This window comes from Aeromonas sp. HMWF016 (assembly GCF_963878195.1).
Taxonomy (GTDB): domain Bacteria; phylum Pseudomonadota; class Gammaproteobacteria; order Enterobacterales; family Aeromonadaceae; genus Aeromonas; species Aeromonas lacus.
In genome coordinates, this window is sequence record NZ_CAWNWX010000063.1 from 1 (window position 1) to 44,889 (window position 44,889).

The window sequence follows — 44,889 nt, forward strand, 5'->3', positions numbered from 1 at the left end:
AAGGCGAAAGCTTTACCACCGAAGTGCTTGGCCAGCACGTTGGTGATAGCTGCAGTCAGGGTGGTTTTACCGTGGTCAACGTGGCCGATGGTACCCACGTTAACGTGCGGTTTATTACGCTCAAATTTTTCTTTAGACATGATCGTCCCTCTAAACTAACGCTGAGTACGCGGTGGCAAGCTAACCACAGAACAGTTTATATGATGGATTTGAATCTGGTGGGGAAGAGAGGCTGGTGCTGACAGACAGGTTCGACTGCCGACTTCACCCTGAGGGCGTAGCTCTTGGTATCGCCTGAGCCATATCAGCATCTTGGAGCGGGCAGCGGGAATCGAACCCGCATCATCAGCTTGGAAGGCTGAGGTAATAGCCATTATACGATGCCCGCATTTCTCTAACCCAAAGAACTCAAACCGCAGAGAAATATGGTGGAGGGAGAAGGATTCGAACCTTCGAAGGCAGAGCCGTCAGATTTACAGTCTGATCCCTTTGGCCGCTCGGGAACCCCTCCAGATGCCAGATTGTCACAGTGGTAATTCTGCTTGCACCCACTGTTTTTTATCGCTTTTGCCGAGCAAACAGGCGACAGACATCCAAGCGTCGCGCATTTTATTGTAAGGATTTGGGGGATGCAACCATTGCACCCTGCAAAATGTGGATTATTGCCGGGATCCGGGCAAAAAAGCAGAGGGATTCAGGCCAATCTGGATGCGTCCCTTGTCGCTCTCCACCCCTTGGTGTATGGTCGCCGTGCCAAAGAAACAGTGATGACACCATGACGACAGAGCATAACCCCTATCTGCAATTCACCCGCGAAAAATGGGCGTTATTGCGCGATTCGGTCCCCCTGACCCTGACCGAACACGATCTGCAGACCCTGCGCGGTATCAACGAAAAGGTGTCATTGAAGGAGGTAGAGGAGATCTATCTGCCCCTCTCCCGCCTGCTCAATCTCTATGTCAAAGCCAAGCAGCGCCGTAGCCGGGTACTGGAGCAGTTCCTCGGCCAGTCACGCGGCAAGGGTACCTATATCATCAGCATCGCTGGCAGCGTAGCGGGGGGCAAAAGCACCACGGCCCGTATCCTGCAGGCCCTGCTGGAGCGCTGGCCGGAGCACCCGCGGGTGGAGCTGGTCACCACCGACGGCTTTCTCTACCCAAACAAGGTCTTGGAAGAGCGTGGCTTGATGCGCCGAAAGGGTTTCCCGGAATCCTACGATATCCGCCATCTGGTGGAGTTTGTCGCCAATATCCGTGCCGGCCACGAGAAGGTGGAAGCGCCGGTTTACTCCCATCTTATCTACGACATCATCCCTGACGAGAAGAAGGTGGTGGAGCAACCGGACATCCTGATCCTGGAAGGGCTCAATGTGCTGCAGAGCGGTATGGATTATCCGCAGGAGCCACACCGGGTCTTTGTCTCCGATTTCGTCGACTTCTCCATCTATGTGGATGCCGAAGCCGACCTGCTGCGCACCTGGTATATCGAGCGCTTCCTCAAATTCCGCAGTGGTGCCTTCTCGGATCCCGACTCCTACTTCCACCACTACGCCAAGCTGAGCGAGAGCGAAGCGACCCAGATCGCCAACAACATCTGGCAGGATATCAACTATCTCAATCTGCAGGAGAACATCCTGCCGACCCGGGAGCGGGCCAACCTGATCCTGACCAAGGGCAACGAGCACGCCATCGAACAGATCAAGCTGCGCAAATAAGCACGGCAGTTCGCACAGTGCCGGATAACAGAGAGGGGACCTGCTGGTCCCCTCTCTATTTTGTCGCTAACGGTTATCGCCAGGCGCAACGTTCAATCACCCCGGCGCAGGGAGAGTTCGCCACCAAGATAAAACTTGGTGCCCTCCTCCGTCTCCAGCCGCAGGGCACCGCGATCGTCGATACCACGAGCGATACCGCGGATCTCCTGCTCCCCCATCAAGAGACGGACGGGGCGACCGGCAAAGTGGTCGAGCCGGTTCCACTGATCGACAAAGCTCGCCAACCCGCTCTGCTCGAAGGTCTGCATCGCCCGCTGCAGATAGGCGATCATCCGGGCAGCAAGCTCATTGCGATCAACCAGCTCGGGGTTGATGTGGCGCAGCTCGGCCCAGGCCTGATCGATCTTCTCCCCTTCGCGGGCCGGCATCGCCAGATTGAGGCCAATACCGATCACCAGATGGCAACTGGCACCGGCGCTGCCGCTCATCTCTACCAGAATGCCCGCCAGCTTGCGCCCCTGATAGTAGAGATCGTTGGGCCACTTCAGCTCAACGCCGTGATAACCGAGAGACTCCAGCGCTTCCACTACGGCGACGCCGACCGCCAGACTGAGCCCCATGGCGGCCGCCATCCCCTGCTCCAGCCGCCAGTACATGCTGAGGATCAGCTGGCAGCCAAACGGCGAGACCCAAGGCTTGCCACGACGGCCGCGCCCGGCGGTCTGGCACTCGGCAAGGCAACTCTCGCCAGAGCGCAGTTGATTGACCCTGTCCAGCAGATACTGGTTGGTCGAACCGATCACAGGAAAACAGTGCACCGGCGCCATTGGGGCCAGCGCCTGCAGCTGCGCCTCGTCATAGAGCGCCATCGGCACCGCCAGCCGGTAACCCTTGCCGGTCAGGCTAAAGAGATCCAGCCCCAGCTCCTTGAGTGCAGCCATATGCTTGCTCACTGCCGCCCGGCTGATGCCCAGCTGCTCGCCCAGCTGCTCACCGGAGTGGAACTGGCCGTCGCTGAGCAGGGTGATCAGGGTCTGTCTGATTGGAGTCAACGTCATGAGAGCACCTCATCGAGCCAGGTTTCACCGTGCGCGCCCATGAAGCGCACCTCGTGTTCCAGCACCACGCCAAACTTCTGCTCCACGCTGTCGCGCACGTGGGCAGCCAGCGCGATCAGCTCCATGGCGCTGGCGCCGCCCTGATTGACCAGCACCAGCGCCTGCTCCTGATGAACGGCGGCGCGGCCGATGGCAAATCCCTTGAGACCGCACTGGTCGATGAGCCAGCCAGCCGCCAGCTTGGCTTGCCCCTCCCCGGCCGGATAACAGGGCATCTGCGGATATGCCAGTTTAAGTGACTCAGCCAGCGCGGCGGGCACCACCGGATTCTTGAAGAAGCTGCCGGCGTTGCCGAGCACGGCGGGATCCGGCAGCTTGGCCATGCGGGTGGCGCAGACGGTGTCGAAGATGGCCTGAGCGCTCGGCTGGTCGCCAAGCGCGGCCAGCGGGCCATAGCCCAGCACCGGCTGCCACGCCTTGGGCAACTTGAGGCCGACTGCGGTGATCAGATGGGAGTCCTGATACTCGTGCTTGAAGATGCTGTCGCGATAGCCGAAGCGGCACTGCTGCACCTCGATCCGCTCGATCTCGCCGCTCTGCCAGTTGAAGGCCTCGACATAGACACAGAAGTTCGCCAGCTCGACCCCGTAGGCGCCGATGTTCTGCACCGGGGCCGCACCGACCGTGCCGGGGATGAGCGCCAGATTCTCCAGTCCGAACCAACCCTGTTGCAGGGTATGACAGACCAGCTGATGCCAATCCTCACCCGCTGCAACATGCAGCAGCCAGTGATCGCCCTGATCCTGCGCGGTAATTCCCTTGAGCCGGTTGAGCACCACCAGACCGTGGAAGTCGGTAGTAAACAGCACATTGCTGCCACTACCGAGGTTCAGACGGGGCAGCGCGTTCAGCTCGGCATCACTTCGCAGGGCAGCCAGATCGGAGATCAGCTCCACCTCGGCCAACCAGAGGCAGTAAGCATCGAGGGCGAGGGTGTTGAGTTTCAACAAGGAGGCGTTGGCATTCAGTTTCATCTGTCTATCCCGGCTTGGTGCAAGGAGGCAGTCTACCTCAAGTTGCCGGTGACGAAAAATCTGTGCTCTTTTCGGACGAATAACAGTGGGTTAGAGTAGTCAGCTTCAACTGTTGAGGAATAACTCATGAACAACCAGTTTGCCGTCATCGGCCTGGGCCTGTTTGGCAGTGCGCTGTGCGAAGAGCTGCAGCGGCAGGATGCCGAGGTGCTGGCTATCGACATCGACGAGAGCAAGACCCGCCAAATTGCGACCCTCTGCAACCACGTCATCGTGGCCGATGCCACCGACGAGGCCACAGTGGCAGAACTGGGACTCTCCAATTTCGACATCGTCTTTGTCGCCATCGGTGACAACCTGGAGACCAGCATCCTCACCACATTGGTTCTGAAAGAAGCGGGGGTGAAGAAGGTATGGGTGAAGGCCCGCGACAAGTTCCACGCCAAGATCCTGCAGAAAGTGGGCGCCGACAAGGTGATCAACCCCGAGTGGGACATGGGGCGTCGCGTTGCGCAGAGCATGCTCGACAACCGCCTGTTCGACTATCTCGAGCTGGGCCACGACATGGTGCTGACAGAATTCGTCATCGGTCTGCCACAAAACGGCAAGGCCCTCAGCGACTTCCACCTGCTGCAGCAGAACGACTTCCAGCTCCTTGCCATCAAGCGCGGCGACGTGCTGCACAACGTGCTGACCGGCAAGATGGAGCTGCAACTGGGTGACATCCTCATCCTGGCAGGCAACAAACACGCGATCGATCACTGGCTGGAAACTCTATGACCCGTTGGCGTAACAACTTCGCCTTCGCCCTCCATAAGGAGGATGACTCCCGCTGGAGCGAGGCCAAGCTGATCCTTGGCAGCTTTCTTATCATCCTGCTGATAGGCACCATCTTTCTGGTGCAGCCCTCCAGCCATAATGGCGAGGTGAGCTTCATCAATGCCCTGTTCACCGCCACCTCGGCCATCTGCGTGACAGGTCTTGGCGTGGTGGATACCGGCACCGCCTTCACCCTGCAGGGGCAGATCTTTTTGATCATGCTGATGGAGATAGGCGGTCTGGGGCAGATGACCATGACCCTGCTGCTCATCGCCATCTTCAGCAAGCGGGTCGGCCTGCGCCAGCAGGTACTGGCCAAGGAGGCGCTGGGACAGGAGGGCTCGGTCAACATCATCCAGCTGGTGAAGCGTATTGTGCTGTTCGCCTTCATCGCCCAGCTGATCGGCACCGGCCTGATGGCCATCCGCTGGGTGCCCGAAATGGGTTGGGATCGCGGCCTCTACGTCAGCTTCTTCCACGCTGTCTCCGCCTTCAACAACGCCGGCTTCTCGCTGTTTGCCAACAACCTGATCAGCTATCGGGACGATCCCCTCATCAGCCTGACCATCGCCGGCCTGCTGATCCTCGGCGGTATCGGCTTTACCGTCATCGTCGACCTGGTGCGCAACCGTCGCTGGCGCAAGCTGAAGCTGCACAGCAAGCTGATGATCCTGATGACGCCGGCCCTGCTGCTGCTGGGGACCGTGGTCTTCTGGCTGCTGGAGCGCAACAATCCGGGTACCCTCGGCAACGCCGGCATTGGCGGCCAGTTGCTGGCAGCCTTCTTCCAGTCGGCCAGCGCCCGTACCGCGGGCTTCAACTCCATCGACATCGGCCAGATGGTGCCCGCCTCGCTGCTGTTCATGATGATGCTGATGTTTATCGGTGCCGGTGCCACCTCCACCGGTGGTGGTATCAAGGTGACCACCTTTGCCGTGGTGCTGCTGGCGACCAAGGCGTTTCTTACCAAGCGCCCTCACGTTACCGCCTTCGGCCGCACCCTGTCGCCCCAGATCGTCACCCGCTCGCTGGCCATCATTATCGTCAGCACCATGGTGCTGATGCTGGCCATGTTCCTGCTGATGATCACCGACGCCCTGCCGTTCGACAAAATCATGTTCGAAACCATCTCGGCGTTTGCCACCGTCGGCCTCTCCACCGGCATCACCCCCAGCCTGAGCGGCCCGGGCAAGTTCATTCTGGTGCTGGTGATGATCTGCGGCCGTCTTGGCCCGCTCACCCTCGCCTTTATGCTGGCCCGCCCGAGCGAGACCCGCATAAAGTATCCGGAAGAGAGCGTCTACACCGGCTAATGACCGCTGACCATTACGCCGACAAAAAGAGAGGGGCCCACTGTGGCCCCTCTCTTTTTCCTGCCGACACCCCATGGTCAGGCCGCCTGGCTTTTGGTAGTCCGCTTGCCTGTGCTCCTGCCCGCACTTCTGCCTGAACTCTTGCGAGGCGCTGCACCGCCAGCAACCGGACTCTTGCGCTTGGTAAAGCGCCGCTTGCCGGCGCCTGGTGCCTCCTTGGGTAGGGCGCTGAAGCTGGCACCGGAGTCCTGCCGCGCCCCCTCAATCAAGCCGTTGAGCTGCTCGGTGAGCGGCCCCATAAACTGCTGGTAGCTGCCGTGACGCTCGGCGATCTGACCGAGACTCTGCTCCCACAGCGCCGTCATATCCGGCGTGGTGGCGGTGGCAGGCAGCGCCTGCACCAGTGCCCGCCCGGTCGGGGTCGCCTTGATGCTCTTGCCCTGGCGCACCAGAAAGCGGCGTTTGAACAGCAGGTCGATGATGCCGGCCCGGGTCGCCTCGGTGCCGAGGCCATCGGTGTCGCGCAGGGTTTTGCGGATCTCGGGATCCTGCACATAGCGGGCGATGCCGGTCATGGCCGCCAGCAGAGTCGCATCGGTAAATGACTTGGGCGGCTGGGTCATCTTCTCCTGCAGCTCGCCCCGCTCGCAGAGCAGCTGCTCCCCCTCTTTCAGGGCAGGCAGGGTACCGGCCTTCTCTTCGTCGTCATCCTCCTCCACCCCGAGCAGCGCCTTCCAGCCCGCTTTCAAAATGCGCCGCGCCTTGGCCTGAAACAGGCCACCGGCGATGCGCAGCAGCACCTTGCTGTCGTTGTATTCGAACGGGGGATAGAACTGCAGCAGGTACTGGCGGGCAATCAGGCCGTAAAGCTTTGCCTCGTCGGCCCCCAAGGTGGCGGGGTTGCCCTGCTTCTCGGTGGGAATGATGGCGTGGTGAGCATCCACCTTGCTGTCGTTCCACGCCTTGCTGCGGATCTTGCCATCTGCCTCGGCAACCGCCTTGGCCAGCGCAGGAGCAGTGGCGGCGATGGCGCCGCGCACCTGCTCGGCCCGCTTGAAGTGGTCGGTCGGCAGATAGCGGCTGTCGGAGCGCGGATAGGTGATAAGCTTGTGGCGCTCGTAGAGGCTCTGGCAGATGTCGAGCACCCGCTTGGCATCCATGCCGAAGCGCTTGGCGGCATCGATCTGCAGGCTGGAGAGGTTGTAGGGCAGCGGCGCCGCCTGCTTGCGGGCCTGCTCCTCCACCGATTCAACCTGTGCCGGTTGGCCGTTGATCCGGCTCACCACCTTGTCGGCCAGCGCCCGGTTGAGCACCCGCCCCTCCTCATCCTGCCACGGCAGGCAGGCTTCGGACGGCAGCCACTTGGCGGTGAAGCGCTCGTTGCTATCGGTCAACAGATGGGCCAACACCTCGTAGAAGGGTTTGGGGACGAAAGCCTCGATCTCGAGATCCCGCCGCACCACCAGCCCGAGCAGTGGAGTCTGCACCCGACCGACCGAGAGCAGCTCGCTGCAACCGGCCTTGCGTCCGAGCAGAGTGTAGGCGCGGGTCATGTTGATGCCGTAAAGCCAGTCGGCACGACTGCGAGCCAGCGCCGAGACCGCCAGCGGCACGAACTCCTTGTTGTCTCTGAGCTTGTCGAGGGCGCGGCGCACCGCGGGCGGGTTGAGATCGCTGATGAGACAACGCTGCACCGGCTTGGTTTTCGGGTAGCCGAGAAAGTCGATCACCTCGTCCACCAGCAGTTGTCCTTCCCGGTCCGGGTCACCGGCGTTGACCACGCAGTCGGCCTGCTTGATCAGCCGCTTGATGACGGTGAGCTGGGTTTTGGTCTTGGGCTTGGCCACCAGCTGCCACTGGGCGGGCACGATGGGGAGATGCTCCATCCGCCACTGCTTGAAGGCGGCGTCATAGGCATCGGGCTCGGCCTGCTCCAGCAGGTGGCCGATGCACCAGGTGACCACATCCCCCTGGGCGGTCTCGATAAAACCGTCGCCCTTCTTGTGGGGCTTGGGCAGGGCATCGGCAATGGCGCGCCCCAGAGTGGGCTTCTCGGCGATGAAGAGTCGCATCGGTGACTACCTGAAACACTGTATATGCAGACAGTATACAGCGCCCACCGATAAAGCCCAACCGCGACTACTCGTCGAACGGATTGTCGTGAATGGCGGCAAACAGCCGCGCCTGATTGAGCACGGGGGCATAGTGGAAGGCATTGTCGCCATCCTCCGTCAGCAGATAGTCGGTCAGCTGCTCGCGCACCGCCTCCTGCAAGCTCTCCAGCTTCCACGGCTTGGCGAGGTAGTAGTGCAATCCGCCGCGATTGACCGCCTCGATGGTCGCCTCCAGCCCCGCCTGCCCGGTCAGCAGCAGCTTGCGGCTGGCCCGGGTCGCAGTACGCCGGTTCAGCTCCACCAGAAAGTCGACCCCCAGGGTTCCCGGCATGATGTGATCGCAGAGGATCAGCGCCAGCCTGCCCCCCTCCCGCTCCCACTCGTGCACCACCTCGCGCGCCTCATCGACGCTCTCGGCGCCATCCAGCTCGAAGTGGCTGCGAAACGGTGCGAGGTCGTGGAGCACCGCCTCCAGCACCTCCCGCTCATCGTCCACGCACAGGATCAGATAGTGTTTGTTCATTGCTCCTCCTTGGCGGCGCACCACGGCACGCCCTCTTTTGGCAGATGCGTCCGCTCAGGCCGCATGCTCGTTGTGGCGGGGCCCTCCCCCGTAGTCGGCCATCCCGATATCCCCCAGCGGCAGGCAGACCCGCATCCGGGTATAGCGTCCCGGCTCCGAAGCCACCTCGATCCGGCCGTGGTGCTGCTGCACTATCTGCAGCGAGACGCTCAGACCAATGCCGAGACCAAAGTGCCCCTCCCGCTTGGTGGTGAAGTTGAGATCGAAGATCCGCTGCCACAGCTCGGGCTCGATGCCGCAGCCGCTATCCTCCACCTCCACCATCACCCAGCCGGGCTCCGGCAGGCCGGTGCGCACCGTCAATCTTCCCGGCTCGCTCATGGCATCCAGACTGTTAGCGATGAGGTTGGTCCACACCTGCTGCAGGGCGGCGGGATGACAGCGCACCAGCGGCAGGGGTTGGTACTCCTTGCACAACTCATGCTGCTTGAGGCGGTTCTCAAACATCAGCAGGGTATCTTCCAGCCCCTCGTGCAGATCCACCAGCGAGGGCTCATCCCTGTCCTGCCGCGCATACTGCTTGAGGCTCTTGACCAGATCGCCGATGCGACGGGCACACACCTCGATATTGCGCAGAAAGCTGCCGGTCTGCTGGAATAGCTCCAGCTGCACCAGCAGCGCCTCCCGCTCATTGGCGGTACGTCCGGCAAACCAGCGCTGCCAGCTTAGCTCGTCATCCAGATTCATCTGCACTGCCAGCCGCGCCTGCTGACGCTCGCCAAAGCGCCGCTCGGCCTGCCGGGTTTTGTCCCGGATCTCGCTGGTCGAGACCGGCTGGGAGAAGAGCGCCTGACAGAGTGTCTGGTTGCCAAGCCCCTTGAGGGCGGCGGGCAGTTCGAGGTTGATGAGATCTGGGATGGCGGCGCGCAGGGTCTCGCTACCGCGGATAATGGCCGCCACCGGGTTGTTGAGCTCGTGAGCGACACCGGCCACCAGCTGGCCCAGCATCGCCATCTTCTCGCTCTCCATCAGCTGGGCATGAGCCGCTTCGAGGGAGTCGAGGGTCTGCTGCAACCGCATCTCGGTACGAATGCTGTTTTGCAGGCGACGGTTGAAGTGGCGCAGCAGCAGGTTGGTAAATGAGGGGAGCAGCTCGCTGCGCGCCTCCATGACGCGGGAGAACTGCAGCTTGTCGAGCTTGATCACCTCGGCGCCGGTCAGGGTCACTCCGGTGGTAAAAGCGGGTTCGCCGCTCACGAAGGACATGCCCCCCACCAGCGCGCCGGTGCGGTAGTGCACCACCTCCTGATCGACCCCGTGGGCATCGCGCTTGCGCAGCACCACCTCCCCCTTGGCGATAAACCAGAGGAAGCTGTTGGGCTCCCCCTCGCGGGTCAGCACATGGCCCGGGCTGTAATGGCGGCAGACCCGCGCCTCGTCGTTGCCTTCGAAAAACTGGTAGAGGCCGTCGATCACCACTCGCGACAACTCCTCGTCGCTGCAACGGGTGTAATCCATAAAGCCCTGACGATAGGCAGCCAACTGGCGATCGACATGGGCCCGCAGCAGTCGCTGGTTGTCGAGCACGGTCGCGTAGCTCAGCAGATCCGCCTCGGGGCAGTGCAGCACGAACTGACTCGCTTGCTCGATGACGGCGCGGCGCAGACTGCCATCGCGCCAGGGGCGCTGCAGGTAGTAGTCGAGGCGGCCGAGGTTGACCGCCTCGATGATCGATTTCATCTCGGGCTGGCTGCCCAGCAGGATCTTGCGGCACGCCTCGTGCTGGCTGCCGAGGCGGATCAGAAAGTCGGCGCCGCGGCCATCCCCCAGATCGCTGTCGCACACCACCACGGCCGGCGGCTGCCCCTTGCGCTCCAGCTCGTCGAGCGCCATCTCGGCCGACTCCTGCCCGGTGGCGACCACCAGCGCAAAGCGGCTGAGCAGCGGCGCCAGCTCCTGTTCGAACTCGGCCAGCAGCTGGACATCGGCGGCGACACACAGCAGGGAGAAAGGGCTCATCAGCGACACTCCGTTGAGGCTTAATCCCGACTATATCAACGAATCCGTCAGGGTTTTGCGAGGGGGCTAACAGCGGCAAAAGAAAGTAAAAGAATCATTAAATTGATAATTTTCAGAACTAAATTCGACAAATCAGTCAATAACAAAATATTAATCACAATGTGACGTACATCTTAAAATTCAAACCATGATTGAGGTCAACACCCTCTGCGCCTCCGATGACTACCATGTACCTACTACTATGTTGGTATTCATCGACCACAGGACACCGCCCCCATGATTGGAAAACTGATAAGAAAGCCCTGGTTCTGGCTCCTGCTGCTGGGCGCCATGCTGGGTATCGCCGCCCTCGGCGTCACCGTGACCGTGCTGCACAAGACCAGCTCCACCGAATTCTGCGTCTCCTGCCACTCCATGCAGACTCCGTTGGCCGAGTATCAGGGCAGCGTCCACTTCCAGAACACCAAGGGGATCCGCGCCGAGTGCGCCGACTGCCACATCCCGGGCGACCCCACCTCCTATCTGTGGACCAAGATCCGCGCCGTGAAGGATATCTATCACGAGGCGATCGGCACCCTCGACACCCCGGAGAAATACGAGGCCCACAAGCTGCGGATGGCCCAGACCGTGTGGGACGAGCTGAAAGCCAATGACTCCGCTACCTGCCGCAGCTGCCACAGCTACGCAGCGATGGACATTCTGGCCCAGCGCCCCAACGCCCGCGCCGAACACCCCATCGCCATCAAGGATGGCCAGACCTGCATCGACTGCCACCGCGGCGTTGCCCACATCATGCCCGACATGAGCGGTCTGGCTGCCGCCGGTGCCAGCGAACTGGCGCAAGCCGCCGCCCAGACCCCGGCCAGCGTCACCACCCGCTACGCCATCGCCACCACCCCGCTCTATCTGGATGCCAGCGCCAAGACCGATGAAGGCACCCTGATGCCCTCCACTCAGGTTGAGATGATGGGCAATGAGAATGGCCGTGCCCGGGTGCGCATCGACGGCTGGCAGCAGGATGGCGTGAGCGAAGTGTTCTACGCCGCCCCCGGCAAACGGATCCTCAGCGTGCTGGTCGGCGATGCCGCCAAGAAAGCGCTGGTCACCGGCAAGAGCGAAACCGACAGCGCCACCAACCTCACCTGGCATCAGGTCAGCCTGACCGCCTGGGTGGACGAGAGCCAGCTCATCGGCGATCAGGGCAAGCTGTGGCAGTACGCCTCCACCCTGATGTCCAACAACTGTACCGGCTGCCACGGCCTCACCGCGCTGGATCACTTCAACGCCAACCAGTGGATCGGCGTCATCAAGGGGATGGAATCTCGTACCTCCCTGACCCCGGAACAGGCTCGCATGCTGACCCAGTATGTCCAGAAACATGCCAGTGACATGAGCGCGGCCCACTAAGGCTGGAACAGAGGAAAACCGTTATGACTTTTTTCAACGACAAGAAGACCAATCTGTCCCGCCGCAACCTGCTCAAGGGGCTCGGTGCCTGCGCCGCTCTGCCCCTGCTTGGCGGTATTTTTCCCAAGAGTGCGCTGGCGCAAGCCATCAGCACCGCATTGAGCCAGTTCCCGACCCTGGTTCCCGCCCAGAAGGGCATTCTGACCGGCGCCCACTGGGGGGCCTTCGAGGCTGTCGTCGAGGATGGCCGCATGGTGCGGGTCCAGCCAGTGGCCGATGATCCGGCGCCGAACGATCTCATCGACATGGCGCCGTTCCAGGTACACGCCAAGAACCGCATCAAGTACCCCATGGTACGCAAGAGCTGGCTGGAGCACGGCCCGGGCGCCAAGCCGGAGCTGCGCGGCGCCGACCAGTGGGTGCGGGTGAGCTGGGAGAAAGCCATTGAACTGGTGGCCGGTGAAATCCAGCGGGTCCAGACCGACTTCGGCCCGCAGGCGATCCACGCCGGTTCCTACGGCTGGAAGAGTGTCGGCATGTTCCACAACAGCCGCACCCTGCTGCACCGCCTGATGAACCTCTCCGGCGGCTTCACCGGTTATGCCGGTGACTACTCCACCGGCGCTGCTCAGGTGATCATGTCCCACGTGATGGGTTCCATCGAGGTGTACGAGCAGCAGACCGCCTGGCCCAACGTGGTGGAGAACGCCGAACTGGTGGTGCTGTGGGGAGTCAATGCTCAGGTGACTCTGAAAAACAGCTGGAACATGCCGGATCATGAGGGTCAGGCCGGCTTCAAGGCGCTGAAAGAGAAAGGCACCCGCGTCATCAGCATCGATCCCATCTACAACGAGACCGCCAAGCTGGTCGGCGCAGAGTGGATTGCCCCCAACGCCTACACCGACGTGGCCATGATGCTGGGTGTCGCTCACACCCTCTATACCGAACAGAAGCACGATCAGGCCTTCCTCGATCGCTACACAGTTGGCTTCGACAAGTTCCTCGCCTACCTGCTCGGCAAGGATGATGGTCAGCCGAAGAGCGCCGAGTGGGCGAGCACCGTCTGCGGCGTCGATGCCAAGGTGATCCGCCAGCTGGCCCTCGACATGGCCGCCAAGCGCACCATGATCATGGCCGGTTGGGGCATGCAGCGTCAGCAGCATGGCGAACAGCCGAACTGGATGCTGGTGACCCTGGCCTCCATGCTGGGCCAGATCGGCCTGCCGGGCGGCGGCTACGGTTTCAGTTATCACTACTCCTCCGGTGGCAGCCCCACCGCCAAGGGCGGCATTCTGGCGGGTATCTCTGCTGGCAACGCACCGAAGAACAGCCCGGCCCCGATCCCGGTGGCGCGCATCGCCGACTGTCTCGCCAACCCGGGCAAGACCATCGACTTCAACGGCCGCAAGGTGACCTATCCGGACATCAAGCTGGTCTACGTGGCAGGTGGCAACCCCTTCCACCACCATCAGGACACCAACAACCTGCTGCAGGCGTGGCGCAAACCGCAGACCGTGATCGTTCACGAGCCCTACTGGACCGCTACCGCCAAGCACGCCGACATCGTGCTGCCGGTCACCACCAGCTACGAGCGCAACGATCTGGAGATGGGCGGCGACTACTCCCAGCGCTATGTCTTCCCGATGCACCAGTGCGTGCCACCGCAGTTTGAAGCCCGCAACGACTTCGACATCTTCAGCGCCATCGCCGCCAAGCTGGGTGTGCAGGAGCAGTACACCGAAGGGAAGGACGAGATGCTGTGGCTCAAGCAGATGTACGACGGCATGGCGGCGCAGGCCCGTGGTGCCCGTGTAGCGCTGCCGCCGTTCAACATGTTCTGGGAGTCCAACAACTACATCCGCTTCCCGATCCCCGAGGCCAACCGCCAGTGGATCCGTCACGCCGATTTTCGCGAGAACCCGCTGCTCAACCCGCTCGGCACCCCGTCCGGCAAGATCGAGATCTTCTCCAACACGGTGGCCGGGATGGGTTATGCCGACTGCGCTGGCCATCCCAAGTGGTATGAGCCGAAAGAGTGGGTGAAGAGTGAAGTGGCGGCGCGCTATCCGCTGTCGCTCAACACCTCCCACCCGACCCAGCGGCTGCACTCCCAGCTCGACAACACCCCGCTGCGGGACAAGTTCGCCATCGCCGACCGCGAAGCGATCATGATCCATCCCGCCGACGCCAAGGCCCGTGGCATCGCTCAGGGGGATCTGGTGCGTGCCTTCAACGAGCGCGGCCAGATTTTGGTGGGCGCCCTGCTCTCCGAGGATGTGCGCCAAGGGGTGGTACGGATCTGCGAAGGGGCCTGGTACGATCCGGCCAAACCGGGCGAAGCGGGCAGCATCTGCAAGAATGGCAACGTCAACTGCCTCACCTTCGACGAGGGCTCGTCCAGTCTGGCGCAGGGCAACTGCGGCCATATGGCCCAGCTGCAGATCGAGAAGTACACAGGCCCGGTGCTGACCAACACCGCTCACGCGGTACCGGCCAACGGCTAACGGCTCTTTCGACCCAAGCAAAACGGCGCCATCAAGGCGCCGTTTCTTTATCTCAGGGGACGGGCATCTGGACAAGGACGCAGCGGATCGGGATCCGCCTCGCCCTTTACCGTGACATCCTGCCACCCGGATCGGCGGAGCCCTTAGCGGGGCCCGCGAGCACCACCGAAGGCCCCCTCAGGGGCCAATCCTGACGGCATAAATATAATTTATGGATTTTCGGGATATGACCTGATTTTTACTTATACCTAACCCAACGCGGCCCATTACTGCCTCTCTTCCCTCTCCCCTGCCCTCAGACGTCATCCTCCGATCACCACAACCGCTTGCTTACCGCCATAACGGATCGCCGCGACGACCCGATACCAATAGAAACGGCGCCCGAAGGCGCCGTCTCTTGTCACTGCGATGAGCTGGCAGAGCGTCAGAAATCACCCTCTTCCATATACTCCTGCGCGCACTCAACCAGCTGCGGCCAGAGCTCTTCCGGCACCCAGGCGTCCGGGTCATCTTCATCCCCGTCGTACTGGCTCCAGAAGTAGCGGCGCAGACCGGAGGCGAACTCGTCGCTGATCTCGGCCAGCTCGGAGAGCGGCCCCAGCCAGGCGATGCGACGCAGGCCGGAGGCGAGATCGTTGATGGCATCCATCAGGGTGCGATCGTCAAAGCTCTGCTCCACCAGCAGGGTGAAGCGCTCGCGCGCCTGCTCGGTCTGATCCTCGTCCAGCTCGCCCACATCGGCCAGCAGATCGACATAATCCTCGAGCAGGTAGGCAATCAGGCCATCCCGATCTTCAAACCACTGGATCTGGGCACCCTTGATCCCCAGAACCGAAGCATCGAATGAGTCGTCGAGGTGACACAGTGCCCATGGATCATCAGTCATGGTTCTCTTCCTCAGGCTAAAACAGGTGCCATATCTTATGCCTAGCTCTCCACTCTTGCCACCTTGGGCAGCGAGAGAGAGGCCGCCAGCCCGCCCAGTTCGGCGCGCCCCATGATGAAGCTGCCGCGGTAGGCTTCCGCCAGATCGGAGACGATGTTGAGGCCAAGGCCCGAGCCCGGCACCTTCTCGTCGAGCCGTACCCCGCGCAGCACCGCCTTGGCGATCTGATCCTCGCTCATGCCGGGGCCGTCATCCTCGATGCGCAAGGTGATCCAGCCTCCCAGCTCGGCGCTGGAGATGCGCAGCTCGCTGGCGGACCACTTGAAGGCGTTCTCCAGCAGGTTGCCCACCATCTCGTCGAAGTCCTGCTCCTCCACCCCGACCGCCAGTTCGGCCGGCACCTGCAAGTCCACCGTCTTGCCCGGATAGAGGCGGGAGAAGGCGCGGCAGATGTACTCCACCCGCGCCCGCACCGGGGTCGAGACCCCGAGGATCTTGGCGGCGCCGGTCACCCGCGCCTTGCCGAGGTGGTAGTCAATGTGGCGCTGGATCTGGTCGAGCTGCTCGCCGATGGCGGCCTGATCCTCGGGCGAGAGCTGGGCCACCTGATTGCGCATGATGCTGAGCGGCGTCTTGAGGGCGTGAGCCAGATTGCCGGTGTGGGAGCGGGCCCGCTGCAACAGTTCGCCGTAGTGGTGCAGCAGCCGGTTGATATCCTCCACCAGCGGCTGGATCTCCAGCGGATAGCGCAGCCGGAACCCCTCCTGATGGCCCTGATGGACCCGCCCCAACTCCCGCCGCAGCAGGTTTAAGGGGCGCAGGCCGTAGACAATCTGGAACATGAAGCCCAGCACCAGACCGGTCGCGGCAAAGCCGAGGCCGAGGAACAGGCTGATACGGGTCTTGTTGAGGGTCTGTGTCAGGGCGCTGCTGTCTTTCGCCATCACCAGGGTAAACAGCCGATCCGAGCCCGGCAGCAGCACGGCCCGGGTCATGATCAGCAGCGGCTCCTTGTTGGGCCCCTTGCCAAAGAAGAGGTCGGGGTCGCCGAAGGCGGACTTGAGGCCGCGGCTCTCCAGATGGGTGTCCCACAGGGAGCGGGAGCGCCCCACCACCTTGTGATCCAGCTCCAGCTGCCAGTAGTAGCCGGAGTAAGGCTGGCTGAAACGGGGATCTGACATCGGCTCGGTCACCACCGGCAAGCCGGTTTTCGCCACTTCCAGCCGGGAGAGCAGATCATAGAGCTGCAACCGCAGGCCGTCGGCCTCCGCCTCCTGCCAGTAGTTGCGCATCATGGTCTGCAGGCTGAAGCCGGTAGCGAACAGAAACAGCCCGCACCACACCAGCGCGATGGCGACCAGTCGCCCCCGCAGGGTTCTGACCAGCCTCATTCGTTGATCCGGTACCCGAGGCCGCGCACTGTCTCAATCAGATCGGGATTGGTCTTCTTGCGGATCCGGCCGATGAACACCTCGACGGTGTTGGAGTCGCGGTCAAAATCCTGAGCGTAGATGTGGTCGATCAGCTCGCTGCGCGACACCACCTTGCCCCTGTGCTGCATCAGGTAACCCAGCACCCGGAACTCGTGGGCAGTCAGCTTGATGGGGGTCCCTTCGTACCACACCTGCGATGCCGCCATGTCGAGGCGCACTCCGCCGATCTCCAGAATGGAGCTGGCGTTGCCCGCCGCACGGCGCACCAGCGCATGCACTCGCGCCACCAGCTCGGCAACCTGGAACGGCTTGGTGAGGTAGTCGTCGGCACCGGCGTTGAGCCCCTCGATCTTCTCGTGCAGCTGGCCACGGGCGGTCAGCACCAGCACTGGGGTATCGATCCCCTTGCTGCGCCACTCCTTCAGCACGCTCAGGCCATCGCGCCCCGGCAGACCGAGGTCGAGAATGATGGCGTCGTAGGGCTCGGTCTCGCCGAGAAAACCGGCCTCGTTGCCATCGTGGCAGAGGTCGGTGACAAAGCCGGAGAGGCGCAGCTGTTCAGCCAGCTGGCCGGCCAGAATTTTTTCGTCTTCAACAATCAGAATTCGCATGAACAGGCTTCCAAACAGAGGTTACTCATCATCCTCGACCGGGGGCTTGGGTGGCTCGAACAGCCGCTCCAGATGGTGGCCCTTGGCCCACACCATCTCCAGGTTGTCGGCCCGATAGGCCACCTTGAGCACGCTGTTCTCCCGATCGATCACGCGCAGTTCATAGAGCCAGATACCATCCTCTTCCCCCAGATCGACCCGCAGAACCCGCACCGGCAATCTGGATGCCACCTCCATCATTTCGTGGAAGGGCCGAACCCGTCCCTCATGGACAGCTTGCTGCAACAGGGCTTCGTCAGGCGTCAGCGCCTGCGCCAGCACTGGCAACAACAACCCGATCAGAGGGAGCGCTCTATTCATGGATGATTCATCTCCAAAAACCTAACATAATGGCGTTTATAGTCTGCCAGCCATGAATCCGGAATGAATATGATCCCGCGCAGTTTCCTGCTGATCCTCTGCCTGCTGAGCGCCTCAAGCTGGGCTGCCCAGAGCCGCCTCGACATGGCCGGGCTGGTCAAACTGTTGCTGGCGCAAGGGTATCACGACATTCGCGAAGTGGAGCTGGAAGGGGATAAATTCGAGGTCAAAACCCTCGATCGCCAGAATGAAAAGGTACATCTCATCGTCGATGCCTACACTGGCGAGATCAAAAAACAAGAGGCCGATTAGGCCTCTTTTGCTTTCCAGCGCAGGCGCCACGGGCGCAGCAGCTTCTCCCGCCGCGGCCAGAGCAGGGCGCAGGCCAGCAGCAGATAGATAAGCGGCTCCAGCCAGCCACTCTTGAGCGACCACCAGTAGTGCACCGGCACCAGCAGGGCCACCGCATAAACCCAGTTGTGCAGCTTCTGCCACGCCGCCCCCATCCGCCGCGGCAACGCCGGCAGCGAGGTGATGCCCAGCGCCAGCAACAGCAGCAGCGCCAGCATCCCCACCACGATATAGCGGCGCTTGACCAGCTCGCCACCAATCAGCCCCCAGTCAAACTGCAGATCCAGCCCCAGCCACACCATGAAGTGGAGCAGCGCCCAAACCATGCACCAGAGCCCGAGGGGGCGGCGCAGCTTGATGAGCTGCCCCTGCCGCCAGCGTTTGGCCAGCGGCGAGACCAGCAGGGTGAGCAGCAGCAGATTGAGCGCCCCCTTGCCGAGGTAGTGGATAAGCTCGGGCACGGGGTCGCCCCCCAGCAGACCGGCCGGCAGGGCGTAGCCCAGCCAGAGCAGAAAGCCGAGGGAACCGAGATGCACCAGCGCCCGCAAGCCGCTGATATGGGAGGCTTTCAGTTTCAGTACCATTGGCGCAGATCCATCCCCTGATAGAGCGAGGCGACCTCGTCGCCATAGCCGTTGAACATCAGGGTTGGCTGGCGCTTGGCACCGAACAGCCCGCCCTCGCCGATGAACCGCTCGCTGGCCTGACTCCAGCGCGGGTGATCCACCTGCGGGTTGACGTTGGCGTAGAAGCCATATTCGTTGGGGGCGAGCAGGTTCCAGGTAGTGGGTGGCATCTCCTCCACCAAGCGGATGGAGACGATGCTCTTGATGCTCTTGAAGCCGTACTTCCACGGCACCACCAGCCGGATTGGTGCGCCGTTCTGGGCGGGCAGAGTCTTGCCGTAGAGCCCCATGGCGAGGAAGGAGAGCGGGTGCATCGCCTCGTCGATGCGCAGCCCCTCGACGTAGGGGTAGTCGATGCCGCCGCCCAGCGAGGCAGAGGCCTGACCGGGCAGCTGTTTCGGGTCGAACAGGGTCTCGAAGGCGACAAACTTGGCGCGGCTGGTGGGTTCGGCACGGCGGATAAGCTCCGCCAGCGAGATGCCGTTCCACGGCAGCACCATGGACCAGGCTTCGACGCAGCGCAGCCGGTAGATCCGCTCCTCCAGCTCGGTTTTGTTGATGAGATCCCACACATCCAGAGTGAAGGGCTTGGCGACCTCCCCCTCCACCTTCAACGTCCAGGGTTCGGGTTTGAGGTAATGGGCGTTGCGGGCCGGATCCGTCTTGTCGGTACCCAGCTCGTAGAAGTTGTTGTAGCTGGTCGCCTTCTCCTGTGGCGTCAGCACCAGATCGGCTGGCCGCGTGGCCGGCTTGCTGTTGAGCGGCTTGGTGGCTAGCTGGGGCGCATCCTCTTTACCGCGCAGCAGATCGAGTACCCCGGCCTGAGTGGGGAAAGCGAGGGTGGCGGCGCCCAGACCCAGCCCCTTGAGAATAAGGCGGCGATCCTGATAGACGGCTTCCGGGGTGACATCCTGTTCGGTGAGATGATGGGGGGCACGACGTTTGATCAACATGAAAAACTCCCGGGGCAGTTAGAGGCGACAGAGATAAGACCCGCCCCGGCAGATTTTTATTTCACACCGGATTACATGAGGTGGTACAGGGGCAGCGCCTTGGCCATGGTTCCGACCAGAAACAGCACTACGAATACCAGCAGGGGAACGATCACATTTGGCACCATCAGACTCACTCCATGAGCAGGACAGGGCCTCTAACTATGGTCGAGGGTTTGGCCGGTCACCAATGAATTTTTTTCGCGAGCGCAAGCGTATTCCTGAGTTGAAAAAGGTGATGGAGATCACACACAATTCCGCCCCCGCTTGCCGCCCCGATTGCCAGGGGTAGGCTGCCCGTTTTCGTGAAGCCAACTGAAGAGTCACGCCATGAGCCCACTGATCGCCATCGCTATCACCACAGGTATTCTCTCCGCCGTATGGGGCTGGCTGGCCGTCGCGCTAGGCCTGCTCTCCTGGGTCGGCTTCCTCGGCTGCACCAGCTACTTCGCCTCCAGCGGCGGTTACAAGGCGCTGCTGCAGACCATCTTCTGCAACGCCAGCGGCATGCTGTGGGCGCTGCTGCTGATCCATGGCGGTGACCTGTGGGGAGCCGGCGTGGCGGGTTATGTGATGACGGGTGTGGTGGCGACCCTGATGTGCGTGCAGGCCAAGCAGCAGTGGCTCGGCTACATTCCCGGCACCTTCGCCGGCTGCTGCGCCACCTTCGGGGCGGCGGGCGAGTGGCGACTGGTGCTGCCCTCGCTGGTGGTAGGTGCCCTGTTCGGTTATCTGATGAAGGCGAGCGGCCTCTGGCTCTCCCAAAAGACCCTGAAGCCCCGCAACGCGGATGGCGTCACCGACCCCGCCTGAGCGACATCCACTGCGAAGCGGCCCTCTCATTCAGGGCCGTTTCGCACAGCGTTACCCTTTCGACTTGAAGTTTGCCGCCTCGATGCCGTGCCGATTCAATAGCTTGTAGAAATCGGTACGGTTCCTCCCCGCCATGTTGGCAGCCAGAGTCACGTTGCCCTCGGTGGTGCGCAGCAGCCGGATCAGATACTCCTTCTCGAACTCGGCCCGCGCCTCGTTGAACGAGGGGATGCCACCGCCACCGCCGCTCAGGGCAGACTCCACCATGGATACCCCGATCACCGGGCTGCAGCAGAGGCTGGCCAGCTGCTCCACCACATTGCAGAGCTGGCGCACGTTGCCGGGCCAGGCCGCAGCCGCCAGCATCGCCAGCGCCTCGGGTGAAAAGCCCATGGCAGCGCAGTCACTGTTGCGACTGCGGTAGTCATCGAGGGCCTGACGGGCCAGCAGGGGAATATCCTCGCTGCGGGCGCTGAGGGATGGCAGGGTAATATTGGCAACGTTGAGGCGGTAGAAGAGATCTTCGCGAAAGCGCCCCTCCTCCATCGCCCTGACCAGATCCTGATGGCTGGAGCTGAGCACCCGCACCTCCGGCGTGCCCTGACCATACTCCTCCATCACCTGCAGCAGCTTGGCCTGCAGCGACTCCGACAGGCTACCGATCTCGTCGAGAAACAGGGTCGCTCCCTTGGCCTGTTCGAACAGACCCGAGTGCCCATCCTCCCCGAACAACTGCAGGTCGAGGGCCGCCCAGGGAATGGCGGCACAGTTGATAGTGTGCAACGGCCGATCACGCCGCTGGCTCGCCTGATAGAGCGCCTGCGCCATCGCCCCTTTACCGGAACCGGACGGTCCCATGATCAACACGGGCACCTCCATGGTGGCGATGCTGTGCGCCTGGATCAGCAGCTGCTCCAGCTGGGGATTGCGGGTCAGGATCAGCGACTGCCACTCCAGCTGCTGCTTCGGGCGGGTCAGGCTGAGGGCCTGCTCTATGGTGGCCAGCAGCTCATCCTTGTCGATGGGCTTGGTCAGAAAGCTGAAGACGCCGGAGCGGGTCGCCTGAATGGCATCGGGTATGGTGCCGTGGGCGGTCATGATGATGACCGGCAAGCCGAGCCACTGGGCCTGGATCCGCTCGAACAGCGCCAGCCCATCCATACCCCCCATCCGCAGATCGCTCAGCACCAGATCGGCGCGCTGCTGACGCAGCCGGTCGAGCGCCCCCTCCGCACTGTCGGCGGTATCCACTTCATAACCCTGACTGCGCAAGCGCATGCTCATCAGTTTGAGCAGGCTGACGTCGTCATCCACCAGCAGGATCCGGCTCATGGTACTACCTCGCGATGTTCATCCAGTTTGCGCTGGTTGAGCTGCTCGTCGATGGCCGAGAGCTGCTCGATCTGGTGGCGCAGCTTCTGGATCTCCTGACTCTGGTCATCGCGCCGGCTGTCGCGGGCCAGCAGCTCCTCGCCAAGGGCGATCCAGCTGCGCAAAAACGCCTGGGCGTCGAGACCCAGCTCCGGCAGCATCTTCTTCAGGCGCGCCAGACCGGCGCGGCGAGTAGCCACCGCCTCGGCGGGGTGGGAATCAACCATCGCCAGACTGACCCGGCTCTCCAGATCGTCAGCCCCCTTGAGACGCTGACGCTCCTGCACCCGCTGCTGGGGATGGCTGGCCAGCAACCAGTCGGAGTATTGCAGACGCACCTGCATCTCCTTGTTGGCAAACTCCATTCGCTTGGCAAAAGCGATATCGGAGGACTCCTGCTGTGCCTGCGGCGGCAGCCAGGAGCAACCCGCGAGCAGCCCGGCTAGCAGGGCTGGAAATACGCGCTGTATTTTCATAGACCTCATTTCAACGTCAACCTGAAGCAGACATCTGCCTGTTCATCCTTCACCAGAACCAACTCCCCTCCCAGGCTGGAGGCAGACTCGCGAGCGATGGAAAGCCCCATGCCAGAGCCTTTCAGGACACCTTGCCGCACTGTGCTGCCCTGCTCGAAGGGTTCAAAAATGCGCTGCCGATCTGCCTCGGGGATCACGGGCCCCTGATTGGCAACCTCCAACCAGCTCGCCTGCTCCTCTGCTCCGGCGCGGATCCAGATATTGCCACCCTGGGCACCATAACTGACGGCGTTGGAGAAGAGGTTATCGAGGATCAACCGCAACCGGTAGGGCTCTGCCCACAAGGTAACCGGTTCGGTCGGCAAGTGTACACGGATCTGCTTGGACTCCAATGCAAGCCGATATTCGGCAGAAAGTTCTGCCAGCATGGGCAACAGGGGAACCGGCTCCAGTTCGAACGTCTCCTGCTGGGTGAGGCGGTTGAAATCGAGCAGACGCTCGATCAGGGTCTGCAAGCGGCGACTGTTCTCATCCAGCATCTGGCAGATCTCCAGCTGATCCGGAGTCAAAGGCCCGACCAGCTGCTCGCAGAGCAGATCCGACCCCTCGCGCAGCACCGCCAGCGGGGTCTTCAGTTCGTGGGAAACATGGCGCAGGAACTGGTATTTTTGCAGCTCCAGCTCCTTGAGTTTGTCGTGCAGCCAGAGGATCCGCTCCCCCAGCAGCACCAGTTCTGCGGGGCCATCCACCGGCTGCGGATCCGGCTCTACCCCCGCCCCCAGACTCAAGATACGCGACTCAATTTGTCGTACCGGATGGGTGATCAGGTAGGTGAAGATAAAGACCAGCAGCAGGCTGATCACCGCCACCACTGCGCTGACCCACCAGAGCTCTTTGGTCAGGGCATCGATGGCCAGACGCACCCGATCCATCTGCTCGTCAACCCGGCTGCGGGTGCCCGCCTCGAGCTGCTGACTCAAGCGATTGAACTGGTCGAGGATGTCACCCTCCACCGCCTTTTTGGCCTGCGCCCCCTCCTGCAACGAGCCAAATTGCGCGAGCAACTCATCAAGGCCGCCATAGAGCTGGGGATCCGACAGGGAGTTGCGATGCTCCGCCAGCAGGCGGTGATACCCCTCAAGCTGCAACCGGTAACTGGCCAGACTGCGGCTATCCCCCAGCACCGCAAAGCGGCGCAGGGTGCGCTCGATATCGATCGCCTGGGCGGTGAGCAGGGTAGCGCGGCGGGTATCCTTGATCGCCCGTTCCATCTCGTCGCTGGTGAGCTGGCTCAGGTGGGTCAAGGCATTGGTGTTGTGCCAGATCATGCCGCCGAGCGGCATCAACACCAGCACAAACCCTATCAATACCACCTGCAGCAGGGAGCGTGGGCGAACCTTGGTCATCGTCTCTTCTCTTGCGTTCTCACCGGTGCGCCAGCATAGCCCTCAGCGCCCAAAAAACAAAACCGGCCAACAGGCCGGTTCGGATTATCTGGATTGTGGGGACTCACGCCAAAGCGACAGAAGCCAGACAGATGGTCAGGATCATCGCCAGCGCGCCCGAGGCGGTCAACAGCGCCCATTTCAGCTCAACACTCATGCAAACCTCCTTTCTGCCAATCAGTGCCGGATCACAATAGATAAGACAATGTTACGCCATAGTTAATCCGATAACCGTGAGCTGCGTATACATTTCAGATGAGCCCCAACCAAGGATGGTGAGCATGTTCTATCTGTGTAGCATTGGTTCCAATCTTGACCCAAATAGTCATGTCACCAAGGTGCTGGAGGAGCTGGCCAGCCGTTTTGGCCGTTTGCAGACCAGCTCGGTGATCAGCACCAAGCCGGTGGGAATGCACTCCAGCCATGACTTTCTCAACTGTCTGCTGATCCTGGAGAGCGAACTGGATGCCTCCGCCCTGAAGCAGGCCTTTGTGGCGATGGAAGTGGGTCATGGCCGCGACCGCAGCGATCCCCTCTGCAAGGTGCACGACCGCCCGCTCGACATCGACATTCTCGCCAGCAACCCGCACGGCGACTTTGCTGCTGAGCAGGTCGACTCCTACCTCATCGAGCTGCTGGCCGAACTCTACGGACGCGGCGAGGTGCACGCTCCCAGGGTTGCGCTGCAACTGCATCTACCCGCCGGCTCGGGCAAAACCGTGCATCTCCAGTCGATAGGTCTGGAGCCTGCCACTGTTTACATACCATCAGAGCACGGCCAGAGCTCGCCCGCCATCCACCTTGACGCTGGCCCCGGTCATATAGCTGTTCGCCATCAGTAACTGCACCGCCTGCCAGATAGGCTCCAGTCCTCCCTCCCGCGCCAGCGGCGTTTTCGCCAACACCTGCTGGCGCCACGCCTCGTCATGCTCGTCGAGAAACAGGATGGGGCCCGGCTCTATGGTGTTGACCCGGATTGCCGGGGCCAGTTCGCGGGCAAAGCTCATGGCCAGCGAATGGGCTCCCGCCTTGGTGGCCACATAGCTGGCAAAGCGCGGGGCCGGAGCGTGGATGTAGATATCGGTGATGTGGATGATGCTGGCGTTGGCATTGCTCGCCAGTTGCGGTGCCAACGCCCGGTTGAGCTGGAAGGGGGCCGCCATGTGCACCCGGTAGAACTGATCAAACTGGGCCAGCTGCGCCGCGGGCTCGGCAGCCTGCGGCTCGAACGCCGAGGCGTTGTGGATCACCAGCGCCAGATCCTGATGGGATGCCAGCACGTCGATCAACTTACCCACCTGCTCTTCACTCGCCAGATCGGCCTGCACCAGCTCGACCCCCAGCGCAGCCAGTCTGGCCAGCTCCGGCCGCTCGCTGCGATAACTACCGGTCACCTGCCAGCCCGCAGCCACCAGCTGTTCACAGAGATAAAACCCGAGCCGACGGCCACAACCGGTTACCAATGCACGCATAAGACCTCCCTCTCCTTTCATCCTCATCCATGAGTTGCGCCGTTAACGCAGTATCAGCCGAGTGGCACCGACGCCACTTCCGGTAACAGAGCTAGATCTGGTAACGCCCCTTGTCACCAATATCAAAATGGAGGGGCATCCGCCACTTGGCCAGCGCCAGCAGGGTGAGCAGAGCCCCGCTCACCAGCGCCACCAGGGCAACGGCCCACGCCACTTGCAACCACTCCAGCAACCACAACAGCGGCAGCAGCAATGGCACCAGTTTGATCCCGGGGATCGCAAAACAGAACTGCTCCTTGAAGGCCAGCCCGGATAGGGTAACCAGGGCGGCCCCCAGCACCAGCGCATCCGGTGCTCCGATAGACAACAAGGCCAGTGCGGCCCATCCAGAACCCTGAAGCATCATCCGAATCCGCTTGTCGTAGATGTGCAGAGAAAAGGCGCAGATAGCGCTTGCCAGCGCCAGCAACATCAACCATTGTGCCGGTGGCAGCAGGTCACCATGACTCAGCAAGGCCGCACCGCGACAGAGTAGCAACAGCGCCGCACCGCTCAAGCCAAGGCGATATAGGAGGACGGTCAATTTGTCTATCCCGTCCAGCGGGCTCTCGATTTCAGGGTTTGCCATACACTGTCGCCTCTACCAATCAGGAGCCACCCAATATACGGGGATCAGGCTCCAAAGTTCTTCATACGGGTTCAGGAGGGGTAGTTTGCGTGTAACCCATCTGCTTTGGCTACTACTGTTCCCGATCAGCCTATGCGCCAAAGAGCTGGTAGTCTGCGGCACCATGGAGCACCCGCTCAAATTTCTCGATGCCAATCAGCAGCCCCGTGGCCTCGATATCGACATCGTCACCGCCATCTTCGGCAAGCTGGGGATCCCTGTCCGAATAGAACTGATCGACTCCGGCGCCCGCCTCACCCGCAATGCCGAAACCGGTCTCTGCGATATGGTACTGACCCACTCCTACAATGCAGCACGCGAGCGCTATCTCATCTACCCCCAGCAGGCCCATGTTCGCCACAGCTGGCACTTCTTTGTACGCAAGGCAGACCAGCTAAAGATCCGTTACGAGACGCTGGCCGACCTCAAACCCTGGCGCATCGGCGTGACCAGGAATTTTTCCTACACCCCCGAGCTCACCGCGGCCATGGCCGATCCTGCCTACCACTTCCAGCAAATTCCGATGAATCGGCTGCAGCTGCGCAAGTTGCTGGCCGGGCGGATCGATACCGTGCCCATGCCGCTGGTCACCGCCTTTGCCCAGATCAGGGAAGAGGGGCTGGAGGGCAAGCTCGACTACCTGCCCAAACCGCTCAAGAGCAGCCCCTACTTCAACACCTGGGCCCGCGCCAAAGCGGATAAGAATACCCCTGCCCAGATGGCCGCCTACGATGCCGAACTGCTGCATATGAAACGGGATGGCCGGCTCAAGGCGCTCTACGACAAGTACGGCATTCCCTATATCGAACCCTGATCAGCCGGTCAGGGCTTCACGTCCCGCAAGATCGGATTCTGCAGCGAGATCAGGGTTTCAGTGGACTGGATCTCGTCGATGGTCTGGATCTTGTTGATCAGCACAATCTGCAGCTCGTCGATGGAGCGGGTCATCACCTTCATGAAGATGCTGTAGTGGCCGGTGGTGTAGTAGGCCTCCACCACTTCGTCCAGCGCCTGCAGTTTGGCCAACGCCGAGGGGTAATCCTTGGCGCTCTTTAGATTGATCCCGATAAAGCAGCAGACGTCGTAGCCCAGCTTCTTGGGGTTCACCTGCACCCGCGTCCCCTCGATGATCCCCGCCTGCTTCATCTTCTCCACCCGCACATGGATGGTGCCCGGGCTGACCGCCAGCTGCTTGGCCAGTTCGGCATAAGGAATACGCGCATTCTCCATCAGGGCGGTGAGGATGGCCTGATCGAGATTATCGATCCGGTAATTTTCCGGCATTTTTTTGCACTCCCGTTGACGATACCTCATTAAATCACGGCTAATTTTGAAGAAAAAAACACGCAAAGCCTATTTCTATTGTGGAATATTGAATTTTGTTGTCATTCCGTTGAAGAATCACCACATCCAACGGGGTTTGAAACAGGAATTCAGCATGAAACAGCACTACATTCGCAGCCAACAGCAGATCAGCTTCGTCAAAAAGATGTTCTCCCGCCAACTCGCCCAACAACTGGGCCTGATGGAGGTGCAAGCCCCCATTCTAAGCCGGGTCGGTGATGGCACTCAGGACAACCTCTCTGGCCACGAGAATGCGGTGCAGGTCAAAGTGAAAACCCTGCCGGAGCACAGCTACGAAGTGGTGCATTCACTGGCCAAGTGGAAGCGCCAGACCCTGGGTCGCTTCGGGTTCGGCCCGGGTGAAGGGATCTACACCCACATGAAGGCGCTGCGTCCGGACGAAGACAAGCTCACCCCCATCCACTCCGTCTACGTGGATCAGTGGGACTGGGAGAAGGTGATGCCGAGCGAGCGTCGCGATCTGGCCTATCTGCAGGAAACCGTGCGCGGCATCTGGGCCGCCATCAAGGCCACCGAGCGCGCGGTCTGTGCCGAGCATGAGCTGACCCCCTTCCTGCCAGCCGAGATCCAGTTCCTGCACAGCGAAGAGCTGCTGGCCCGTTACCCGGATCTCGATGCCAAGGGTCGCGAGCGTGCCATCGCCAAAGAGCTGGGGGCCGTGTTCCTGATCGGCATCGGCGGTGCCCTCTCCCACGGCGAGCGCCACGATGTGCGCGCCCCGGACTATGACGACTGGAGCAGCCACAGCGAGCTGGGTCTGGCGGGTCTGAACGGTGACATTCTGGTGTGGAACCCGGTGCTGCAAGACAGCTTCGAGATCTCCTCCATGGGGATCCGGGTCGATGCCGAGGCGCTGCGCCGCCAATTGGCCATCACCGGCGATGAAGATCGCCTGCAGTACGACTGGCATCAGGATCTGCTGGCCGCACGGATGCCGCAAACCATCGGCGGCGGTATCGGCCAATCCCGTCTGGCCATGTTGCTGCTGCAAAAAGAGCATATCGGTCAGGTACAGGTCGGCGTCTGGCCAGCCGAGATGAAAGCTGCCGTGCAAGGCATGCTGTAACGAATGAAGGCCATGCCGGCCATCGCAGCCGCATGGCAACAGGCAGGTGGCCGTCGGGGTTGAGCGAGCGCATCCCCGGCAGGCTGTAAGAAGCAAGGCCAGCTGTGGCCACGCTTCGCAATCGGGGGCTTGCCCCTGCGACCCGCTCAACCCACGTCAGGTCGCTTCACTACATTCCTCCCGGCAATCTTCGGATTGCCGTTTTTTTATTTTCCATCGCCCAGATATGGCAACGCCAGCCCGAGGGCTGGCGTTGCAAACATAGATACGAGACTGGTTACTGGGTCATGGTGAGGCCGTTGCTGTCGGCACCCAGCAGCAGTTTCTTGCCGGGGACGATGCGGCCGGAGAGCAGCGCCTGCGCCAGAGGGTTCTCCACCTTCTGCTGGATCGCCCGCTTGAGGGGACGCGCCCCGTAGACGGGGTCGAACCCGGCGTGTACCAGCTTGTTGAGCAGCGCTTCGCTCACCTCCACCTCGTAACCCTGAGCCTCGAGACGGCCCATCAGGCTCTTGAGCTGGATCCGGGCGATGGACTTGATGTGCTCCTCGCCGAGCGGATGGAACACCACCGTCTCGTCGATCCGGTTGATAAACTCCGGCCGGAAACTGCGGGTCAGCACATCCATCAGCATGGCCTTCATCTCGTCGTAATCCTTCTCGGAGTGGTGCTCCTGAATCAGATCCGAACCGAGGTTGGAGGTCATGATGACCACGGTGTTACGGAAATCGACGGTACGACCCTGACCATCGGTCAGGCGGCCATCATCCAGCACCTGCAGCAGGATGTTGAACACATCGGGATGCGCCTTCTCCACCTCGTCCAGCAGGATCACCGAGTAGGGACGACGGCGTACCGCCTCGGTCAGATAACCGCCCTCTTCGTAGCCTACATATCCGGGAGGTGCCCCCACCAGACGGGCCACGCTGTGTTTCTCCATGAACTCGGACATATCGATCCGCACCATGGCATCCTGGGTATCGAACAGGAACTCCGCCAGCGCCTTGCAGAGCTCGGTCTTGCCCACCCCGGTGGGCCCCAGGAACAGGAAGGAGCCGATGGGGCGATTTGGATCGGAAAGACCGGCACGGGAGCGGCGAATGGCGTTGGAGACCGCATCGACCGCCTCTTCCTGGCCAATCACCCGGCTGTGCAGCTGATCTTCCATCCGCAGCAGCTTGTCGCGCTCCCCTTCCAGCATGCGGGCGACCGGAATCCCGGTCCAGCGGGCCAAAACGTCTGCAATCTCCACATCGGTGACCCGGTTGCGCAGCAGACTGGTCTCCTGCATCTCGGCCTGAGTGGCGAGATCCAGCTGTTTCTCCAGCTCGGGAATGCGGCCATATTGCAGCTCGGACATGCGGCCCAAGTCGCCTGCGCGGCGCGCCACGTCGAGATCCTGGCGGGCCTGTTCCAGCGCTGCTTTGATATGCTGGGTGCCGGCGAGGGCAGCCTTCTCGGCCTTCCACACCTCGTCCAGCTCGTTGTACTCCCGATCTTTTTCGCCAATCTCCTGATTGATCAGCTCCAGACGCTTGCGGCTGGCGTCATCGTCCTCCTTCATCAGCGCCTGCTGCTCCAGCTTGAGCTGGATGATGCGCCGCTCGAGGCGATCGAGCGCCTCGGGCTTGGAGTCGATCTGCAGCCGGATGCTGGCTGCCGCTTCGTCGATAAGGTCGATGGCCTTGTCCGGCAACTGGCGATCCGCGATATAGCGGTGCGACAGCTGGGCCGCCGCCACGATGGCCGGGTCGGTGATCTGCACATGGTGGTGCAGCTCGTAACGCTCCTTCAGGCCGCGCAGGATGGCGATGGTATCTTCAACCGTCGGCTCTTCCACCAGCACCTTCTGGAAACGGCGCTCAAGCGCGGCATCCTTCTCGATGTACTGACGGTACTCATCCAGGGTGGTGGCCCCGACGCAGTGCAGGTCGCCACGGGCCAGCGCCGGTTTGAGCATGTTGCCCGCATCCATGGCCCCTTCGCCCTTGCCGGCGCCGACCATGGTGTGCAGCTCGTCGATAAAGAGGATGACGTTGCCCTCCTCCTTGGCGAGATCGGTCAGCACGGCCTTGAGCCGCTCCTCGAACTCGCCGCGATACTTGGCACCGGCCACCAGCGCCCCCATGTCGAGGGAGAGCACCCGCTTGTTCTTGAGCCCCTCCGGCACCTCGCCGTTGATAATGCGCTGGGCCAGCCCCTCGACGATGGCGGTCTTGCCGACACCGGGGGCCCCGATCAGCACCGGGTTGTTCTTGGTACGGCGTTGCAGCACCTGAATGGTACGGCGGATCTCGTCATCCCGACCGATCACCGGGTCGAGCTTGCCGAGCTCGGCTCGCTCGGTCAGATCGATGGTGTACTTCTCCAGCGCCTGACGGTTCTCCTCGGCGTTGGCATCCTCCACCTTCTTGCCGCCACGCACCTTGTCGATGGCCGCTTCGAGTTTCTCTTTGGTCAGCCCCTGAGCGCGCAGCAGCTCGCCCAGCGTTCCCTTCTCGTCGAGGGCCGCCAGCACAAACAGTTCGGAGGAGATGAACTGATCCTTGCGCTGCTGAGCCAGTTTGTCACAGACGTTGAGCAGGCGGCCGAGGCCGTTGGAGAGCTGCACGTCCCCTTCTACGCCGCTGACGCGCGGCAGGCGATCGAGCTCCTCGCCGAGGCGGGAGCGCAGGGCATTGATATCCATCCCGGTCAGGGTGAGCAGCGGACGGATAGAGCCGCCATCCTGATTGACCAGCGCGGTCATCAGGTGAACGGGTTCGATGAATTGGTGGTCACGACCCAGCGCAAGAGACTGGGCATCGGAAATAGCAATCTGGAATTTGCTGGTAAGGCGATCGAGGCGCATTGCACTCCCCCTTCAAACAGGCAGACGCCGCTTGCGCGGCAAACAACATAACTTTCTGAGATGAAAGATGAGGCCCGTACGGGCTATTTCAAGGGGCGATGCTGGTTATTTTTTCTGCAAAACGGGGCAAAAGCAGGATCCCCGCCCTTGCACGATGCAGGGCGGGGAGATTCATCAGGACGCCAACCAGATGATGGAGGCCATGCGGCCGGTCTGGCCGTTGCGACGATAAGAGTAGAACTGCTCGCTGTCGCTGAAGGTGCAGTATTCGCCACCATAGACGGCGGTGACGCCGGCGCGGGCAAGGCGCAGCCGGGCCAGCTGGTAGATATCCGCCAGCCATTTCCCCTCATTGGACGAAGGCACGAACGCCGCTTCTGCTTCGGCCTGCTCCGCCATAAAGGCCTCGCGCACCTCGCCACCCACTTCAAATGCAGTAGGGCCAATGGCCGGGCCTAGCCAGGCCAGGATCTCCCCCGGCTCGCAGCCCATGGCGGCGATGCTTGCCTCCAGTACGCCCCCCTGCAGCCCGCGCCAACCGGCATGAGCGGCAGCCACCACAGAACCGGCCCGATCGCAGAACAGCACCGGCAGACAGTCGGCGGTCATCACGATGCAGGCCTGATCCGCCTCATGGGCGCAGGCGGCATCGGCATCCGGCGCCTGCTCATAATGGCTGCTGACCGGATGAACGACGGTGCCGTGCACCTGATTGAGCCAGTTGAGGGGCCCCGGGATGGCGGCCACCTGCTGCAGTCGGGCCCGGTTGGCCTCGACCCTGGCCGGTTCGTCCCCCACGTGGGCACCCAGATTGAGACCGGCAAAGACCCCTTCGCTGACACCGCCATCACGGGTGGTCGAAAGAGCCCGGACGCGTGCTGGCGCCGGCCAGTCGGGTTCAATCCATTTCATTGCTCACTCCTTCACGCTCTATCGTTCAAATGGAAACGGGGCTCTTGGCTGCAACCAGTCAAGACGCCCCGTTTCAAGACTCTGTGTGCTACGCGCTGTATCGGCGGGTTACGGCAGAAGTCGTCGCAACACCGCCAGATTCACCACTATTTCCAGACCAGCTCGTCCGGATTGGCCAACGTATCCGCACGCAGCACCTCCATCAGGTCCAGCATGTCCTGCGGCGTGGGGGAGTGCCACTGCATGACCTCACCGGTAATGGGGTGGGCCAGCTGCAGCATGGTGGCATGCAAAGCCTGACGGCGGAAGCCCCGCAGGGCCTCGGTCAGTTCCGGAGTGGCGTTGCGCAGCGGGCGCAGACGGCCACCGTAGGCCGGGTCACCCACCAGCGGATGCTTGATGTGGGCCATGTGGACACGGATCTGGTGAGTACGACCGGTTTCCAGACGCAGACGCAGACGGGTGTGGCCACGGAACTTCTCGTGCACCCGGTAGTGAGTCACGGAAGGACGGCCATTGGGCACGACGGCCATGTGGGTACGCTGGGTCGGGTGACGGCCGATAGGCGCATCAACGGTACCACCTGCGGTCATGTGACCGATGGCGATCGCTTCGTACTCACGGGTGATCTGGCGCGCTTGCAGCGCTTCCACCAGATGGGTCTGGGCCGGAATGGTCTTGGCAACCACCATCAGACCTGTGGTGTCTTTATCCAGACGGTGCACGATACCGGCACGGGGCACCTCGGCAATACCGGGGTAACGGTGCAGCAGGGCGTTGAGAATGGTGCCATCCGGCGTACCGGCGCCCGGGTGGACGACCAGACCGGCCGGCTTGTCGATCACCAGAATGTGTTCGTCTTCGTAAACGATGTTGAGCTCGATATCCTGCGCATCGAAGCGGGTGTCATCTTCCAGCTCTACATCCACATGCACCTGTTGCCCAGCAATCACCTTCTCGCGCGGGGTGTTGGCAACCTGACCATCCAGGGTCACTTTGTCCTGTAAAATCCACTCCTTGATACGGGTTCGGGAGTAGTCGGGAAACAATTCGGCCAGGGCCTGGTCGAGTCGCTGCCCGAATTGGTGATCCTGGAATTCGCCTGTCAGTTCAATATGCTGGCTCATGTATGGTCTCTTGAGCGGGGGGTATCAATTCGAAATAATCCGGGTATTCTAGCTTTTCTTTTAGCCAAGCATAACGGATACTTTGCCAATTTCGTGGAAATGGACCGGATGTTGTTGATGGGAAAGAAGTCTCACCTGCTGATGTCGCTCGCCTTGGTCGCTACCTTGATCACAGGCTGTTCCAGCACCAAACCCAAGGTACCCGACGAACCGCCGGAGACCCTGTACCAGAAAGCACGCCTCAAACTGGACGTTGGCAATTACGTGCAAGCCACTGAATTGCTGGAGGCTTTGGACTCTCGCTACCCGTTCGGCGCCTACTCCAACCAGGTGCAGCTTGACCTCATCTATGCCTACTACAAGCAGGATGATACCGCTCAGGCGATCGCCAATATCGACCGTTTTATCCGCCTCAACCCGGCGCACAAGAACATCGATTACGTCTTCTATATGCGCGGCCTGACCAACATGGCGGCGGATTACAACTTCTTCCAGAGCCTCTTTGGCATCTCTCGCGATGACAAAGACCCGGCCTATGCCCGCCAGGCATTCCAGGACTTCAAGACCCTGTTGCAGAACTACCCCAACAGCGTCTATGCCGCCGATGCCCGTGCCCGCATGATTGGTCTGAAGAACCGTCTGGCCAAATATGACCTGAGCGTCGCCGAGTACTACGTGAAGCGCGATGCACTGGTCGCGGCTGCCAACCGGGCCAAGCTGATTGTCGAAACCTACCCAGACACAGCAGAGACCGAGAAAGCGCTGGAGATCATGGTCGAGTCTTACGACACCCTGAAGATGCCGGAGCTGGCCAAGCATGCTCGCGAAGTACTGGCCAAGAACTACCCGGAAAACCGCCTCGCCCGCAGCTGAGTGCGAATAAACCGGTAACAGTAAAAAACCGATGCCTTGGCATCGGTTTTTTTATATCCGCAATCAATAGCGGTAGTGAACCCCCACCCCGCGGGCATCCCCCTGCATGGCAACCGGCGCTACCACAGTGCGATGACCAAACGAACATATTGCGTCATCCGACGATCCTGAAGTGGAAATAGATAGGTCAATGGCACTGCTCTGCGGCAACCAGCGTTAGCAATTGCCCCTTGTCCGAACGAAGCGAGGTCTGTGCCAACTGCTGATAGGGGCTCCCCTCCAGCAGATTTGCCACCTCCTTCGCCGTACCGTTGACCAGCACCGCATCGAATCTGGCATCGTGACAGGCAAGCACATCCCTCACCCCCTTCCCATCCAGATTCACTACCTGCATCTCTTCATAGACAGAGAGCAGACCGAGCTCGGTTTCCCCCAGCCGCCAGCCGGCGATGCGATCCCGCGTCTCGAGCGGTATCCCCTCCAGCAGATGGGTCATCTTGCCCGAAACCCCCTTGGCGGCATCGATCAGTGGGTAGACCAGGGCAAAGGTGAGCAGAAACATGATGGCTACCGAGCTGGTGACATGAATGGCGCCATGCACCTCCTTGCGCCGCAACAACAGCTCCAGCGCCATCACGAACAGGGTGATCGCTGGAATGTACCGCCACCCCAGCTTGCTGGCGGCTTGCTGAACCTCTGCCGGAATATGAATGGCGACAGGGAGTGGCAGACCGAGCAGAGGGAGTGCAATGATGGCGACGCAAAACAGCAGCATGAAGTAGAGCCACCCCCGACCATAACGGGCAGTCCACACCGGCCAGCTCAGGCTGACCTGACCCAACATGATGGCAAATACCGGCAATAGCGGGAAAAGATAGAGAGTTCGCTTGGTCGAAGAGATAGTTAACAATAAAAGGGTTCCCAGCGCCCAGCACAGCAAAAATAACCGCTCACGGTTCCACTCCCGCTGTTTCACCGTTTGCCAGCCCCAATAAAAAATGAATGGCAACCATGGGATGGTATATTCCACCATGCCCCACAAATAATAGAGATAGGCACCTTTCTTGATATGACCCAGTTCGGTCGAAGCGCCTGTCAAACGGCCAACCTGATTCTGCCAGAACCACTCATGCCACAAGGCATCGCCATCGGCATGATTAATTAGCTCACGGACCCAGGCTGTGACCGGCAATATAAAAAAGAGCAACATCAGCAAGTGCTGAAATATAAAAACGGGGACGCCTTTCTCGCTTGCAGCTTTGCGCGCAGCAAAAATAAAGAGAGGCAACCAGCCGAAAAATACCGTCAACGGCCCAATCGGCCCTTTTGCCATAAAACAGCCAGCCAGACCCAGTCCGGCAATAATCGCCATCAAGTTGCGATGCGCCAGATAATATTCGGCAAATGCCCAGAGGGTAAATACGACAAAGAAGGCGAGCGCACTGTCGGTTCTGATCCAGTGCGTATTGATAATAAATCCCTCCATGGTGCCCAGCGCGATGACCGACCAGAGTGCCGCCGACCTGTTGCCGAGCAGGCGATAGGCCAGCAGACCGGTAAAGAGCAGCATGCCTGCCGCCCAGACCACGCCCGCGAAACGCAGGGTGTTGGTCACCCCCAGCCAGGATGCAAACCCATCCAGAAACGGCAGAGCGGCCATATAGAAGAGCGGCGGCTTCTCGATAAAGCTGCGCCCTCCCAGGGTGGGTACCACCCAGTCACCACTGCGGTACATCTCGAGCGCAATGGCCGCTTCGCGAGGTTCATCAGGCGTCCAGAGCTGATGATCAAACTGGCCGAAAAGAAGCACCAGAGTCACCAGCAGCAACATCCAGCAGAGCTTGCGCCCCGAGATATCAGGGTGTGGCATGGCTCATTCCTTCTGCAATGGTCTCCCCACGTCCGATGGCGTAGTAGGAGAAGCCCTGGGTTTTCATCTTGTGCGGGTCATAGAGATTGCGACCATCGACGATGAGCGGCATGGCCAGCATCTTCTTGAGCTGGGCAAAGTCAGGCGCCTTGAACTCGTTCCACTCGGTACAGATGACCAGTGCATCCGCCCCCGCCAGCGCAGCCTCCTTGGTGCCCATCAGCGACAACTCGGGCTGGCAGCCATAGATGCGCTGCGCCTCCTTCATCGCCACCGGGTCAAAGGCCTGCACTCGTGCCCCCTCCTGCCACAGCGCCTCCATCAGCACCCGACTCGGCGCTTCGCGCATGTCATCGGTATTTGGCTTGAAGGCGAGCCCCCAGATGGCGATGGTCTTGCCCGCCAGCGACTCGCCCCGCTCTTGAAAGTGAGTGGACAGCGTATCGAAGAGCTTGAACTTCTGCCGCTCGTTAACCCGCTCCACCGCACGGATGAGCGGCGTGTCGTAGTCGAGCGCCGCGGCTGTCGCCAAAAATGCCCTCACATCCTTGGGAAAACAGGAGCCGCCATAGCCGCAGCCGGGGTAGATAAACTGGTAGCCGATGCGCTGATCGGCACCGATCCCCTGCCGCACCAGCTCGATATCGGCACCAACCCGCTCGGCCAGCCCGGCAATCTCGTTGATAAAGCTGATCTTGGTTGCCAGCATGCAGTTGGCGGCGTACTTGGTCAGCTCGGCACTGCGCACATCCATGAATAGAATGCGGTCATGATTGCGGTTGAAGGGCTCGTACAGCTCGCGCATCACGGCTCTGGAGCGCTCCTTACCGGTGCCGATAACGATACGATCCGGGCGCTGGCAATCACGGACTGCCGCCCCCTCTTTGAGAAATTCGGGATTGGAAACCACATCGAACTCGAACTGCTTGCCAAGCTCAACCTGCTGCTCCCTGACCCAGTGGAACACCTTGTCTGCCGTACCAACCGGCACGGTGGATTTGTTGACGATGATCACCTCGTCTACACGATGTTGGGCAATCGATCTCGCCACCGCCCTGACGGCGCTCAGATCGGCCGAACCATCCTCATCAGGGGGCGTACCGACGGCGATGAATTGCACCTCACCGTGGGTAACCGCCATGGATATATCCGTGGTGAATTTCAGCGAGCCATTTTGTAGCGTCTGATGCAGCAATGAATCCAGCCCGGGTTCATAAATAGGTAATTCGCCACGGGACAACCGGCTTATTTTTTCTGCATCGAGATCAATACAAACAACCTGATGGCCAACATCAGCCAATACAATTGCCTGTACCAGCCCGACATAGCCACTGCCAAAAACGGTGATATTCATAACGACTATTCCATAATGCGTGATGCTGGAAACTTTACATCCTTTCCCCAATTGCACTACGGGCAATTTGTAACAAGCAATTTCAATGCTGAATGACATGGCGATTATTCAGCAATGGCAAATAGCTCGAGTAGTGACACTAAAGATAAGTGGCTAAACACCAATTCAAAATAAAACCAAGCAATATTTTGTTACGAGATATTTCCAAATTAAGCTTTCCATAAAAACACCAGTAATTGTTACCAAGTGTTGCTGTGCGCTTGAATGAAAACTCGCTATTCAGCTACTTTCGAAAATATATCAAACGATATAGATATCTGCGCCATGCATATTTCCAGTGAAAATCGGCAATACCGGTTTTCATCGCCATTTGATCTCTTGCGACATTAAGACTGGAGTCGTATGAAAAACTTTTTGCCATTCTCAAAACCCGCCATGGGTGAGGCCGAGATCAACGCCGTCAGCGAGGTTCTGCAATCGGGATGGATCACCACTGGCCCGAAAAATCATGAGCTGGAGCAGCGCTTCTGCGAGACCTTTGGCTGCCAGCATTCGGTAGCGCTCTGCTCCGCAACGGCCGGTATGCATGTCACCCTGATGGCACTGGGGATTGGCCCGGGTGACGAGGTGATCACCCCCTCCCAGACCTGGGTTTCCACCATCAACATCATCACCCTGCTGGGGGCGACTCCCGTCTTTGTCGATGTGGACAGGGATACCCTGATGGTCAGCGCCGGGCAGATAGCCCCGCTCATCACCCCCAACACCCGGGCCATCATCCCGGTTCACTACGCAGGGGCACCGGTCGACCTCGACCCCATCCTCGCCCTGGGTCGCCAGCACGATATTCCGGTCATCGAAGATGCCGCCCATGCGGTCGGCACCCGCTATCGCGCCCGCTGGATCGGCGAGACCGGCACCGCCATCTTCTCCTTCCACGCCATCAAGAACCTCACCTGTGCCGAAGGGGGCATGCTGGTGACCGATGACAAGGCTCTGGCCGACAAGGTGCGGATGCTGAAATTCCACGGTCTGGGGGTGGATGCCTTCGACCGGATGACGCTGGGTCGCAAGCCACAGGCAGAGGTGATCATGCCGGGCTTCAAGTACAACCTGGCCGACATCAACGCCGCCATCGCGCTAGTGCAGCTGGCCCGCCTGCCCGAGCTCAACGCCCGGCGCGCCATCCTGGTTGCCCGCTATCGGGAGCTGCTGGAGGGATTGCCGTTCGAGCCGCTCGCCATCCCTGATTATTCCCACCTGCACGCCTGGCACCTCTTCATGGTGCGGGTCGATCCGGCCCGCTGCGGCCTCGATCGCGATCAGCTGATGCAGGCGCTGCAGGAGCGCGGCATCGGCACCGGCCTGCACTTCAAGGCAGCCCATACCCAGAAGTACTACCGGGAGCGCTACCCGGCGCTCTCGCTGCCCAATACCGAGTGGAACTCGTCACGGCTCTGCACCCTGCCCCTCTTCCCCGACATGACACTCTCCGACGTGGATCGGGTCGTGGCAGCCCTGACCGACATACTGGAGTAACGACACGTGAACCATAACGATATCAAGCGAGTCTCCGTCATCATCCCCGTCTACAACGAGGAGGAGAGCCTGCCCGAGCTGCTGCGGCGCGTCAACGAGTCCTGCGATCAGCTGAGTCAGGATTACGAGGTGATCCTGATCGACGATGGCAGCCGCGACCGCTCCACCGCCATCATCAGCGAAGCTGCCGCCCGCGAAGGGAGCAAGCTGGTCGCTGTGCTGCTCAACCGCAACTATGGCCAGCATGCCGCCATCATGGCCGGCTTCGAGACGGCCAAAGGGGATCTGGTGATCACCCTGGATGCCGACCTGCAGAACCCGCCGGAAGAGATCCCGCGACTGGTCGCCACCGCCATGGAAGGATACGACGTGGTCGGCACCATCCGCCGCAACCGGCAGGATTCATGGTTTCGCAAGACGGCCTCGCGCTTTATCAACAAGTCGGTACAGCGGGCGACCGGCGTCCAGATGAGCGACTACGGCTGCATGTTGCGCGCCTATCGCCGCCACATCATCGACGCCATGCTCTGCTGTCAGGAGCGCAGCACCTTCATCCCCATTCTGGCCAACAGCTTTGCCCGCCGTACCACCGAGCTGGAGGTGGGCCACGCCGAGCGCGCCCACGGCGAATCCAAATATGGCCTGATGCACCTCATCAACCTGATGTACGACCTGGTCACCTGCATGACCACAGCCCCGCTGCGCCTGCTCAGCATCGTCGGCAGTGTGGTGGCGGGGATCGGCTTCACCTTCTCGATCCTGCTGATCCTGCTGCGCCTGCTGATGGGCGCCGACTGGGCAGCAGACGGCGTCTTCACCCTGTTTGCCATTCTCTTCACCTTTGTCGGCGTGCAGCTGATCGGGATGGGGCTGCTGGGTGAGTACATTGGCCGCATGTATACCGATGTCCGCGCCCGCCCCCGCTACTTCATTCACCAAATCGTTCGCTCCACCCCGGATGCTTCGCAACAGGAAACTCAATCATGAACGTTGTCGTCTTTGCCTATCACGATATCGGCTGTACCGGTATCGAATCCCTGCTTCAGGCCGGCTATCAGATCCAGGCAGTCTTCACCCACGCCGATGATCCGGGCGAGAACCGCTTCTTCGACTCGGTCGCCCAGCTCTGTGCCGAGCACGATCTGCCGGTCTTCTCCCCCGAAGACGTGAACCATCCGCTCTGGATTGAGCGCATTCGCGAGCTGGCACCCGAGGCCATCTTCTCCTTCTACTACCGCAACATGCTCAAGCAGGAGATCCTCGATATCCCGACCGTCGGTGCCTTCAACCTGCACGGCTCCCTGCTGCCCGCCTATCGCGGCCGAGCCCCTATCAACTGGTGTCTGGTCAATGGCGAGACCGAGACCGGCATCACCCTGCACCGGATGACAGCCCGTGCCGATGCCGGCGATATCGTAGCCCAGCAGGCAGTGACCATTGCCGACGACGACACAGCGCTGACCCTGCATGGCAAGGTGCGCCAGGCTGCCCATGCCCTGCTGGAAGGTGAGCTGGTCAAACTCAAGCGCGGGGAGTGCCGCTTCACCCCGCAGGACGAGAGCAAGGCGAGCTACTATGGCCGCCGCACCCCGGCCGATGGCGAGCTGCACTGGCACCGCCCGGCCCGCGAGCTCAACAATCTGGTGCGCGCCGTCACCCAGCCCTATCCGGGTGCCTTCAGCTTTGCCGGCGATCGCAAGCTGACGGTCTGGAAGGCGCAACCGCTGGCAATCCAAAGTGACCAGCAGCCGGGCTCCATTCTTTCCCACGACCCGCTGCGCGTGGCCTGTGGTGAAGGAGTGCTGGAGATCCTGGCCGGTCAGGCCGAAGGGGGGCTCTATGTACGCGGCGCCCAGCTGGCCCGCGAGCTGGGGCTGGTCGAAGGAATGAAGATCGGCGCCAAGGCGAGCAATGCCCTGCGCAAGGCGCGCCTGACCCGGGTGCTGATCCTCGGCGTCAACGGCTTTATCGGCAACCACCTCACCGAGCGTCTGCTCAAGGATGGCGGCTACGAGGTCTATGGCCTCGACATCGGATCCAGCGCGGTGGACCGTTTCATCGGTCACCCCAACTTCCACTTCGTGGAGGGGGACATCAGCATCCACACCGAGTGGATCGAGTATCACATCAAGAAGTGCGACGTGATCCTGCCGCTGGTGGCCATCGCCACCCCCATCGAGTACACCCGTAACCCGCTGCGCGTGTTCGAGCTCGATTTCGAGGAGAACCTCAAGATCGTCCGCTACTGCGTCAAGTACAACAAGCGCATCATCTTCCCCTCCACCTCCGAGGTGTACGGGATGTGCGACGATCACAGCTTCGACGAAGATGAATCCCGCCTCATCGTCGGCCCCATCAACAAGCAGCGCTGGATCTATTCGGTCTCCAAGCAGCTGCTGGATCGGGTCATCTGGGCCTACGGCAAGAAAGAGGGGCTAAACTTCACCCTGTTCCGCCCCTTCAACTGGATGGGGCCGCGCCTCGACAGTCTGGACTCCGCCCGCATCGGCAGCTCCCGCGCCATCACTCAGCTCATTCTCAATCTGGTGGACGGTACCCCGATCCAGTTGGTGGATGGCGGCGCCCAGAAGCGCTGCTTCACCGATATCGAGGATGGCATCGAAGCCCTGTTCCGCATCGTCGAGAACAGGGACGATCGCTGCAACGGCCAGATCATCAACATCGGCAACCCGGACAACGAGGCGAGCATTCGCGAGATGGCAGAGGTGCTGCTCGCCAAGTTCGATGCCCACCCGCTGCGCGACCACTTCCCGCCGTTCGCCGGCTTCAAGCTGGTGGAGAGCAAGTCCTTCTACGGCGACGGCTATCAGGATGTCTCCCACCGTCGTCCGAGCATCCGCAATGCCCGCAAGCTGATCGACTGGGAACCGACCATCGAGATGGAAGAGACCATCGGCAAGACGCTGGACTTCTTCCTGCAAGGGGCGGTCACCACAGGAGTCGAGCATGACTGAGGTGGGTCTGCGGATCGACGTCGATACCTTCAGGGGGACCCGTGACGGGGTGCCCCGCCTGCTGCAACTGCTCGACCGGCATCAGATGAAGGGGAGTTTCTTCTTCTCGGTCGGTCCCGACAACATGGGGCGCCACCTGTGGCGCCTGCTCAAGCCCCGCTTCCTGCTCAAGATGCTGCGTTCCAACGCAGCATCTCTGTATGGACTCGATATCCTGCTGGCCGGTACCGCCTGGCCCGGCAAGTCCATCGGCAAGCAGCTCGGGTCCCTGATGCGCGACACCGATCAGGCGCACCATGAGGTGGGGCTGCACGCTTGGGATCACCACGGCTGGCAGGCCAACACCGGCCGCTGGGATGAGACCGAGCTGATCCGTCAGACCCGGCTCGGAGTCGATGCCCTGAGCAACATTCTGGGGCGAGAGGTAGATTGCTCCGCCGCCGCTGGCTGGCGGGCTGATTCGCTCACCACCCAGGCCAAGGAGCAGTTCGGCTTTCGCTACAACAGCGACTGTCGTGGCTGCGGCCTGTTCCGTCCCATTCTGGAGGATGGACGGCCCGGCACCCCGCAGATCCCGGTCAACCTGCCCACCTTTGACGAGGTGGTGGGGCATCAGGTGACGGTCGACGGTTTCAACCATTTCCTGCTGGATCAGCTGACCGCGGCGCCGCAACCGGGCCCCCATGTCTACACCATCCACGCCGAGGTGGAGGGGATCGTAATGGCGGATCAGTTCGATGCCCTGCTCGGCGAGGCCAAAGCGCGCGGTATCCGTTTCGTCCCCCTTGGCGAGCTGCTCCCACCCGACCCGACTCAACTACCGACCGGTCACCTGCTGCGCGGCACCCTGCCGGGTCGCGAAGGGTGGCTCGGCTGCAAGGCCACCCCATGAACCAGCTCACCAGATTGCAACCGAGGATCTCATGAAGATGACCCGATGGGCCCTGCCCCTTTTCTTTCTGCTCTTTTACCTGCTGCCGCTCAACCAGCGGATGCTGTGGAGCCCGGACGAGAACCGTTATGCCGAGATCAGCCGGGAGATGGTCACTACAGGTGACTGGGTGGTGCCCCACTTCCTCGGCCTGCGCTACTTCGAGAAACCCATCGCAGGTTACTGGTTCAACAGCCTCAGCCAGCTGATGTTCGGCGAGAGCAATTTTGCCGTCCGCTTCGCCTCGGCCGCCTCGACCGGGCTGAGCGCGTTGCTGGTCTTCTGGTTTACCCTCCAGCTCTGGCAGTGCCGGCGCAAGGCGTGGTTCGCCAGCCTGATCTATCTCTCGACCCTGATCGTCTACGGCATCGGCACCTACAGCGTGCTGGATGCCATGGTGACCCTCTGGCTCAACGCCGCCATGGTGAGCTTCTACCTCATCCGGCAGGAGGGGCCGCCCGGCCGCAGGATGGCGGGCTATCTGCTGTTCGGCCTCGCCTGCGGCATGGGCTTCCTCACCAAGGGCTTCATCGCGCTGGCGGTGCCGGTAATCGTGCTTGTCCCATATATGCTGACCCAGGGACGCCTGCTCGAACTGGTCCGCTTCGGGCCGCTGGCCATACTGGGCGCCGCGCTGCTGGCCGCTCCCTGGGCCATCGCCGTTCATCAGCGGGAGCCGGACTACTGGCACTACTTCTTCTGGATTGAGCACATCCAGCGCTTCGCCTCGGAAGATGCCCAGCACAAGTCCCCCTTCTGGTACTACCTGCCGATGGGACTGCTCGGCACCCTGCCCTGGCTGGGGCTGCTGCCGGGCGCACTGAAGCAGGGGTGGCAGGAGCGCAAGATCGGCCAGCAGACTCTCTATCTACTGGCCTGGCTGGTACTGCCCTTTATCTTCTTCAGCATCGCCAAGGGCAAGCTGCTCACCTATATCCTGCCCTGCTTCGCCCCGCTGGCCATCCTGCTCGCCAACAGCGCGGTCAATGCTCTCAGGGAGGAGCGCGATCAGCCATTTCGCCTCAACGCCTGGATCAACGGCCTGTTCGGTCTTGTCTGCGTGGGGGTGCTGGCGGTACTGGCCTTCTCGCCCCAACATGCGGTCTACGGCCGCTACGAGATGGGCAAGCTGGCCATTGCCATGGCGATCTTCGCCAGCTGGTCACTGCTCGGCTTTATCCAGCTGGTGGCTCCCGTCCGCAGCTGGCAGCTGAGTGCCCTCTGTCCCATGGTGCTGGCCGTCGCCCTGCCGCTGGCGCTGCCATTATCGCTGGTGGACTCCAAACTGCCGGAGCACTTCATCAAGGCCAACCGGGAGATCCTGATGGAATCCCACACACTGCTGGCCAACGAGGTAGGTACCGCCTCCTCCATCGCCTGGGAGACCAAACGCAGCGAGGTCAACCTGTTCGACAGCATGGGCGAGCTGAGATATGGCCTTGGCTATCCTCAGGGCAAGGGGCGCTACGTCACGCAAGAGGAGTTCCCGAACTGGCTGGCACAGGCACGCCAGGAGGGGCAAGTCGCCCTGCTGCTGCGCACCGATGATGGCGAGCAGATCGCCGCGCTGCCTCCGGCAGACAAGACCATCCGCAGCCACCGCTTCACCCTGCTCGTCTACCACGGGAATCGTTGATGGATATCCTGCTCCTCCTGCTGGTCAGCCTCCTCACCAGTGCGGGCCAGATGTTGCAAAAGCAGGCGGTCATCAGCTGGCAACGCACACCGCACGACCACTGGCAGAAGCTCGCCTCCCCCTGGTTGCTGGGGAGCATTGCAGCCCTTGGCAGCGGCATGCTGCTCTGGATCTACCTGTTGCAACGGCTGCCGCTGAGCATGGCCTACCCCATGCTCAGCATCAATCTGGTGCTGGTGCTGCTCGGCTCGCGCCTCTTTTTCCGCGAGCCGGTGAGCAGCCGCAACTGGCTGGGGGCTGCCGCCATCATTGTCGGCGCCCTGCTGCTGGGAGGTCTGTTATGAAGGGTTATCTCTACGTACTGGGCAGCATAGTGCTGGTG

Annotated in this window: 41 protein-coding genes and 2 tRNA genes; 17 read left to right on the forward strand and 26 right to left on the reverse strand. The window is 61.4% G+C overall.

All coding sequences use genetic code 11. From position 1 onward, the window contains the following. From AACS24_RS08955 to AACS24_RS08965, 3 genes are all read right to left on the reverse strand, one after another. Positions 1-140: GTP-binding protein (locus AACS24_RS08955; protein ID WP_256702863.1), on the reverse strand; the 140-nt coding region annotated here is incomplete at its 3' end. Between the two features lie 173 nt (positions 141-313). Beyond that, positions 314-388, reverse strand: a tRNA-Gly gene (locus AACS24_RS08960). A 38-nt stretch (positions 389-426) separates the two neighbouring features. Beyond that, positions 427-511, reverse strand: a tRNA-Tyr gene (locus AACS24_RS08965). 264 nt (positions 512-775) lie between these two features. On the opposite strand from AACS24_RS08965, the gene coaA reads away from it, so the two are divergent. Continuing rightward, complete coding sequence (coaA, locus tag AACS24_RS08970) at positions 776-1,714, forward strand: type I pantothenate kinase (protein ID WP_108573226.1); 939 nt, start codon at positions 776-778, stop codon at positions 1,712-1,714. A gap of 92 nt (positions 1,715-1,806) precedes the next feature. Here the strand turns inward: coaA and birA are convergent, their stop codons facing one another. Continuing rightward, complete coding sequence (gene birA / locus AACS24_RS08975) at positions 1,807-2,772, reverse strand: bifunctional biotin--[acetyl-CoA-carboxylase] ligase/biotin operon repressor BirA (RefSeq protein WP_033114854.1); 966 nt, start codon at positions 2,770-2,772, stop codon at positions 1,807-1,809. Further along, a complete protein-coding gene (gene murB / locus AACS24_RS08980) occupies positions 2,769-3,806 on the reverse strand; it encodes a UDP-N-acetylmuramate dehydrogenase (RefSeq protein WP_108573227.1) in 1,038 nt (345 codons plus the stop codon). The genes birA and murB overlap by 4 nt, the downstream gene beginning before the upstream one ends. 126 nt (positions 3,807-3,932) lie before the next feature. On the opposite strand from murB, the gene AACS24_RS08985 reads away from it, so the two are divergent. Both AACS24_RS08985 and AACS24_RS08990 read left to right on the forward strand, forming a co-directional pair. Beyond that, the gene (locus AACS24_RS08985; protein WP_033114852.1) at positions 3,933-4,586 is read left to right on the forward strand and encodes a potassium channel family protein; all 654 of its coding nucleotides are present in this window, start codon (positions 3,933-3,935) and stop codon (positions 4,584-4,586) included. Further along, entirely contained in the window at positions 4,583-5,938 is a 1,356-nt protein-coding gene (locus AACS24_RS08990; RefSeq protein ID WP_033114851.1) for a TrkH family potassium uptake protein, read from the forward strand. Before AACS24_RS08985 ends, AACS24_RS08990 begins: the two co-directional genes overlap by 4 nt. A gap of 77 nt (positions 5,939-6,015) precedes the next feature. Here the strand turns inward: AACS24_RS08990 and AACS24_RS08995 are convergent, their stop codons facing one another. The 3 genes from AACS24_RS08995 to AACS24_RS09005 all read right to left on the reverse strand — a co-directional run bounded on the left by AACS24_RS08995 (position 6,016) and on the right by AACS24_RS09005 (position 10,594). After that, the gene (locus tag AACS24_RS08995) at positions 6,016-8,010 is read right to left on the reverse strand and encodes a DNA topoisomerase III (protein ID WP_108573229.1); all 1,995 of its coding nucleotides are present in this window, start codon (positions 8,008-8,010) and stop codon (positions 6,016-6,018) included. 67 nt (positions 8,011-8,077) lie between these two features. Further along, positions 8,078-8,575 (reverse strand): response regulator, encoded by a 498-nt coding sequence (locus tag AACS24_RS09000; RefSeq protein ID WP_108573231.1) that lies wholly within the window; start codon positions 8,573-8,575, stop codon positions 8,078-8,080. Between the two features lie 54 nt (positions 8,576-8,629). Continuing rightward, positions 8,630-10,594, reverse strand: coding sequence for a hybrid sensor histidine kinase/response regulator (locus tag AACS24_RS09005; RefSeq protein WP_108573233.1), 1,965 nt, complete (start codon positions 10,592-10,594; stop codon positions 8,630-8,632). A 276-nt stretch (positions 10,595-10,870) separates the two neighbouring features. Between AACS24_RS09005 and AACS24_RS09010 the strand changes: the two genes are divergently transcribed. Together AACS24_RS09010 and torA are read left to right on the forward strand one after the other, a co-directional pair. Then, positions 10,871-12,001, forward strand: a complete 1,131-nt coding sequence (locus tag AACS24_RS09010) for a NapC/NirT family cytochrome c (RefSeq protein WP_108573235.1) — start codon at positions 10,871-10,873, stop codon at positions 11,999-12,001. 23 nt (positions 12,002-12,024) lie between these two features. Next, on the forward strand, positions 12,025-14,505 hold the full coding sequence (torA, locus tag AACS24_RS09015; protein WP_108573238.1) for a trimethylamine-N-oxide reductase TorA: 2,481 nt from the start codon (positions 12,025-12,027) through the stop codon (positions 14,503-14,505). Positions 14,506-14,929: 424 nt separating this feature from the next. On the opposite strand, the gene AACS24_RS09020 is transcribed toward torA, so the two are convergent. The 4 genes from AACS24_RS09020 to AACS24_RS09035 are packed head-to-tail and all read right to left on the reverse strand — an operon-like array spanning position 14,930 to position 17,795. Continuing rightward, a complete protein-coding gene (locus AACS24_RS09020; protein ID WP_108573240.1) occupies positions 14,930-15,391 on the reverse strand; it encodes a hypothetical protein in 462 nt (153 codons plus the stop codon). A 41-nt stretch (positions 15,392-15,432) separates the two neighbouring features. Continuing rightward, on the reverse strand, positions 15,433-16,782 hold the full coding sequence (locus AACS24_RS09025) for a sensor histidine kinase (protein WP_108573242.1): 1,350 nt from the start codon (positions 16,780-16,782) through the stop codon (positions 15,433-15,435). Further along, a complete protein-coding gene (locus tag AACS24_RS09030) occupies positions 16,779-17,435 on the reverse strand; it encodes a response regulator transcription factor (RefSeq protein ID WP_005339826.1) in 657 nt (218 codons plus the stop codon). The genes AACS24_RS09025 and AACS24_RS09030 overlap by 4 nt, the downstream gene beginning before the upstream one ends. A 21-nt stretch (positions 17,436-17,456) precedes the next feature. After that, a complete protein-coding gene (locus AACS24_RS09035; protein WP_033114843.1) occupies positions 17,457-17,795 on the reverse strand; it encodes a PepSY domain-containing protein in 339 nt (112 codons plus the stop codon). A gap of 63 nt (positions 17,796-17,858) precedes the next feature. Between AACS24_RS09035 and AACS24_RS09040 the strand changes: the two genes are divergently transcribed. Next, positions 17,859-18,107, forward strand: coding sequence for a PepSY domain-containing protein (locus AACS24_RS09040; protein WP_041209565.1), 249 nt, complete (start codon positions 17,859-17,861; stop codon positions 18,105-18,107). Here the strand turns inward: AACS24_RS09040 and AACS24_RS09045 are convergent. Next, positions 18,104-18,730, reverse strand: a complete 627-nt coding sequence (locus AACS24_RS09045) for a protein-methionine-sulfoxide reductase heme-binding subunit MsrQ (RefSeq protein WP_108573244.1) — start codon at positions 18,728-18,730, stop codon at positions 18,104-18,106. The two genes, AACS24_RS09040 and AACS24_RS09045, sit on opposite strands and share 4 nt — an antisense overlap. Then, complete coding sequence (gene msrP, locus AACS24_RS09050; protein WP_108573246.1) at positions 18,721-19,725, reverse strand: protein-methionine-sulfoxide reductase catalytic subunit MsrP; 1,005 nt, start codon at positions 19,723-19,725, stop codon at positions 18,721-18,723. Before msrP ends, AACS24_RS09045 begins: the two co-directional genes overlap by 10 nt. 369 nt (positions 19,726-20,094) lie before the next feature. Here msrP and AACS24_RS09055 point away from each other — a divergent pair, with 369 nt between their 5' ends. Further along, the gene (locus AACS24_RS09055) at positions 20,095-20,577 is read left to right on the forward strand and encodes a DUF1097 domain-containing protein (protein WP_042082883.1); all 483 of its coding nucleotides are present in this window, start codon (positions 20,095-20,097) and stop codon (positions 20,575-20,577) included. 51 nt (positions 20,578-20,628) lie between these two features. Here the strand turns inward: AACS24_RS09055 and AACS24_RS09060 are convergent, their stop codons facing one another. The 4 genes from AACS24_RS09060 to cydH form a co-directional block, all read right to left on the reverse strand. Beyond that, complete coding sequence (locus AACS24_RS09060; protein ID WP_043850754.1) at positions 20,629-21,909, reverse strand: sigma 54-interacting transcriptional regulator; 1,281 nt, start codon at positions 21,907-21,909, stop codon at positions 20,629-20,631. Then, positions 21,906-22,433 (reverse strand): hypothetical protein, encoded by a 528-nt coding sequence (locus AACS24_RS09065; protein ID WP_375124722.1) that lies wholly within the window; start codon positions 22,431-22,433, stop codon positions 21,906-21,908. Before AACS24_RS09065 ends, AACS24_RS09060 begins: the two co-directional genes overlap by 4 nt. After that, positions 22,430-23,830 (reverse strand): sensor histidine kinase, encoded by a 1,401-nt coding sequence (locus tag AACS24_RS09070; RefSeq protein WP_108573250.1) that lies wholly within the window; start codon positions 23,828-23,830, stop codon positions 22,430-22,432. The genes AACS24_RS09065 and AACS24_RS09070 overlap by 4 nt, the downstream gene beginning before the upstream one ends. Positions 23,831-23,933: 103 nt before the next feature. Then, positions 23,934-24,026, reverse strand: coding sequence for a cytochrome bd-I oxidase subunit CydH (gene cydH, locus AACS24_RS09075; RefSeq protein WP_005341891.1), 93 nt, complete (start codon positions 24,024-24,026; stop codon positions 23,934-23,936). A gap of 124 nt (positions 24,027-24,150) precedes the next feature. Here cydH and AACS24_RS09080 point away from each other — a divergent pair, with 124 nt between their 5' ends. Then, positions 24,151-24,711: a 2-amino-4-hydroxy-6-hydroxymethyldihydropteridine diphosphokinase gene (locus AACS24_RS09080; RefSeq protein WP_108573252.1), complete on the forward strand. Its 561-nt coding sequence runs from the start codon at positions 24,151-24,153 to the stop codon at positions 24,709-24,711. Here the strand turns inward: AACS24_RS09080 and AACS24_RS09085 are convergent. Together AACS24_RS09085 and AACS24_RS09090 are read right to left on the reverse strand one after the other, a co-directional pair. After that, the gene (locus AACS24_RS09085) at positions 24,637-25,341 is read right to left on the reverse strand and encodes an SDR family oxidoreductase (RefSeq protein WP_108573254.1); all 705 of its coding nucleotides are present in this window, start codon (positions 25,339-25,341) and stop codon (positions 24,637-24,639) included. The two genes, AACS24_RS09080 and AACS24_RS09085, sit on opposite strands and share 75 nt — an antisense overlap. Before the next feature lie 91 nt (positions 25,342-25,432). Further along, positions 25,433-25,969 carry a DUF2301 domain-containing membrane protein gene (locus AACS24_RS09090; protein ID WP_108573256.1) on the reverse strand — a complete coding sequence of 179 codons (537 nt, stop codon included), beginning with the start codon at positions 25,967-25,969 and terminating at the stop codon, positions 25,433-25,435. Between the two features lie 85 nt (positions 25,970-26,054). Here AACS24_RS09090 and AACS24_RS09095 point away from each other — a divergent pair, with 85 nt between their 5' ends. Beyond that, the gene (locus tag AACS24_RS09095; protein ID WP_033114832.1) at positions 26,055-26,822 is read left to right on the forward strand and encodes a substrate-binding periplasmic protein; all 768 of its coding nucleotides are present in this window, start codon (positions 26,055-26,057) and stop codon (positions 26,820-26,822) included. Between the two features lie 8 nt (positions 26,823-26,830). Here AACS24_RS09095 and asnC read toward each other — a convergent pair whose 3' ends face one another. Next, positions 26,831-27,292, reverse strand: a complete 462-nt coding sequence (gene asnC, locus AACS24_RS09100; protein WP_005339783.1) for a transcriptional regulator AsnC — start codon at positions 27,290-27,292, stop codon at positions 26,831-26,833. Between the two features lie 154 nt (positions 27,293-27,446). On the opposite strand from asnC, the gene asnA reads away from it, so the two are divergent. Further along, positions 27,447-28,439: an aspartate--ammonia ligase gene (asnA, locus tag AACS24_RS09105; protein ID WP_108573258.1), complete on the forward strand. Its 993-nt coding sequence runs from the start codon at positions 27,447-27,449 to the stop codon at positions 28,437-28,439. Positions 28,440-28,716: 277 nt separating this feature from the next. On the opposite strand, the gene clpB is transcribed toward asnA, so the two are convergent. From clpB to rluD, 3 genes are all read right to left on the reverse strand, one after another. Then, complete coding sequence (gene clpB, locus AACS24_RS09110; protein WP_108573260.1) at positions 28,717-31,290, reverse strand: ATP-dependent chaperone ClpB; 2,574 nt, start codon at positions 31,288-31,290, stop codon at positions 28,717-28,719. A gap of 174 nt (positions 31,291-31,464) precedes the next feature. Continuing rightward, complete coding sequence (pgeF, locus tag AACS24_RS09115) at positions 31,465-32,202, reverse strand: peptidoglycan editing factor PgeF (RefSeq protein WP_108573262.1); 738 nt, start codon at positions 32,200-32,202, stop codon at positions 31,465-31,467. A gap of 146 nt (positions 32,203-32,348) precedes the next feature. Further along, positions 32,349-33,329, reverse strand: coding sequence for a 23S rRNA pseudouridine(1911/1915/1917) synthase RluD (gene rluD / locus AACS24_RS09120; protein ID WP_108573264.1), 981 nt, complete (start codon positions 33,327-33,329; stop codon positions 32,349-32,351). Between the two features lie 117 nt (positions 33,330-33,446). Between rluD and AACS24_RS09125 the strand changes: the two genes are divergently transcribed. Beyond that, positions 33,447-34,202 carry an outer membrane protein assembly factor BamD gene (locus tag AACS24_RS09125; RefSeq protein WP_033114826.1) on the forward strand — a complete coding sequence of 252 codons (756 nt, stop codon included), beginning with the start codon at positions 33,447-33,449 and terminating at the stop codon, positions 34,200-34,202. 187 nt (positions 34,203-34,389) lie between these two features. Here AACS24_RS09125 and AACS24_RS09130 read toward each other — a convergent pair whose 3' ends face one another. Together AACS24_RS09130 and AACS24_RS09135 are read right to left on the reverse strand one after the other, a co-directional pair. After that, a complete protein-coding gene (locus AACS24_RS09130; protein ID WP_108573266.1) occupies positions 34,390-36,072 on the reverse strand; it encodes an ArnT family glycosyltransferase in 1,683 nt (560 codons plus the stop codon). Further along, entirely contained in the window at positions 36,059-37,426 is a 1,368-nt protein-coding gene (locus tag AACS24_RS09135; protein ID WP_108573268.1) for a UDP-glucose dehydrogenase family protein, read from the reverse strand. Before AACS24_RS09135 ends, AACS24_RS09130 begins: the two co-directional genes overlap by 14 nt. A 402-nt stretch (positions 37,427-37,828) precedes the next feature. Between AACS24_RS09135 and arnB the strand changes: the two genes are divergently transcribed. Genes arnB through AACS24_RS21900 form a run of 6 tightly spaced genes read left to right on the forward strand, consistent with a single transcriptional unit; the run spans position 37,829 to position 44,851 of the window. Next, entirely contained in the window at positions 37,829-38,965 is a 1,137-nt protein-coding gene (gene arnB, locus AACS24_RS09140; RefSeq protein ID WP_108573270.1) for a UDP-4-amino-4-deoxy-L-arabinose aminotransferase, read from the forward strand. A gap of 6 nt (positions 38,966-38,971) precedes the next feature. Then, the gene (arnC, locus tag AACS24_RS09145; RefSeq protein WP_108573272.1) at positions 38,972-39,952 is read left to right on the forward strand and encodes an undecaprenyl-phosphate 4-deoxy-4-formamido-L-arabinose transferase; all 981 of its coding nucleotides are present in this window, start codon (positions 38,972-38,974) and stop codon (positions 39,950-39,952) included. Then, on the forward strand, positions 39,949-41,940 hold the full coding sequence (gene arnA / locus AACS24_RS09150; RefSeq protein ID WP_108573274.1) for a bifunctional UDP-4-amino-4-deoxy-L-arabinose formyltransferase/UDP-glucuronic acid oxidase ArnA: 1,992 nt from the start codon (positions 39,949-39,951) through the stop codon (positions 41,938-41,940). Before arnC ends, arnA begins: the two co-directional genes overlap by 4 nt. Beyond that, positions 41,933-42,832, forward strand: a complete 900-nt coding sequence (gene arnD, locus AACS24_RS09155; RefSeq protein WP_108573277.1) for a 4-deoxy-4-formamido-L-arabinose-phosphoundecaprenol deformylase — start codon at positions 41,933-41,935, stop codon at positions 42,830-42,832. The genes arnA and arnD overlap by 8 nt, the downstream gene beginning before the upstream one ends. Positions 42,833-42,863: 31 nt before the next feature. After that, positions 42,864-44,507 (forward strand): lipid IV(A) 4-amino-4-deoxy-L-arabinosyltransferase, encoded by a 1,644-nt coding sequence (gene arnT, locus AACS24_RS09160; RefSeq protein WP_108573279.1) that lies wholly within the window; start codon positions 42,864-42,866, stop codon positions 44,505-44,507. Then, positions 44,507-44,851, forward strand: coding sequence for an EamA family transporter (locus tag AACS24_RS21900; RefSeq protein WP_033114818.1), 345 nt, complete (start codon positions 44,507-44,509; stop codon positions 44,849-44,851). The genes arnT and AACS24_RS21900 overlap by 1 nt, the downstream gene beginning before the upstream one ends. Positions 44,852-44,889 lie beyond the last annotated feature (38 nt).

Coding starts and splice junctions, on each gene's coding strand:
- AACS24_RS09020 (WP_108573240.1), bottom strand. CDS start 15,391: ATGACTGATGATCCATGGGCACTGTGTCACCTCGACGACTCATTCGAT.
- torA (WP_108573238.1), top strand. CDS start 12,025: ATGACTTTTTTCAACGACAAGAAGACCAATCTGTCCCGCCGCAACCTG.
- AACS24_RS09085 (WP_108573254.1), bottom strand. CDS start 25,341: ATGCGTGCATTGGTAACCGGTTGTGGCCGTCGGCTCGGGTTTTATCTC.
- AACS24_RS09055 (WP_042082883.1), top strand. CDS start 20,095: ATGAGCCCACTGATCGCCATCGCTATCACCACAGGTATTCTCTCCGCC.
- AACS24_RS09090 (WP_108573256.1), bottom strand. CDS start 25,969: ATGGCAAACCCTGAAATCGAGAGCCCGCTGGACGGGATAGACAAATTG.
- AACS24_RS09130 (WP_108573266.1), bottom strand. CDS start 36,072: ATGCCACACCCTGATATCTCGGGGCGCAAGCTCTGCTGGATGTTGCTG.
- AACS24_RS09065 (WP_375124722.1), bottom strand. CDS start 22,433: ATGAGGTCTATGAAAATACAGCGCGTATTTCCAGCCCTGCTAGCCGGG.
- AACS24_RS09040 (WP_041209565.1), top strand. CDS start 17,859: ATGAATATGATCCCGCGCAGTTTCCTGCTGATCCTCTGCCTGCTGAGC.
- rluD (WP_108573264.1), bottom strand. CDS start 33,329: ATGAGCCAGCATATTGAACTGACAGGCGAATTCCAGGATCACCAATTC.
- AACS24_RS09030 (WP_005339826.1), bottom strand. CDS start 17,435: ATGCGAATTCTGATTGTTGAAGACGAAAAAATTCTGGCCGGCCAGCTG.
- cydH (WP_005341891.1), bottom strand. CDS start 24,026: ATGAGTGTTGAGCTGAAATGGGCGCTGTTGACCGCCTCGGGCGCGCTG.
- AACS24_RS08985 (WP_033114852.1), top strand. CDS start 3,933: ATGAACAACCAGTTTGCCGTCATCGGCCTGGGCCTGTTTGGCAGTGCG.
- AACS24_RS09070 (WP_108573250.1), bottom strand. CDS start 23,830: ATGACCAAGGTTCGCCCACGCTCCCTGCTGCAGGTGGTATTGATAGGG.
- AACS24_RS08995 (WP_108573229.1), bottom strand. CDS start 8,010: ATGCGACTCTTCATCGCCGAGAAGCCCACTCTGGGGCGCGCCATTGCC.
- asnC (WP_005339783.1), bottom strand. CDS start 27,292: ATGCCGGAAAATTACCGGATCGATAATCTCGATCAGGCCATCCTCACC.
- arnD (WP_108573277.1), top strand. CDS start 41,933: ATGACTGAGGTGGGTCTGCGGATCGACGTCGATACCTTCAGGGGGACC.
- AACS24_RS09035 (WP_033114843.1), bottom strand. CDS start 17,795: ATGAATAGAGCGCTCCCTCTGATCGGGTTGTTGTTGCCAGTGCTGGCG.
- AACS24_RS09010 (WP_108573235.1), top strand. CDS start 10,871: ATGATTGGAAAACTGATAAGAAAGCCCTGGTTCTGGCTCCTGCTGCTG.
- pgeF (WP_108573262.1), bottom strand. CDS start 32,202: ATGAAATGGATTGAACCCGACTGGCCGGCGCCAGCACGCGTCCGGGCT.
- coaA (WP_108573226.1), top strand. CDS start 776: ATGACGACAGAGCATAACCCCTATCTGCAATTCACCCGCGAAAAATGG.
- arnA (WP_108573274.1), top strand. CDS start 39,949: ATGAACGTTGTCGTCTTTGCCTATCACGATATCGGCTGTACCGGTATC.
- AACS24_RS09005 (WP_108573233.1), bottom strand. CDS start 10,594: ATGAGCCCTTTCTCCCTGCTGTGTGTCGCCGCCGATGTCCAGCTGCTG.
- msrP (WP_108573246.1), bottom strand. CDS start 19,725: ATGTTGATCAAACGTCGTGCCCCCCATCATCTCACCGAACAGGATGTC.
- AACS24_RS08990 (WP_033114851.1), top strand. CDS start 4,583: ATGACCCGTTGGCGTAACAACTTCGCCTTCGCCCTCCATAAGGAGGAT.
- AACS24_RS09000 (WP_108573231.1), bottom strand. CDS start 8,575: ATGAACAAACACTATCTGATCCTGTGCGTGGACGATGAGCGGGAGGTG.
- asnA (WP_108573258.1), top strand. CDS start 27,447: ATGAAACAGCACTACATTCGCAGCCAACAGCAGATCAGCTTCGTCAAA.
- arnT (WP_108573279.1), top strand. CDS start 42,864: ATGAAGATGACCCGATGGGCCCTGCCCCTTTTCTTTCTGCTCTTTTAC.
- AACS24_RS09045 (WP_108573244.1), bottom strand. CDS start 18,730: ATGGTACTGAAACTGAAAGCCTCCCATATCAGCGGCTTGCGGGCGCTG.
- AACS24_RS09060 (WP_043850754.1), bottom strand. CDS start 21,909: ATGAGCCGGATCCTGCTGGTGGATGACGACGTCAGCCTGCTCAAACTG.
- AACS24_RS09125 (WP_033114826.1), top strand. CDS start 33,447: ATGGGAAAGAAGTCTCACCTGCTGATGTCGCTCGCCTTGGTCGCTACC.
- AACS24_RS21900 (WP_033114818.1), top strand. CDS start 44,507: ATGGATATCCTGCTCCTCCTGCTGGTCAGCCTCCTCACCAGTGCGGGC.
- arnB (WP_108573270.1), top strand. CDS start 37,829: ATGAAAAACTTTTTGCCATTCTCAAAACCCGCCATGGGTGAGGCCGAG.
- clpB (WP_108573260.1), bottom strand. CDS start 31,290: ATGCGCCTCGATCGCCTTACCAGCAAATTCCAGATTGCTATTTCCGAT.
- AACS24_RS09080 (WP_108573252.1), top strand. CDS start 24,151: ATGTTCTATCTGTGTAGCATTGGTTCCAATCTTGACCCAAATAGTCAT.
- murB (WP_108573227.1), bottom strand. CDS start 3,806: ATGAAACTGAATGCCAACGCCTCCTTGTTGAAACTCAACACCCTCGCC.
- AACS24_RS09025 (WP_108573242.1), bottom strand. CDS start 16,782: ATGAGGCTGGTCAGAACCCTGCGGGGGCGACTGGTCGCCATCGCGCTG.
- birA (WP_033114854.1), bottom strand. CDS start 2,772: ATGACGTTGACTCCAATCAGACAGACCCTGATCACCCTGCTCAGCGAC.
- AACS24_RS09135 (WP_108573268.1), bottom strand. CDS start 37,426: ATGAATATCACCGTTTTTGGCAGTGGCTATGTCGGGCTGGTACAGGCA.